Source organism: Cyclobacterium jeungdonense (assembly GCF_010994275.1).
GTDB lineage: Bacteria > Bacteroidota > Bacteroidia > Cytophagales > Cyclobacteriaceae > Cyclobacterium > Cyclobacterium jeungdonense.
This window is the reverse complement of sequence record NZ_WMCD01000017.1, coordinates 1-57,671: the sequence shown is the minus strand read 5'-3', so window position 1 is coordinate 57,671 and position 57,671 is coordinate 1. Positions and strand designations below refer to the sequence as shown.

The 57,671-nt window shown below is 43.8% G+C and carries 57 protein-coding genes; 17 read left to right on the top strand and 40 right to left on the bottom strand.

What is annotated here, in order from left to right:
* The first annotated feature begins 140 nt into the window (after positions 1-140).
* From GKS34_RS22420 to GKS34_RS22405, 4 genes are all read left to right on the top strand, one after another.
* Positions 141-758, top strand: a complete 618-nt coding sequence (locus tag GKS34_RS22420; RefSeq protein WP_240459425.1) for an NADPH-dependent F420 reductase — start codon at positions 141-143, stop codon at positions 756-758.
* A gap of 166 nt (positions 759-924) precedes the next feature.
* Entirely contained in the window at positions 925-1,848 is a 924-nt protein-coding gene (locus tag GKS34_RS22415) for a LysR family transcriptional regulator (RefSeq protein WP_163387243.1), read from the top strand.
* A 140-nt stretch (positions 1,849-1,988) separates the two neighbouring features.
* Complete coding sequence (locus GKS34_RS22410; protein WP_163387241.1) at positions 1,989-2,504, top strand: hypothetical protein; 516 nt, start codon at positions 1,989-1,991, stop codon at positions 2,502-2,504.
* A gap of 32 nt (positions 2,505-2,536) precedes the next feature.
* On the top strand, positions 2,537-3,493 hold the full coding sequence (locus GKS34_RS22405) for a sodium-dependent bicarbonate transport family permease (protein ID WP_163387239.1): 957 nt from the start codon (positions 2,537-2,539) through the stop codon (positions 3,491-3,493).
* Between the two features lie 49 nt (positions 3,494-3,542).
* Here GKS34_RS22405 and GKS34_RS22400 read toward each other — a convergent pair whose 3' ends face one another.
* From GKS34_RS22400 to GKS34_RS22390, 3 genes are read right to left on the bottom strand one after another with little or no spacing between them, the layout of a single operon-like run.
* The gene (locus tag GKS34_RS22400) at positions 3,543-4,430 is read right to left on the bottom strand and encodes a DUF5777 family beta-barrel protein (protein WP_240459424.1); all 888 of its coding nucleotides are present in this window, start codon (positions 4,428-4,430) and stop codon (positions 3,543-3,545) included.
* 1 nt (position 4,431) lies between these two features.
* Positions 4,432-4,983 (bottom strand): YceI family protein, encoded by a 552-nt coding sequence (locus tag GKS34_RS22395; protein WP_163387237.1) that lies wholly within the window; start codon positions 4,981-4,983, stop codon positions 4,432-4,434.
* A complete protein-coding gene (locus GKS34_RS22390) occupies positions 4,980-5,471 on the bottom strand; it encodes a QcrA and Rieske domain-containing protein (protein ID WP_163387235.1) in 492 nt (163 codons plus the stop codon). The genes GKS34_RS22395 and GKS34_RS22390 overlap by 4 nt, the downstream gene beginning before the upstream one ends.
* Before the next feature lie 216 nt (positions 5,472-5,687).
* Between GKS34_RS22390 and GKS34_RS22385 the strand changes: the two genes are divergently transcribed.
* Complete coding sequence (locus GKS34_RS22385; protein ID WP_163387234.1) at positions 5,688-6,674, top strand: hypothetical protein; 987 nt, start codon at positions 5,688-5,690, stop codon at positions 6,672-6,674.
* Between the two features lie 108 nt (positions 6,675-6,782).
* Here GKS34_RS22385 and GKS34_RS22380 read toward each other — a convergent pair whose 3' ends face one another.
* The gene (locus tag GKS34_RS22380; RefSeq protein WP_163387232.1) at positions 6,783-7,628 is read right to left on the bottom strand and encodes an alpha/beta hydrolase; all 846 of its coding nucleotides are present in this window, start codon (positions 7,626-7,628) and stop codon (positions 6,783-6,785) included.
* 164 nt (positions 7,629-7,792) lie between these two features.
* Between GKS34_RS22380 and GKS34_RS22375 the strand changes: the two genes are divergently transcribed.
* Together GKS34_RS22375 and GKS34_RS22370 are read left to right on the top strand one after the other, a co-directional pair.
* Positions 7,793-8,911, top strand: a complete 1,119-nt coding sequence (locus tag GKS34_RS22375; RefSeq protein WP_163387230.1) for a DegT/DnrJ/EryC1/StrS family aminotransferase — start codon at positions 7,793-7,795, stop codon at positions 8,909-8,911.
* Between the two features lie 238 nt (positions 8,912-9,149).
* Positions 9,150-9,431, top strand: coding sequence for a TIGR03643 family protein (locus GKS34_RS22370; protein ID WP_163387228.1), 282 nt, complete (start codon positions 9,150-9,152; stop codon positions 9,429-9,431).
* A 30-nt stretch (positions 9,432-9,461) separates the two neighbouring features.
* Here GKS34_RS22370 and pgi read toward each other — a convergent pair whose 3' ends face one another.
* On the bottom strand, positions 9,462-11,108 hold the full coding sequence (gene pgi, locus GKS34_RS22365) for a glucose-6-phosphate isomerase (RefSeq protein ID WP_163387227.1): 1,647 nt from the start codon (positions 11,106-11,108) through the stop codon (positions 9,462-9,464).
* Between the two features lie 576 nt (positions 11,109-11,684).
* Here pgi and GKS34_RS22360 point away from each other — a divergent pair.
* Together GKS34_RS22360 and GKS34_RS22355 are read left to right on the top strand one after the other, a co-directional pair.
* The gene (locus tag GKS34_RS22360) at positions 11,685-13,757 is read left to right on the top strand and encodes an ATP-binding protein (protein WP_163387226.1); all 2,073 of its coding nucleotides are present in this window, start codon (positions 11,685-11,687) and stop codon (positions 13,755-13,757) included.
* Positions 13,758-13,972: 215 nt separating this feature from the next.
* Positions 13,973-14,632: an MCP four helix bundle domain-containing protein gene (locus GKS34_RS22355; protein WP_163387225.1), complete on the top strand. Its 660-nt coding sequence runs from the start codon at positions 13,973-13,975 to the stop codon at positions 14,630-14,632.
* Between the two features lie 8 nt (positions 14,633-14,640).
* Here GKS34_RS22355 and GKS34_RS22350 read toward each other — a convergent pair whose 3' ends face one another.
* The 6 genes from GKS34_RS22350 to GKS34_RS22325 all read right to left on the bottom strand — a co-directional run bounded on the left by GKS34_RS22350 (position 14,641) and on the right by GKS34_RS22325 (position 21,773).
* Positions 14,641-16,119 (bottom strand): sodium:solute symporter family protein, encoded by a 1,479-nt coding sequence (locus GKS34_RS22350; RefSeq protein ID WP_163387224.1) that lies wholly within the window; start codon positions 16,117-16,119, stop codon positions 14,641-14,643.
* Between the two features lie 23 nt (positions 16,120-16,142).
* Positions 16,143-17,081, bottom strand: a complete 939-nt coding sequence (locus GKS34_RS22345) for a dihydrodipicolinate synthase family protein (RefSeq protein ID WP_163387223.1) — start codon at positions 17,079-17,081, stop codon at positions 16,143-16,145.
* Positions 17,082-17,145: 64 nt separating this feature from the next.
* A complete protein-coding gene (locus tag GKS34_RS22340; protein WP_163387222.1) occupies positions 17,146-18,327 on the bottom strand; it encodes a sialidase family protein in 1,182 nt (393 codons plus the stop codon).
* Positions 18,306-19,913, bottom strand: a complete 1,608-nt coding sequence (locus GKS34_RS22335; protein ID WP_163387221.1) for a fucose isomerase — start codon at positions 19,911-19,913, stop codon at positions 18,306-18,308. The genes GKS34_RS22340 and GKS34_RS22335 overlap by 22 nt, the downstream gene beginning before the upstream one ends.
* Before the next feature lie 144 nt (positions 19,914-20,057).
* Positions 20,058-21,278 carry an FG-GAP repeat domain-containing protein gene (locus tag GKS34_RS22330; protein ID WP_240459423.1) on the bottom strand — a complete coding sequence of 407 codons (1,221 nt, stop codon included), beginning with the start codon at positions 21,276-21,278 and terminating at the stop codon, positions 20,058-20,060.
* Positions 21,279-21,422: 144 nt separating this feature from the next.
* Positions 21,423-21,773, bottom strand: a complete 351-nt coding sequence (locus tag GKS34_RS22325; RefSeq protein ID WP_163387219.1) for a sialidase family protein — start codon at positions 21,771-21,773, stop codon at positions 21,423-21,425.
* A 154-nt stretch (positions 21,774-21,927) separates the two neighbouring features.
* On the opposite strand from GKS34_RS22325, the gene GKS34_RS22320 reads away from it, so the two are divergent.
* Together GKS34_RS22320 and GKS34_RS22315 are read left to right on the top strand one after the other, a co-directional pair.
* Complete coding sequence (locus GKS34_RS22320) at positions 21,928-23,295, top strand: Gfo/Idh/MocA family protein (RefSeq protein WP_163387217.1); 1,368 nt, start codon at positions 21,928-21,930, stop codon at positions 23,293-23,295.
* A 1-nt stretch (position 23,296) separates the two neighbouring features.
* The gene (locus tag GKS34_RS22315) at positions 23,297-24,463 is read left to right on the top strand and encodes a hypothetical protein (protein WP_240459422.1); all 1,167 of its coding nucleotides are present in this window, start codon (positions 23,297-23,299) and stop codon (positions 24,461-24,463) included.
* A 54-nt stretch (positions 24,464-24,517) separates the two neighbouring features.
* Here the strand turns inward: GKS34_RS22315 and GKS34_RS22310 are convergent, their stop codons facing one another.
* From GKS34_RS22310 to GKS34_RS22240, 15 genes are all read right to left on the bottom strand, one after another.
* Positions 24,518-25,984 carry a Gfo/Idh/MocA family protein gene (locus tag GKS34_RS22310; RefSeq protein WP_163387215.1) on the bottom strand — a complete coding sequence of 489 codons (1,467 nt, stop codon included), beginning with the start codon at positions 25,982-25,984 and terminating at the stop codon, positions 24,518-24,520.
* Between the two features lie 152 nt (positions 25,985-26,136).
* Entirely contained in the window at positions 26,137-26,403 is a 267-nt protein-coding gene (locus tag GKS34_RS22305) for a VF530 family protein (RefSeq protein WP_163387214.1), read from the bottom strand.
* 142 nt (positions 26,404-26,545) lie between these two features.
* Positions 26,546-27,256: an energy transducer TonB gene (locus GKS34_RS22300; protein ID WP_163387212.1), complete on the bottom strand. Its 711-nt coding sequence runs from the start codon at positions 27,254-27,256 to the stop codon at positions 26,546-26,548.
* Between the two features lie 262 nt (positions 27,257-27,518).
* Positions 27,519-28,001, bottom strand: a complete 483-nt coding sequence (locus GKS34_RS22295; protein ID WP_163387210.1) for a hypothetical protein — start codon at positions 27,999-28,001, stop codon at positions 27,519-27,521.
* Positions 28,002-28,019: 18 nt separating this feature from the next.
* Positions 28,020-29,309, bottom strand: coding sequence for an aminopeptidase P family protein (locus GKS34_RS22290; protein ID WP_163387209.1), 1,290 nt, complete (start codon positions 29,307-29,309; stop codon positions 28,020-28,022).
* 223 nt (positions 29,310-29,532) lie between these two features.
* Positions 29,533-29,790, bottom strand: a complete 258-nt coding sequence (locus GKS34_RS22285) for a hypothetical protein (RefSeq protein WP_163387208.1) — start codon at positions 29,788-29,790, stop codon at positions 29,533-29,535.
* Between the two features lie 192 nt (positions 29,791-29,982).
* A complete protein-coding gene (locus tag GKS34_RS22280; RefSeq protein ID WP_163387207.1) occupies positions 29,983-30,246 on the bottom strand; it encodes a DUF4235 domain-containing protein in 264 nt (87 codons plus the stop codon).
* A 363-nt stretch (positions 30,247-30,609) separates the two neighbouring features.
* Positions 30,610-32,367 carry a RagB/SusD family nutrient uptake outer membrane protein gene (locus tag GKS34_RS22275; protein WP_163387206.1) on the bottom strand — a complete coding sequence of 586 codons (1,758 nt, stop codon included), beginning with the start codon at positions 32,365-32,367 and terminating at the stop codon, positions 30,610-30,612.
* 26 nt (positions 32,368-32,393) lie between these two features.
* Complete coding sequence (locus GKS34_RS22270) at positions 32,394-35,558, bottom strand: SusC/RagA family TonB-linked outer membrane protein (protein ID WP_163387205.1); 3,165 nt, start codon at positions 35,556-35,558, stop codon at positions 32,394-32,396.
* Positions 35,559-35,871: 313 nt separating this feature from the next.
* Positions 35,872-37,017: an acyltransferase family protein gene (locus GKS34_RS22265; protein WP_240459421.1), complete on the bottom strand. Its 1,146-nt coding sequence runs from the start codon at positions 37,015-37,017 to the stop codon at positions 35,872-35,874.
* Positions 37,018-37,027: 10 nt separating this feature from the next.
* Positions 37,028-38,164 carry a family 20 glycosylhydrolase gene (locus GKS34_RS22260; RefSeq protein WP_240459420.1) on the bottom strand — a complete coding sequence of 379 codons (1,137 nt, stop codon included), beginning with the start codon at positions 38,162-38,164 and terminating at the stop codon, positions 37,028-37,030.
* A 22-nt stretch (positions 38,165-38,186) separates the two neighbouring features.
* Complete coding sequence (locus GKS34_RS22255; protein WP_163387204.1) at positions 38,187-39,392, bottom strand: DUF5009 domain-containing protein; 1,206 nt, start codon at positions 39,390-39,392, stop codon at positions 38,187-38,189.
* A 9-nt stretch (positions 39,393-39,401) separates the two neighbouring features.
* On the bottom strand, positions 39,402-39,914 hold the full coding sequence (locus GKS34_RS22250) for a cupin domain-containing protein (RefSeq protein ID WP_163387203.1): 513 nt from the start codon (positions 39,912-39,914) through the stop codon (positions 39,402-39,404).
* A 62-nt stretch (positions 39,915-39,976) separates the two neighbouring features.
* On the bottom strand, positions 39,977-40,843 hold the full coding sequence (locus tag GKS34_RS22245; RefSeq protein WP_163387202.1) for an ROK family protein: 867 nt from the start codon (positions 40,841-40,843) through the stop codon (positions 39,977-39,979).
* A gap of 2 nt (positions 40,844-40,845) precedes the next feature.
* Positions 40,846-42,396 (bottom strand): tetratricopeptide repeat protein, encoded by a 1,551-nt coding sequence (locus tag GKS34_RS22240; RefSeq protein ID WP_163387201.1) that lies wholly within the window; start codon positions 42,394-42,396, stop codon positions 40,846-40,848.
* Positions 42,397-42,466: 70 nt separating this feature from the next.
* On the opposite strand from GKS34_RS22240, the gene GKS34_RS22235 reads away from it, so the two are divergent.
* Complete coding sequence (locus GKS34_RS22235) at positions 42,467-42,685, top strand: PspC domain-containing protein (RefSeq protein WP_163387200.1); 219 nt, start codon at positions 42,467-42,469, stop codon at positions 42,683-42,685.
* Here GKS34_RS22235 and GKS34_RS22230 read toward each other — a convergent pair.
* Positions 42,682-43,692, bottom strand: a complete 1,011-nt coding sequence (locus GKS34_RS22230; RefSeq protein WP_163387199.1) for a glycosyltransferase family 2 protein — start codon at positions 43,690-43,692, stop codon at positions 42,682-42,684. The genes GKS34_RS22235 and GKS34_RS22230 overlap by 4 nt on opposite strands.
* A complete protein-coding gene (locus tag GKS34_RS22225; RefSeq protein ID WP_163387198.1) occupies positions 43,692-44,024 on the bottom strand; it encodes a YbaB/EbfC family nucleoid-associated protein in 333 nt (110 codons plus the stop codon). The genes GKS34_RS22230 and GKS34_RS22225 overlap by 1 nt, the downstream gene beginning before the upstream one ends.
* 212 nt (positions 44,025-44,236) lie before the next feature.
* Between GKS34_RS22225 and GKS34_RS22220 the strand changes: the two genes are divergently transcribed.
* Positions 44,237-44,530 (top strand): hypothetical protein, encoded by a 294-nt coding sequence (locus tag GKS34_RS22220; RefSeq protein WP_163387197.1) that lies wholly within the window; start codon positions 44,237-44,239, stop codon positions 44,528-44,530.
* Here GKS34_RS22220 and hisS read toward each other — a convergent pair.
* Positions 44,527-45,918, bottom strand: a complete 1,392-nt coding sequence (gene hisS, locus GKS34_RS22215; protein ID WP_163387196.1) for a histidine--tRNA ligase — start codon at positions 45,916-45,918, stop codon at positions 44,527-44,529. The two genes, GKS34_RS22220 and hisS, sit on opposite strands and share 4 nt — an antisense overlap.
* Before the next feature lie 168 nt (positions 45,919-46,086).
* Between hisS and GKS34_RS22210 the strand changes: the two genes are divergently transcribed.
* Positions 46,087-46,233 (top strand): hypothetical protein, encoded by a 147-nt coding sequence (locus tag GKS34_RS22210; RefSeq protein ID WP_163387195.1) that lies wholly within the window; start codon positions 46,087-46,089, stop codon positions 46,231-46,233.
* Positions 46,234-46,272: 39 nt separating this feature from the next.
* Here GKS34_RS22210 and GKS34_RS22205 read toward each other — a convergent pair whose 3' ends face one another.
* A complete protein-coding gene (locus tag GKS34_RS22205) occupies positions 46,273-46,773 on the bottom strand; it encodes a metallophosphoesterase family protein (protein ID WP_163387194.1) in 501 nt (166 codons plus the stop codon).
* 202 nt (positions 46,774-46,975) lie between these two features.
* On the opposite strand from GKS34_RS22205, the gene GKS34_RS22200 reads away from it, so the two are divergent.
* A complete protein-coding gene (locus GKS34_RS22200) occupies positions 46,976-47,956 on the top strand; it encodes a pyruvate dehydrogenase complex E1 component subunit beta (protein WP_163387193.1) in 981 nt (326 codons plus the stop codon).
* A 217-nt stretch (positions 47,957-48,173) separates the two neighbouring features.
* The gene (locus GKS34_RS22195; protein WP_163387192.1) at positions 48,174-48,704 is read left to right on the top strand and encodes a hypothetical protein; all 531 of its coding nucleotides are present in this window, start codon (positions 48,174-48,176) and stop codon (positions 48,702-48,704) included.
* A gap of 237 nt (positions 48,705-48,941) precedes the next feature.
* On the opposite strand, the gene GKS34_RS22190 is transcribed toward GKS34_RS22195, so the two are convergent.
* The 5 genes from GKS34_RS22190 to GKS34_RS22170 form a co-directional block, all read right to left on the bottom strand.
* Complete coding sequence (locus tag GKS34_RS22190; RefSeq protein ID WP_163387191.1) at positions 48,942-49,172, bottom strand: hypothetical protein; 231 nt, start codon at positions 49,170-49,172, stop codon at positions 48,942-48,944.
* A 78-nt stretch (positions 49,173-49,250) separates the two neighbouring features.
* Positions 49,251-49,457, bottom strand: coding sequence for a GDCCVxC domain-containing (seleno)protein (locus GKS34_RS23535; RefSeq protein WP_163387271.1), 207 nt, complete (start codon positions 49,455-49,457; stop codon positions 49,251-49,253).
* A gap of 124 nt (positions 49,458-49,581) precedes the next feature.
* On the bottom strand, positions 49,582-50,454 hold the full coding sequence (locus GKS34_RS22180) for a metallophosphoesterase (protein ID WP_163387190.1): 873 nt from the start codon (positions 50,452-50,454) through the stop codon (positions 49,582-49,584).
* Positions 50,445-51,209, bottom strand: coding sequence for a type I methionyl aminopeptidase (map, locus tag GKS34_RS22175; protein WP_163387189.1), 765 nt, complete (start codon positions 51,207-51,209; stop codon positions 50,445-50,447). Before map ends, GKS34_RS22180 begins: the two co-directional genes overlap by 10 nt.
* Before the next feature lie 125 nt (positions 51,210-51,334).
* On the bottom strand, positions 51,335-51,766 hold the full coding sequence (locus GKS34_RS22170) for a DUF1801 domain-containing protein (RefSeq protein ID WP_163387188.1): 432 nt from the start codon (positions 51,764-51,766) through the stop codon (positions 51,335-51,337).
* A 329-nt stretch (positions 51,767-52,095) separates the two neighbouring features.
* Here GKS34_RS22170 and GKS34_RS22165 point away from each other — a divergent pair, with 329 nt between their 5' ends.
* On the top strand, positions 52,096-52,860 hold the full coding sequence (locus tag GKS34_RS22165) for an ion transporter (RefSeq protein WP_163387187.1): 765 nt from the start codon (positions 52,096-52,098) through the stop codon (positions 52,858-52,860).
* Between the two features lie 537 nt (positions 52,861-53,397).
* Here GKS34_RS22165 and GKS34_RS22160 read toward each other — a convergent pair.
* From GKS34_RS22160 to GKS34_RS23335, 5 genes are all read right to left on the bottom strand, one after another.
* A complete protein-coding gene (locus GKS34_RS22160) occupies positions 53,398-53,976 on the bottom strand; it encodes a porin family protein (RefSeq protein ID WP_163387186.1) in 579 nt (192 codons plus the stop codon).
* Between the two features lie 433 nt (positions 53,977-54,409).
* Entirely contained in the window at positions 54,410-54,715 is a 306-nt protein-coding gene (locus GKS34_RS22155; RefSeq protein WP_163387185.1) for a helix-turn-helix domain-containing protein, read from the bottom strand.
* Entirely contained in the window at positions 54,699-55,046 is a 348-nt protein-coding gene (locus tag GKS34_RS22150) for a type II toxin-antitoxin system RelE/ParE family toxin (RefSeq protein WP_163387184.1), read from the bottom strand. The genes GKS34_RS22155 and GKS34_RS22150 overlap by 17 nt, the downstream gene beginning before the upstream one ends.
* A gap of 564 nt (positions 55,047-55,610) precedes the next feature.
* Positions 55,611-56,999, bottom strand: a complete 1,389-nt coding sequence (locus tag GKS34_RS22145; RefSeq protein WP_163387183.1) for a BNR repeat-containing protein — start codon at positions 56,997-56,999, stop codon at positions 55,611-55,613.
* A 361-nt stretch (positions 57,000-57,360) separates the two neighbouring features.
* The coding region (locus GKS34_RS23335) for a PLDc N-terminal domain-containing protein (protein WP_205602134.1) at positions 57,361-57,671 on the bottom strand (311 nt) is incomplete at its 5' end.

The window sequence follows — 57,671 nt, the reverse complement described above, 5'->3', positions numbered from 1 at the left end:
ACCCCTTGTTTATTGTAATTTATTTTATAAATACAATAAATTCCTTATATTATTTTATATCTCCCAAATAATTCACTACATTTCTTCTACAGTTCAGCTAATGAAAGTGAGCGTTGGTAGGGAAATTAACCGATTTTGACATGATGAATATCGCAATTTTAGGAGAAAGTAAACTGGCAAGAAGCCTGGGTAACCGGTATATGAACAGGGGGATAGAAGTGATTTTTGGTGTTAAAAACAATTTTGAGATCAAGGACATCGAATGGAAAATTTACAATAAATTCCTTGATAAAGTACTACCCTATTCTGAGGCAATCGCTAAAGCTGACCTGGTTTTTATATGTAGCGAAAATGAATGCTTACCCTCCATTTGTGATTCCTTGCTTCAGGAAAAAAATCCCGACACCATCATCATCGATTGCACGAATAGTTCTTATACAGAAGGAAACTCTGGAAATACTTCCCTCATTCAGGAAAAGCTGGGTAATAAAAATTTGTACAAAGCCTTTAACAATCTGGGCATGGACTATCCGAATTCAGATCCGCTGGGGGTAATACAGGAAACCTACTATTGTGGGGAAAACAATGAGAATAAAGCAAAGGTGAAAAAATGGATCGAATTGGCCGGTTTTAAGGCCATTGATGCCGGAGCCTACGATAGTGCGCAATTGCTGGAGGCCTTTTATCACCTAAAAATGAAAATCGCCCACCAACAAAAGCAAAACAGCCAGTGCCATTTTAAGCTTATTTCAGTATAGACCAAAAATTAATTCTACTCTGTTTTTTCACTAGTAGGCGTTTTTACAACTTCCTGTTAATTTCTGCTCTTTACTGCCTGATAGATTCCCTGAGGTGGTCATTTTTTTGCATCGGGGCTCCGAAAAAATAAATAGATACCTATATTTGGAGTGGAATCTATAAGCAATGCATTATACATTAAATCAACTACAGGTATTCTTAAAGGTAGCACAAACCCAAAGCGTCACAAAAGCCGCAGAGCTACTTCACCTCACTCAACCAGCGGTTTCCATTCAATTGAAAAACTTCCAGGCTCAATTCGATATACCGCTGACCGAAGTAGTGGGTAGGAAAATATACATCACCGAATTTGGGAAGGAAATCGCTGAAGCTGCCGCCGAGATCATTAATCAGGTCAACGGCATCAATCAAAAATCGTTACAATACAAAGGGCAACTGGCAGGGAGACTAAAAATCACCATTGTCTCCACCGCCAAATACGTCATGCCTTACTTCCTTTCTGAATTTTTGAGAAGAAATCCAGGTGTGGAATTGCTCATGGACGTAACGAATAAACAAAGAGTGGTCGAAAGTCTGGAAGCTAATGAAGTTGATTTTTCCATGGTTTCCATACTACCGCAAAAGTTGAACCTGGAACACATCGACCTGCTCCCAAATAAACTGTACATGGTAGGCAAGACCCGATCTTCTTTTGATGAAAGCCGCTCTCTGGAAGAACAATTTGACGAATTAAACTGGATCTACCGGGAAAAGGGCTCCGGAACCCGGCAGATGATGGAGTCCTTTGTAGAACAAAATCATTGGGCCATCGCCAAAAAACTGGAACTGACCTCCAATGAAGCGGTCAAACAGGCAGTCATCGCTGGCCTGGGCTTTTCTATTATGCCACTAATCGGACTGAAAAACGAGCTCAATAATGGAGACATCAAAATATTTTCTGTCTCAGGTTTGCCCATGGCCACCATGTGGCAATTGGTATGGGTTAAAGGAAAAAAACACAGCCCGGTCGCTCAGGCGTTCATTTCGCATATTAAAAAGGAAGCAGCTACCCTGATCCAAAAGAATTTTGATTGGTACATCAAATATTGAGCTGTCCCCATTCCCGTAAGTTACTTTTTTTCAAAACTTTACGATAATTATAAATTATTTTTATGTTTTTTATAATAAATATAAATTTTTATTAATAACTATTCGTTTTTAGGTTTGCAGGAAACAAAATCAGCTGTCTCATGCAAAACAACCTTTATTTAGTTTGTCCACTCGGTTTTTCCGAATACTTTATCCAAAGAAAATACGGAACCCATCATTATTTCCTCACCGCATTGGGGTCGGTATTCCGATTCGATGAACTGCCGTTCATCGAAAAGTTAGTGGATTTTTTCGTGTGTGATCCTGTAGACCAGATTACCATCGTTCACGACCTGAATTGCCCCCTGAAAAGAAAAGTGATCAATCACTCGAAAACCTCGACCTCATTTTCGGAAAAGCAGTTGTTTGATCTCTACATTGACCACTACTACCAGATCAATCGCTTCGATTCAGAAAAAGAAAAAGTGAGGCAGTTGGCTTTGATTCATATCGACAGCCTTAGCCATCAAATAGCCCATCATTCCCTATTACAGGGGCTAATACGAGAAGAGGGCATAAAAATCAACGGACTCTTAGTCGATCCCTTAATTGATCACGCGCAATTTATCAACCCGGCTGTACCTGCAAGCGACAACGCCGTTTACTCCGCTGTCTAAATTTAGATCCACCACCACCTTACTTCGAAACTATGAACGTGCAATTGCTTCTGCAAAGCCTGACCAACCCTGCCTTATTGTTTTTTTTTCTTGGGATCCTTGCTGTCAGGCTCAAAAGTGATTTAAAAATACCGGAAAACTCATCCAAATTTATATCCCTTTACCTTTTATTCGCTATTGGCTTTAAGGGAGGTCAGGAACTGGCGCATAGCCAATTTGAGATGAAAATTTTATGGGCCATCCTTTTTGGAATGGCTACGGCCTGTATCATACCTCTATACACGTTTTTTGTTCTTAAAAAGCGAATGGGGGTAGAAAATGCGGGCGCCATAGCAGCGGCCTATGGATCCGTCAGCGCAGTTACCTTTGTTACCGCAGCTAGTTTTCTGAAAATGCAAAGCCTTGATTTCAGCGGACACATGGTAGCCATAATGGCCCTGATGGAAGCGCCGGCTATTATTCTGGGCGTTTTGCTGATCAGGTGGTTTGGAAACGGTCATGGAAAACAAGCCAGCCTGGGGAATTTACTAAAACATTCCATCACCAACGGCAGCGTTTTTCTGATTTTAGGAAGTTTGCTTATAGGTTTTCTCGCCAATGAACAGGAAGCAGAAGGCATTAAACCCTTCACCACCGATATTTTCAAAGGTTTCCTGGCGATCTTTTTGCTGGATATGGGAATTACCAGTGGCAAAAAACTCAAGGACTTTCTTCAATCGGGATGGTTTACGAGTGCCTTTGCTGTGATCATTCCAATTCTAAATGGTTCGCTGGTAGCTTTTCTCAGCGAATGGGTAAGTCCTGAACCAGGCGATCGGTTTATGTTGGCTATCCTGGCTGCATCGGCCTCCTATATAGCAGTGCCTGCCGCAATGAAAATGGCCGTTCCTAAAGCGAATCCGGGCATCTTTTTGCCCATGGCACTTGCTGTTACATTTCCGATAAATATTACCATTGGCTTTCCCATTTATTTTATGATTATCCAATAAACACCGAATGACCCTTTGCAAAATTCAAATCCTTGAGCAAAATTCCGGATTAATTTCCTCCGGTAGCAAAGATGCGGTTTACATTAAATCCCAATCGGAATTCTTCTCCGGGAACACCGTTTCCTCCTGCCAACAGGTATTGTTCGTTCAGTGCCGGGGAGGTGACAAAATACATTTGAAAGACATGTCCTCCCGCTTCCACATCGATACCAACCCCTACATTATTACGCAATCCATTATTTAAATTGGGTATCCATTGCAAGGTCAGGGAGGACATGGCGGTCACTTTATAGTTACCGGAGAACCCCAAAGCCAAATAAAGCTGCTGATCTCCCTCTATGGAATAGGCCGGTAGCGGACTGTTAAAATAGGCCAATAGAGGACTCAATTGAAAACTGAGTTTTTTGGTGATCTTTCTTGCCAGCATTACTTGCGCAGCAAAACTACTCCTTTGTGCAAAATCAGGGGCGTTTTCCTGCAGGTAGGCATAATCCGACGTGTTTACACCAGCTGCGGCCATTAGGGAAAGGGAAAAAGGCATTGTTTCACTTTCAGTTTGCTCCAGCAAGTGGTACCTTCCATACAGGTTGTAAAATTTATCCCTTCCGGAGCGGGAAACTCCCAGAGAAAACTTGTCCTTAAGCGCATACTCAAAGCTAAATTGAATGTTTGCCCCGTTGTCCAACCCATAAAGGTTTCGGAACCCTCCATTTACCGGACCAAAAGTATGCATGATGGCAAAGTGAAGCGTACTTTTATCCAACGCCTCCACCGTAAGTAGGTTTATGTGGCGGGGAGCGTGAAACACGAGATCCGTTTTCCGATCTTCCGTTGCCAATTTCCTTTCCAACTGTGCAAAGGAGACTCCGTGAATTAAAAATAAAAGCAAGGTTCCAACAGCAGTCAGGAGCCTGTCGTATTTTGTTATCGTGTTCATTTCATTCGTTTTTTAAGGCGGCTTTGATGGTGACTTGTTGAATTTCAGACAATTCGTAAAACATCAGTTGGGGTATGGCTATGTCAAAATCACCCAATTTTACCTGGAAATCGGCCTCCAGAAGTACTTCTGATGCTGAAATTTTAGTTAGCTTTCCGGATATGATCCTATCCTTTTCCTGACCGTGTATTTTAAAGGTTCCCACAGCCTTTACCATCACTGCTTGGTTTAACTTAAGTGGACCTGATTTTTCGAGCTTGCCTGAAAATTCCGCAAAAGGATATTTGTTTGTCTCCAGGTAATTTTCACGCATGTGGCGGTCCCGCAACCCAATGCCTGTCTCAAGGGTATTAAGGTCTATGTAGAAATCAAACGTTTTGCTAGCAAGATCCAGAAGGCCATTGAGCTTTCCGGATTCGCCGGTAAATTCATTCAGGGATGCGGAAGATAAAAAAACCACTTCCCCGGTTTCCGTCTTATACTCCTGAGCCAAAGCCTCCTCCACCAGTAGCAGGTAGACCACGGGGAGTAACCATAAACGCTTCCAACTCATGATAAAGAGATTTTTAGATGATCTTCCTCCCGGCTTATGGGATAGGTGGTCAGGGGTCGGGTAGCTGGACCGTTTACCACTTGTCCCGTAGCATCAAATCGGGATCCATGGCAGGTGCAGGTAAAAATCCGATCCCCAAATGTCCAGTTCCTGTCACATTGGGAATGCGTACACACGGAGGTCAACGCGCTGAACTGCCCCTCCATGTTCACTACCAGCAGCCGTGCTTCCCGAATTAACATCCATCCTCCTGATGCGGCCAGGGTTTCGTTTCGTGCCAAATCAATGGTTACCTCCTGCTGGCCAATTTGAATTCCATTGCCATCTTGATCCCCATTATTGTCAGGGAGCATGTCTTCCTCTTCCGTACATCCCGTGAAAAATCCGATTCCTAAAACGGCCATGCCCGATAGCAGGCCTGTTTTCTGCAGAAAATCCCTTCGGTTTATTTCCAATTTCCCTTGTTTCACTATTGGTCTCTTTTCCATAATCAATTTTTTTTTTGCTTCGCTTTCTATGTTTTAGGGGCATTTACGAGCTGGACTGTGTGAACGGATTCATTGATTGGCAAAAAAAAAGAAACGTTTGTTACTTGCCTTTCTATTTCGTGGTATACTGAAGGTATTTCTTCACGCCGTGCATCAGGTTTCATTGCAAATGTCCCCGGTACCGCTTACTTTGATGCATCCAAAGACTATTAACCCATGAAATGTATTCCTGCTATTTTACTAATGTTCCTTTGTGCTCTTGATTTTTGCGCCCTGGCACAACCCAGTCCATCGCCTGTCCTACCTGATTTTGAGCAGGCTTTTGAAGGATTAAGTAGTAACCCTTCCTGTACTTTTATCCTAAAAAACCACCTTGAATATGAGGCAGAAGGGGGGCATCTCCAGGGCATACAGCGCCATGGCAAATCAACGCTTTTTATGAGTGGTAGTGCTGAATTGGTGAGTTACATGGTTTTGGCAGACCTCAGCAGCGAACAAACGATGGCCATTGATACCCTGATGGGTTCGCCTTTCCGGCATGCCGGAGGATTTCAGATTTTTGATCATTATCTGGCCGTAGGAATCGAGGACAATCAAAAACGAAACGTATCGGTTGTACAAATTTACGATCTGAATACCCGAAAACCCTGGTCTAACCCTGTTTATAGCGTGAAACGAACGGGTGAGTACGAACGAGTAACCGCAGGGGCCGTTGGGCTAACCGCCTACCGGCAAAAAATCTGGCTGCTGGTGGCCAATTGGGACAGTAAAAATCTGGATATCTACTCCTGTCCGGAAGCTGATTTTTACCGGAGAACTGGTGATTTTACGCTGGAAATCAGTATTGACACGGGTACTGAACTCCGCAGCTCCTGGTCAGATCCGGATTGGCATTCCTATCAAAACATCAACTTGTTTACCGACCAGAAAGACAAGCTGTATCTGGTAGGAACGACCAAAATCAACGGTGAAAAACAGGTTGCTGACCTGTATCAACTGATTTTAGAAAATTCACCTGCCCGAATTCGCAAATTATCCAGCAAGTTTTTTTACCCCGGAAAACCGGTTGATTTTAAGGCTGCCGCCGGTTTGGTGGTGAGGGCTGATGGCTACCTGGAACTACTGGCGGCTCCTTATCAGGTAGATGCAGAAACCAGGGTAGATGTATTTTCGCAGTCCCATTCTCCTGCAAACTGCCAATAAGCAGGCATGATTACCTTACCAATCGTTTTTAATTTCCGTTCTCCTTCTTCAAACCGTCGCTGTACCAACCGTTTTTAGGACTGATCTATACTTTGAGCTTGATGAAGTTTAGTCGATCTCTTTCACAAAATCCCTCACCCAGCGAAATGCCCTTCCGGGAGTATATAAAAACTGCACCATCATGGGGATATGCCTTTTGTTCCTTTGAACTTTATAATCCGGTTTTGGCACAAAGTCCTTGTAAGCATCCATAAACCGAGCGGTACCCTCCAAAATACTGGGATAGGTTTTTCCACCTATCATTATGAGCATGGGAGGCATGTCCCCGTGCAGGTAATAAATTGGCGATGTCTCTTTCCAGACATTGGGATCATTTGTAAACGTCTTCAGATGGGAGGTTCCGGGCTCGTAATTCTGATTTACCAGGAAATGGTACATATCCAATCCCGCAGCATCTATCAATGCAGCACCTGTCACAGGACTTTCCATTTCCAAGCTGTCAAAATAAGTGTCCCTAATAGCCACCAAAGCTGCCAAATGACCTCCGGCCGAATGGCCCGAAACCACGATCCTTTCCGGATCCCCTCCATAACCCTCGATATTGCTGGCCACCCAATCCAGGGATTTGGCTGTCGCGAGTGCCATGGCCTGAATCTGATATTGGGGGCTTAATGGGTAGTCAATGATGACAGTCACAATATCCCTTCTGGCCATCCGTCTGCCAAAAAATCCATAACGCTCTTTGCTGCCTGATCGCCAGCTACCGCCATGGATAAACACCAGAACAGGAAGAGGGCTATTGGCATTTTTGGGGGCAAATACATTGAGCTGCTTTTCGGGCAATTCTCCCAAAAAACCTTCCTCCATGTAGGTTATGTTTTCAGAAACGGTAATCCCTTTAAAGGAACAAGAAGCTGCCAGTACGAGCATTATAACCGAAAGATACTTTATCATGATTTCTGATTATTAGTTAACTTTAACAAAAATGGTCCGGCCACTTACTGGTAAGATAAGGAGTGAATTTCATTTTTAAGCGAAACAGGTGTGCGCTCCCTGATCCTTTGCCTTTCTATGGTTAGCGTACCAAATGTAACAGATCGATTGAAAAAACCTTGCGAATGACACCCACAAACCGTATTAAATTTCAGGATCTACAGGCACTTAATGATCGTTTTGAACCTTTGTTAAGCCAACGCATCCTGGAAGTCATCCAAAGCGGTCAGTACGTGGTGGGGGAACAAATCCGGGAATTTGAAAAAGAATTTTGTGCTTTTACCGGGATCGGTCATACCATCGGTGTGAGCAATGGAACCAATGCACTGGAATTGATTCTCAGGGCTTACCTGGAAATGGGGCGCATTCAAAAAAATGATGAAATACTGGTTCCCGCAAACACCTTTATTGCCACCTTTTTGGCCATTGTCAGTCAAGGCCTCGTGCCAGTTCCAATAGATCCGGAAATACCTTCGTTCCTGCCGACAGCCGACGCCCTGGAGAAAAAAATCACACCAAAAACCAAAGGGTTGGTAATGGTCCATCTCTACGGTAGAACCGCTTATTCCAGAGATATTGCCGCGCTTTTAGATTCCAAAGGAATGTTATTGATTGAGGATAATGCCCAGGCTGTCGGAAGCCAGTTCGAAGGCAGAAAAACGGGCAGTTTGGGCGGTGCGGCTGCCCACAGTTTTTTCCCTACGAAAAATCTCGGCGCCCTGGGAGATGCAGGAGCCGTTACCACGGATGATCAGGAACTGGCTACAATCATCCGAGCCCTGGCGCATTATGGAAGGACGGGAAGCCATTGCTATACCTATGCCGGAACCAATTACAGAATGGCTGAAATTCAGGCGGCTGCACTCCGGGTTAAATTACCCCACCTGGATCAGGATAATAACCGAAGGATGGCATTGGCAAATACCTATTTGAGAAACATTAGTCATCCCGACATACTTCTTCCTAAACCCGAAAACCTGGCTTTTCACCATACCTGGCATCTTTTTACAATATTGACCAAAAAAAGACAGCACTTGGTTTCTTACCTGGACCGGAAGGGTATTGAAACGGCCATTCATTATGCAACCCCACCTCACCGCCAGCCTGCTTTCAGAAATAGCATGAGGCATCGATCCTTACCTGTGACAGAAAAAATCCACCGGGAAACCCTCAGCCTACCGCTTTACCCGACCCTGTCCGATAAAAATATCCGGTATATAATCGACACCGTCAACGGATGGTAAGCCACACCTCCACCGCACGGCCGGTGTAAGCCTGGTTAAGATTCGTTTGGCCTCTTTTCTTACAGCCGGCAGGGATTGCGCCTTCCAAATCTTTTCTCTCGCCAATCTTGCTGCCTTTTCAGGATCCACGATCGGAAATGGATAGGTCTCTCCCAGGGTAAAACCCGGTACTTGTCGCTCAATCGGTGAGATTTTCCATATCCCGAAAACCATACTAGGAAAAAAAAGTTTACAGGGCATGAACCATCACGCTAACCTTTCCCCAGAGGATACAGACCGAGTGATCGAAATGGCCTGGGAAGACCGGACCCCTTTCGATGCCATTTACCGGCAATTTGAGCTCCCGGAAAAAGACGTAATCAAACTCATGCGCCGGGAATTAAAGGAAAGCTCCTTCCAAATGTGGAGAAAACGGGTGCAAAACAGATCTACCAAGCACCAAAAGCGTAATCAGTCAAAAGGAAGCGTCCGATTTAAATCAACCCGCCAGAAAAGCATCAGCAATAATCAGATCACCTAAATCCCGGTCGCTGGAGGTGTTTGTTTTCTATTATTCTTTCCTGAAATTTTTGAATGCATTTATCAGTCCGTTGGTAGAGGCGTCGTGTCCGCTGACCGTTTCCGGGGAAGCCAATTCGGGAAGAATGGATTTGGCCAAAACCTTTCCCAGTTCTACTCCCCATTGGTCAAAGCTGTAGATATTCCAGATGGCTCCCTGCACAAAAATTTTGTGCTCATACATGGCGATCAAAGCTCCCAGGGTAGCCGGATTTATTTTCCTGACTAAGATCGAATTGGTAGGGCGATTTCCCTCAAATACGCGATGGGGAGCTATTTTATCGATTATTTCTGGTGCTTTTCCCTCCTTCTCCATTTCTTGTTGCACCTCTTCCAGGCTTTTGCCATTCATCAGCGCCTCTGTTTGAGCAAAAAAGTTTGACATCAATTTTAGGTGATGATCTCCCAATGGGTTGTGGGTATGTGCAGGTGCAATAAAGTCACAGGGAACCAACTGGGTACCCTGATGGATCAACTGATAAAAGGCATGTTGCCCGTTGGTGCCCGGTTCTCCCCAGATGACCGGTCCGGTGGAATAATCGACTTGCTTGCCCTCCCTGTTTATGCATTTACCGTTACTTTCCATGTTTCCCTGCTGAAAATATGCTGGAAACCGGTGCATGTACTGATCATAAGGTAGGATGGCTTCAGATGCTGCCCCTAGAAAATTAGTATTCCAGATTCCTATAAGAGCCAGTAGTACGGGTATGTTCTGTTCAAAAGGTTCCTGCCGAAAGTGGGTATCCATGGCATGCGCACCTTCCAGGAGTTTTCTGAAATTATCAAACCCTACTGAACAGGCGATGGTAAGCCCAATTGCTGACCAGAGGGAATACCTCCCTCCTACCCAATCCCAAAATTCGAACATGTTATTCAAATCAATTCCAAACTCGCGAACCGCATTTCCATTGGTAGAAAGGGCGACAAAATGTTTGGCCACTTCTTCTTTGTCGTGGGCATTTTCCAAAAACCAATCCCTGGCCGTATGGGCATTGGTCATGGTCTCTTGCGTGGTAAAGGTTTTTGAAGCTATAAAAAATAAGGTTGTTTCAGGGTTCACCTCTTTCAACGCTTCGGTAATATGGGACCCATCCACGTTGGATACAAAATAGGTTTTGATATGAGGGTGCTGATATGGCTTCAGTGCTTCCGTAACCATCACCGGTCCCAGGTCACTTCCGCCTATACCAATATTAACCAAGGATTCTATGGGTTTTCCGGTATATCCTTTCCATACCCCTTTGGACACTTTTTCGGAAAACACCCTCATTCTTTCCAACACCTTGTTGATTTCCGGCATAACATTTTTCCCGTCCACATAAACGGGGGCATCGGACCTATTTCTGAGCGCCGTATGGAGTACTGCTCTGTTTTCGGTGCCATTGATTAATTTTCCGGTAAACATGGCCTCGATTGCGGTTTTCAGTTCGGTCTGTTCGGCCAGGTCCAGTAAAGATTGCCTGATTGGATCGTCTATTCGGTTTTTGGAATAATCCAATAGGATGTCCTTAAACCTTACTTGATACTTTTCAAATCGCTTTGCATCATCCTGAAATAACTTTTTTATGTGAATGTTCGCTTTAGAAGCCTCCTTTAGTGCTTTCCATGCCTTCGTACTACTTGGATCAATATTTTTCATTGGCCTGTTTTGTTCATCGTTAGAGGAGTAAAACTAAAAATAAATGCCCGCAAGAAAAATTAGATTCTAAAAATGCCAGGTGGAAAAAAAAAGCTAAAAACTAAGTGGTTGGCTTCAGTCCTCCAATAGGCTAGCATGGGGGAGCCCAGCCTAAACAAATCAGAAATCAAAATTTCGCATTTTCCGCCCGTCTATTCATTATCATCACCAAGATAAAGTCCTGATTCCTCCTTTTCATTACAACATTTAGTTACCAATCATATATTTCTTTCCTCAATTATTTTAAATCGAAGAATAATTGAATCAAAATGAATAAATTGAGCCGTATTCAGGGCCAGCAAGATAGAATATTGGATATGTTCTTTGAATTTAATATATCGGAACATTTCTGAACCAGCGTTAGATTTAGTATATTATTACCTAGCAACTAAAAAGTAATCGACCAATATGGAAGTAGCTGACCAAATGAAAATGTGATCCTGTTTTTGCATTATTTTTGCGACCTATAGAAACATTGATCTCAAAAATCAAATACAATTAATCTTGAAGGTGATTTTGAATTTTAAATTATTTTTTTTGACCGCAATTAGTGTAGCCGTTATGTGGTCGCATTTTTCTTTCGGCCAAAGGGAGGCCATTGATGCTATCAAGGCCAAAATCGATTCCATAGAAAATAGAGAAAATTTTACGCCAGACAAACCTTATATTGATTTAATCAATCAACTGGGTGAGTTGTATTATAATATAGATCCTGACAGTACTTTCGTCTTGGGAATGAAAAGCCTGGAAGCGAGCGAAAGGGCAAAATACACCGAGGGTGTAGTTGATGCTTACCGTAACATAGGTGCTTATCACAATCTTCGTGGTGAGTACGATCAAGCCATGGGTTATTTTGAGGAAGGGCTTCAATTATCGGGGGAAGTCCAGTATTGGCAGGGCATGGCCAATATCTATAACAGCATGGGCCTAAACTACTACGATAGGGGGCTTTTGGAGGAGTCCGTAACGGTCTATCTTCAGGCGCTGGAGATAAAAGAACAACATTTGTCGGAAAGCGAACAAAGTAAGACGCTTAGTAACCTAGGATTGGTTTTTTTGGATTTAGGAGATTTTGAAAAGGCCCTGAGATACCACAACAGGGCTTTGGAAATTCGTAAAGCGACCCAGAATGTACCAGGGATTGCTTATTCCATGGCTAATATTGGGGAAGTTTACAAAGATAATGGGGATTTGGAAAAATCGCTTCAAAACTACCAGGCCTCCCTGAAAATAGGAGAAGAAATTGATAACAGGCAATTGGTTTCGGTCTGTCACTTCAACATCGGGGATATCTACCTGAAGCAGGGTATTTTTGAGGAGGCGCTTTTCCATTTTGAAACTGCCCTAAACCTGGATAGGGAGAGAAATGACAAAGTGGGCATCTCCTACGACCTATTAGGAGTCGGTGAAGCTCAAATGAAGCTGGGAAATACAACCGCTGCAAAAAAAGCCATTGAACAGGGCCTTGATGTAGCCCTGGAAAGCAACTTAAAAGATGAGGTCCAGAAAGCCCATTTGTTGCTAAGTGAATTGTATGAAAAAGAAAGCAATCTTTCGAAAGCCCTATATCATTATAAAATACACAAAACTTATCAGGATAGTATCTTAAATCAAGGCACAAAAATAGAAATCCAAAAACTAACCACCGAATATGCGCTGGCTAAAAGGGAAGCAGAATTTCTTCAAGCCCAGCGGGAATCAGAGCTACGAAATGAGGCCAAAATGGAGCAGCGTTTGCGAACTGGAGTGACCATCATTTTGGTAATTCTCTTGATCGCCTTTTTCATAGCACTACGCTCAGCCAAATCTCAGATTAAAGCCAGGGAGGTAGTCACGAGGCAAAAAAATGAGTTGGAAAAGCTGAATAAAAAAATCCTACTACAAAAAAATGAAATCGAGAAAGTAGCTAACCAAATGTTCGAGGTAAACCAGACGAAGGATAAATTATTTAGCATCGTTGGTCACGATCTAAAAAGCCCTATCAACAGCCTGAAAGGCCTCATGCAATATGTAGTGGACGAAAAACTGACCCAGGAAGAGTTTCTGTTAGTGTCTGCACAATTGAGAAACGAAGTGGAACAGGTTCATTTTACCCTTATAAACCTACTCCACTGGGCTAAAGGTCAGATGAAAGGCATTGTAACCGATACGGAGAAGGTATCCATTAATAAAATTTTGAAGGAAATTACCAGTCTCTACAAGCCTGTATCGGAGGCGAAAGACATCACTATCAGGGATAATCTCGAACCGCACACAGATTGCCTGGTAGACCGTGAGCAGTGCAATCTGATAATGAGGAACCTATTAAATAACGCACTAAAGTTCACCAATCGGGGAGGAAATATTTCCATCAGTAGTAAAAAGGTGGATGATTCCTATTGGGAAATCTCCATTCAGGACGATGGGATAGGCATAGATAGCCAGACATTAACCAAATTATTTACCCCAGCTTTGAAAGAGAAACATCGGTACGGAACTGCCGGAGAAAAAGGTACCGGATTGGGACTTCAATTAACCAAGGACTTTGTCAAGATCAATGGGGGAGATATCCATGTAAAAAGCGAATTGGGAAAAGGCAGTACCTTCACTTTTACCTTGCCAATTGCCTAAATCCCAGGGATCTCATCCATTAATTCTCTTTGGGTAAATTGCTAATTTGAATTATTTTTCCTTAATTGATTTGAAGAGTCCTATTTAGTTCTCTTACTATCAAAAAGGTTGCTTTTATTCCCATTACTTGACGGACTCGATTTCTCAGGTAAGTAGGGGGGGGCAGGCCTTTATATTCTCCATAAATCCAAATCGATCATCTAATTCCGAACGAAATGAGCGACAGTTCCTCTAAAGCATTTAAAATCAAGATAGCAATCGCTTTGTCTCTGGTTTTGTTTTTGATTTTTGCGAAAAGTCTGGTAGATAAAAGTAACGTGGATGAGTTGGAGGCTTCCTTTGTTACCGTGTATGAGGACAGGCTGGTGGTTCAGGATTATATTTTCAATATCACCGAACTTTTGTTCAGGATGCGCCTGCTTGTTGCCAATACAGAATCACTGGATCAGTACCTCTCCGTTAAAAATCAGGTGATGGATTACCATGATCAGATACTAAATATTATATCGGATTTTGAAAAAACACATCTTACGCCCAAAGAGTCCGAATACTTACAGGAATTTAAGAGTCTGGTCGCTGACAAATTGGAGATTGAAAGTTACTTTACCGATTTAGAAAAATCCGAACAGAATTACCAAACAAGTGTAGAGAAATTTAATACCGATTTTGAACGGGTGTTTTATGACCTACGAGAACTATCAAAAATTCAACTGAGAGAGGGTGAAAAACTTACCAACCTCAGCTACAGAATTAAAGCCAGATCTGATATATGGCTACAATTTGAATACGCTGTCCTCTTCGTTCTTCTGATTATTATCAGCATGCTGATTTATTCCTCCAGAGATATCGTAAAGAAAGAGACGTATTCGAATTAACAGAAAGTCTATTTCCTGTTGGCCCAGGCGGAAAGAAGAAACCCCACCAAAAAAATAACCAGTGTACCAAAAACAATGGTCAGATTCGCATGAAGGGGACTTCTAAAAGCCATGCCTTCTTCAAAAATAACTGGTGACAAACTCATCCAGCCAATGAGCAGCACTCCCAATACTACTCCAATGGCCGCGTACTTCCTTCGAATATTTCTACCAATATATCCCAACAAAAACAAACCTAAAATACCTCCACTAAATATCGCTGATAGTGCCCACCAGGCATCCAAGGCGCTTTCTACTCCATTAAAGGCGATGGCAATCAGGATGCTGAGACCACCCATCACCAAAGATGCTATAACCAACACCTTCATTTCTGACTTTTCAGACAGATCCGGTACCAAGTATTTTTTAATATGATCCGTCAGAATGATGGTTGCCGAGCTGTTGACACTGGTAGAAATGGTACTCATCCCGGCGGCGAAAATGGAAGCAATCAGCAAGCCGGTCATCCCCACGGGTAAACCATTAACTATAAAATAGGGAAATACCTTGTCTGCGTTCTCGCTACCGCTGAAATCTTGGGGAAGCAATTCAGGCATGGCTTGATAATACGCAAACAAAGCCGTACCAATAAAGAAAAACAACAAGGAAACCGGAACATACAGCAAACTTCCCAGTAAGGTAGATTTCACTGCTTCCTTGTCGGTTTTAGCACTTAGGTAACGTTGTACATAGTTCTGGTCAACTCCGAAATTCTGTAGATTGATAAACAACCCATAGATCAGAATGACCCAGAAAGTTGCCTCAGAAAGACTAAAACCAAAACTTCCCAGACTGAATTTATTATTTTCCGAGGCAATGGTAAAAACCTGCCCGGGACCTTCCGGCATGGAAAAAAAGATAATGCCCAAACAAGCCAAAGCCCCTGAAATTAAGATGATACCCTGAATGGCATCTGTCCAGATTACAGCTTCAAATCCACCCATAATCGCATAAATCAATACGCTGATTCCGGTTATTACAATGATGACCGGAATACTCCATCCAAAAAGTACATTCATAGGCAATGCCAGCAAATACATAATGGCTCCCATTCTGGCCAATTGGGTTAACAAGTAACAGATGGAAGCATACGTTCTGGCCCAGCTACCAAACCTGGTTTCCAGGTAATAGTAAGCAGAGGGACTTTTTATACCCCGATATAGTGGAACAAAAAATTTCACAGCGAGGATCGCTGCAATAGGAATGGAAAGACTAAATACAAACCCATTCCAGTTGGATAGGTAAGCGTTTCCAGGCAAAGCCAGAAAACTGATACTACTGACAAACGTAGCAAATATGGACATGCCAATCGCCCAGGAGGGAAGATTGCCCCCTCCCGTGATAAAATCAGTTGAAGTCCGTTTTTTGAAATAAAAAGAGGCTCCAAACAAAACAATGGCCAGCATGTAAACTAAAAAAACAATTAAATCAATAATGGGAAGATTCATCCTTTGCCTCTATTTTTTATCCGTTATTTGGTTTTACTATACCGATAAGCCCCTAATTGGGGAAGTTTTTCTTTGATTTCCTGAATCTGCTGCTCTTCAAAAGCCGTCAATGGAAAAGCCAGAAACCCGTTCCCAAATCCCAGCACATTCATACTTGCTTTAAGACCCTTCAGAAAACTCGACCCGTAGCTTCCCCTACTGTAAATTTCTGCTGAAATTTCCATTACCAACTCTTGGAGACGAGCCACTTCGGATAAATTACCCGTTTCTGCTGCGTTATATAAATCCACGTACAACTTAGGAAATAAATTTGCTCCTCCGCTCACGCCACCATGTCCTCCCATTAAAACACACGAGGCCAACATCTCTTCCGGTCCTACCAACAAGGAAAATCCCGGCCTGTTTCGGAAGGCATAAAGCATGGAATTGAAATAAACAGCCTGGCCTGAACTATCCTTTAACCCTAAAATATTGGGATGTTCGGAAAGTTCAAGGACCGTTTCCCGGCTGAGCATGGTTTTGGTATGGGAGGGCATGTTGTATAGGTACAGAGGAAGGGGCAGCTCATCGGCCAGTTTCCGAAAATATGTCAATACTTCCTTTTCTCCTAGTCCGTAGTAATAAGGCGGTGCTGCAACGACGGCATCTGCACCAGCATCCCTGCCAACACCTGCCAACCGCAGGCTTTCATGAAACGAGGTATCAGTTACTCCCACCAATACCGGAACCTTTCCATCTACTTCCTTACAGGTAAAAGAAATCAATTCCCGTCTCAACTTATAGGAAATATTGGTGCATTCCCCAGTGGTCCCCAGGATAAATATCCCATGCACTCCTCCTTCCAGAAGATGGTTGATTAGCTTGGAAGTACCCTCCGTGTCCAACTGGGTGTCATCCAATAGTAAAGTCGCCATCGGGGGAACAATTCCCCTCAGAGGCTGTTTTTTTAAATCTCTTTGCATGTTTTGTGTTTACTTCTGAATTTATCCGGTTAAGCGAGAAACTAAATCGCCCTGGAAACTGGAATTAAATTTTTGTAGGGTCAATGACCACATATTTTACGGATATCCGATCATAGGTATAGGTTATGTGTACCTTACCGTCTTTGCTCTGAATAATAGCCGGATAGCTATAGCCTGCATTATTGGGTTCATTTTCCAGCGTCATAAATGGGTCCCAGGTTTTTCCGTCCTCTGAGATGGCCAGGTTGAGGATGTTTCTGCCTTTGGGCTCTTCTCCTTCTTTGGTGCTATGGTTGTATACCAAAAGGTGTCTGCCATCGGCCAGGGTAACAGCATCGGTACCTGCATTTGGATTGGGTAAGGAAGTTGCTGCCATTTCCGACCAGCTTTGCCCCTTGTCATCCGACCAACTCTCAGCTATTACGCCTTGCCTGGTCCTGCAAAGCACCTGCAGCTTACCGTCTTCGTGAGTCAATACGCTTGGTTGTATGGCATCAAACGTCTCCCCATCATTAATCGGCCCCACTACCTGCCAGGTCTCTCCCTGATCTTTGCTGATTTCAAAATGTACCTGCCAAAAAACATCCCCATCCCGCTCTCTTTCGATACTGGAAGGGCTGATAATAGTCCCATCTTCTAATTGTACCGGTTTGTTTTTTACCGGGCCTAACAGGGGCCCGATGGCAGGATCCTCACCCAATTTAACCGGAGAAGACCAGGTTTTTCCATTGTCCTCAGATGTAATCAGCATGCCCCACCAGTCTCTGGGGTTGGGGCCTACTTTGTAAAACAGCATCAAAGGCCCTTCCTGGGGCTGGAAAAGAACCGGATTCCAACAGGGATACCGCAGTGTGTCATTTTGAACCCCATTGACCACCTCTTCTGGCCAGGTCCACTCCCCATTTTCCAGGTGACTCACCCTAATGCCCACATCGGGATTTCGTTCATGGGTCCCGGAAAAAAAGGCAGCTACAATACCCTCCTCCGTTTCTACCAGAGTGGACGCATGCACCTGAGGAGTAGGTCGGTTATCCAACGGGTAAATCAACTCCGCATGCAACAATGCTCCTTCGCCTACTGTTGCTTTCGGTGGCAAATAATAGTTGCCGGTGATGTCATTTGGTTCTTTGGCATCCTTGTCATTAGTATGGGAAGTGGTTTCTCCACCTCCGCAGCCAACGAATGTCAGGGCTGTAAAAGCAAGTCCTGCAGCCGATGCGAAATTCAATTTTGTTCTATACCACATAATGCTGTTTTTATTCCTAGTTCTTCCATAGCGGCAGCCTTTGCCATACAGGCTTCTTTTGCTTTTTCTTTACTGGGTGCGTACACCACCTGTATGTGATTGGCTTTGTGTCTGCCCATCATTTGATCTCTGCTCACACCATCCAGCACACCATGCATGATGGGCCATTGGGGCGTGGTCATCTCCCACCTTCTCTGGGTTTCTTCTGCGGGCAACTCCACCACTTTTCCGGTACCCAAATCACAGTGTAGGCGATCATTCATGATATACACCCTGCTCCAGACAATATAGCCCGGTTTACTGATCCCCTTGAGGCTTCCACCTCCCAGGTGAAAGTACATGGGAGGTTGGCGTTCACTACTCGCTCCCCGATACCCACCGATAAAATGGGAAGCCGGAGCAGCACCCGAGATCAAAAACACCCATACAAAAGCATCTTTGCCATCGATTGTGTAATCTTCTCCGTATCTCAGGTCATGCAAGGTGTTATCTCCTTCCAATCCCAATTTTTCCCAAAGGCGGTAAGTAACCAGGCTATCTAAACCGGCACATTCGTCTACCTCATTAAAATGAGGCAGTGCCTTTCCCGAAATGATTTCCCGTCCATCCTTTGTAAATACCGGTGGCCTCTCAGTCGTATTCAGAAGCCCTTCCGCCAGATCACTGGCAGGAGCTAAATCCTTTAGCCCTTGCTGGTATTGAATGCCAATCGTATCGCAACCAAACTCATCAGCCAGCCGCAAGGCAGCAATATACATCTTACACTGTTCCAGCGTCTGCTCCCGGGTCAATTCTGATTTGGGATCGGTTCCCCAGGAAAAAGTCATTCCCCGGCCCAATAGCCAGGCCAAAACTTCTTTTGCCTCCACTTCCGTCACGGTTTTCATCGCTGCATATAGGGTGGATTGGCTCAATCTCTCTTTAAAAATACCTGTAGGATGTAACAAATGATCCGGTATGATGGCATTGAACATGCCCATGCAGCCCTCATCAAACACGCCCATTATGGCTTTTCTTTGTTTAAATTCCCGTGCAAAAAGACGGCCTGTTTCCAGCGCTTGTGCCGGGGCAGCAGACGATGAGTCAAAATCTTTTACATGACGGATATCGTGCACCACGTGTCCGGAATGAATCCATTCCTTCAAACCCTTAAGAAAAAAATCATCAGTAAAATCCCTACTCCATAGTGTAGAATAAGAAACGCCTGCTTTCGTTAGTGAACCATTAAGATTTAGCATACCTACCAGACCAGGCCATTGCCCCTCCCAGTTGGCCACCGTCAAAATTGGCCCATTGTGCGTTGTCAGCCCAGCCAATACATGGTGGGAATATTGCCAAACGCTTTCTGCCACTACCAGCGGCTTTCCCGGATCCAGTTCCCGAAAGACCTGCATGCCCATTTTCTGGGAATCGATGAAACCATGCCCTTTGCTTTCATCATAGGGGTGAGCACGGATTACGGTAACCCCCAGGTCGCTAAAAACCTTATTTAGGCGGGATTCCATGGCTTCCTGGGCCTGCCAACAGGTTTGGTTGGCAGATAACCTTAAATCTCCACTTGCGATCAGGTAAACTTCTTGTATCATTATCCCTTGCTATTTTAGGTTTTGTTAGTTACTATTTTTATTGGCCAGCTTGGCGGTATTTTTAAGCTTCGCCTGTAGAGTACTACTTTGATTTCATTCAATCAGGCCCATTCTTGATCAAAAAAAATGCAGCCGGGCATCGCTTTATTTAAATGGGTTTTCATACCAGACGACACCCAGTCCCCTTTTGGACCCATCTTCGGCTGTTTCTTCGGATGTCACTACATCCAAATCTCCGTCTCCATCCAGATCCAACAGGGAGACAAAATCATATTTGACGCCTTCCGGTCCACTGATATCCAACACACCTGGAAAAGAACCCTGGTAATCCATTAAAGCGACTACTCCCGATTTTCCCAATGCTCCCTCAAAAGAGGCTATCAAATCCATTTTTCCATCCTGGTCCACATCTGCTACAAGCGCTGATTTGCCTCGCGTTCCCAGCCCCTCAGCGTACGGCATCGACTTCTCTTCCCAGCGATCACCCTGCCGCTGAAACAGGACCCAACCCTTGAGTAAATCCGGTACGACCAGGTCAGGCAGCTCCCCCGCACCTTTTCCAATTACTCCTAAAAACATGGGTTCTCCGTCTTCCATGCCTATTAAATGGGATTTCCATCGCTTCTCAATTCCTGGTTTACCCGGATTTTCCAACCAACGCAACCCGCGAAGTTCTCCTTTGCGATCGGTAATCAACAGGTCCTCTATTCCATCACCATTCATATCCACCCATTCAATGGACATGATCCATCCCGCAGCCGAAATTTCGTGGTAAACCCATTTCGAAACCTCTCGCGGATCCTCCGGTGCCTGCAGCCAGCCAATGGTTCCATTAGGATCTTTGGAACCTACTACCAGGTCCGGACCGTTTTTCCCATCCATATCCACAGCTCTTCCAAACATCCACCGGGTTTTTCCAATGGTCGCCGGAATATCCTCTGCTTTCCAGGCCTTGGGATTGAGGTAGTCAGCAGGATTATCCGGTGCCCAATGGATGGTAACCCTTTGGTGCGATCCTTCGGAAAGTGTCACTAAATCCATTTGCTTGTCACCATCCAGGTCGACGGCAAAAGCATCCTCCACATCGGGTGAGGACACTTCCAGGAAAGGCCAGGGTTTATTGGGGTTGTCCGGCTGAATATACAGCCTTGATACGGCTCCTTCTTCCCAGCCCACTACCAAATCCATTTTTCCATCTCCATTCACATCGGCGATTTTAGTTCCATCTGCCCCTAGAGAACTGTCATCGATGGTATGCCGTTTCCAAGGCTCTTCATTCAGGAAATTAGCTTCCTGCTGGGCTATAGATGGAAAAAAAACAAGGACTTGCACGAAAAGAAGGCCAATAAAAAGTATCATTTTCATATGTTTATAATTGTCTTTAAGCGGCCATATGGAATCTCGCATGCTTTATAATCATCCCTCTGTGTGTCGATCTCGTCATGCTCGATTTCATAGTTGTCTTTCTATTTCCAATTTTTGTTTCAAAAAAAACAGTGGCATTAAACCTCATTCTCCTCTGGGTTTGCTGCTGATGGTTTTTCTTGCCCTGGCGATTTCAACCATTTTTTCATCGTAAGCACTGCGCCAAATGGCTTCTTCCGTAAATGTGGTAAGTAAAACCTCCCTATCACCGGTCCGATCCCTATTATAAACGATATGTAGGATATCATCCTCTGTTTCTTGCCCGTCGGGGTAGGAAACCCCTTCCCTCTGGTCGAGTAAAAGTCCTCTGGACCAGGTGAGGCCATCGTATTGCGAAACAAATGCCATCAGGTGAGAACGTCCCGTCCGGATCCTGAGCGGTCCGTGTTTTACGAGTAGTAAAATAGCATGAAAAAGGGCTATAGCTGGTTTCATTGTGGGTTTATTCGGTGGTTTTGCGTAAAATACATTAAGATTTTACGCTTTAAAAGAAAATCTACTTAAATGTATCCAATCCAACCAAAAACCCTTTCCCTGAGGGAATATTTTTATATATTGAAGGCTAAATATGGATAAACCTAAAATTTCAATGAAGCCTTTAAAATTAAATAGAAGAAAATTTATCAAAGGAGGTACGGCACTGATGGCATTAAGTAGCGTGGGGGTGCAGGCCATGCCCTGGTCGGATCGAAAAATTCCGTACAAAGTTGGACTAATCGGTACCGGCTGGTATGGTAAAAGTGATTTGTTCCGCTTGATTCAGGTGGCAGAAGTGGAAGTAATCGCTCTCGCCGATCCTGACCAAAACTTATTGGATGAAGCAGGTAAACTGGTCAGTCAGCGACAAAAGTCCGGCAATACCCCTAAAAAATACACGCATTACCGGCAAATGCTGGAGGAAAATGACCTGGACATTGTATTGGTTGGAAGCCCTGACCACTGGCATGCATTGCAGGCCATCGATTCCATACAGGCTGGAGCACATGTCTACCTCCAAAAACCCATCAGTGTGGATGTCATTGAAGGTGAGGCCATTCTTGCTGCTGCCCGAAAACACAATAAAGTAGTTCAGATCGGAACCCAGCGAAGAAGCACCCCTCACCTGGTGGATGCCAAAAAGAATATTGTAGACAAAGGGTTGTTAGGAAAGGTTTCCCATGCAGAAATGTGTTGTTATTACCACATGCGGGCTAATGGCGATCCGGAGGTGCAACCTGTTCCGGATTTTTTCGATTACGACCTTTGGGTAGGCCCGGGACCGATGCGTCCTTTTGACGGGCTTCCTCACCGTCGATGGTGGCGCACCATGATGGAATACAGTAATGGGATCACGGGTGACATGTGCGTGCACATGTTTGATGCGGTGAGGTGGACCCTAGGTCTGGGTTGGCCCAAAAGCGTCTTTGCCACCGGTGGCATCTACGTGCAAAAAGGCGGAAAATCCACCATTGCAGATACGCAAACCGCCACATTCCATTACGATGAGCTGGATTGCGTCTGGACCCACCGTTCCTGGGGAACGCCTCAGGATCCGGAATATCCTTGGGCATATAAAATCTATGGCGACAAAGGAACGCTTAAAGCATCCGTTACCAAGTACGAGTTTGTTCCGCAGGGCGGAGGGGAAATCATCAAAGGGGACGTGGTCTACGAAAGAGAAAAATATCCCGAAGACCTGACCGAAAAAGACATTGAGCTTCACGCAGCCCCTGCCACCAGAGATCATATGCGGGATTTTCTGCGAGCCATTGAACAAGGTGGAAGACCTGTTGCTGACATAGAAGAAGGGCATATTTCTACAGCCAGTTGTATCATGGCCAACATGTCTATGAAACTAGGCAGACCTTTGGTATACGATCCCGAAAAAAGAATAATCGTCAATGATGAAGAAGCTACCCGATTGTTGAGAAGACCATACCGGGCTCCCTATCAGCATCCCGATCCAAATTTTGTATAGAGTGAATCGGCCTGTCACCTGTGGACAGGCCTTTCTGTTCCAACCCATTCAATACCCTATGATACTCCGTACTTCCCTCCCCTCGTTTAGTTTCGCCTTTTGCCTAGCCATCTGTTGTTTGCTATCAGGATTTTTCTCCCCTTCCCTGGCGCAAACTAAGGTTGAGATAAAGGGAAAAAAATTCTATATCAACGGTAAGCCCTCCTACCCCAACAGAACCTGGGAGGGGAATCCCATTGAGGGTTTGCTAATGAATGCCCGACTGGTGCAGGGGGTTTTTGACGATCTCAATCCGGAAACCGTGGACCTTTGGAAATACCCAGATACCGGGAAATGGGATCCCGATAGGAATACCCGTGAATTCGTGGCAAACATGTCCGATTGGAAAGCGCATGGCATGCTCTCCTTCACCATCAATCTACAAGGTGGAAGCCCGGAGGGCTATAGTCGAAACCAACCCTGGCAAAATTCTGCTTTCACAGCATCCGGAGACCTGAGACCTGCCTACATGAATCGGTTAAAAAAAATCCTGGACGAAGCCGATCGCCTGGAAATGGTGCCCATCTTAGGCCTTTTTTATTTTGGACAGGATCATCGACTGCAAGATGAAAATGCCGTGATCCAGGCCGTGGACAACGTACTCAACTGGCTCCATGCCCAATCCTACAAACACCTCATCATTGAGGTAAATAACGAGTGTAATGTGCGATATACCCACGAAATCCTTCAACCGGAACGGGTTCACGAACTCATACTAAGAGTTAAAGCCAATGAAAAAAACGGGTTCAGGTACTTGGTAAGTACCAGCTATGGCGGAGGTTTCATTCCACTTCCAAACGTGGTAAAAGCGGCAGATTTTATTCTCCTCCACGGGAACGGAGTGTCGGATCCAGACCGAATCGTCAAAATGGTGGAAGAGGTTAGAAAAATCGACGGATACCGCGAAATGCCAATCCTGTTCAATGAAGACGACCATTTTGACTTTGACAAAGACTGGAACAACTGCATCGCCGCCGTATCGTCCTACGCCTCCTGGGGCTTCTTTGATTTTCGAATGAAAGACGAGGGCTTCGAACAAGGCTACCAAAGTGTTCCTGTGGATTGGGGGATCCGGTCGGAACGTAAAAAAGCATTTTTTAACCTCCTGCGTGAAATTACCGGGTATTAAAAAAACCACCAGCAAATGGCTGGTGGTTTTTGGGTATTTTCCAGGTAGGTAACCTTATACTTTGAATCCTTCACGATAAGTTCTACCTACAAATTGATTGGCTTCTTCCAAATTAGTGATGCGCATATTTTCACCGTCCCATAACAGCTTCTTGCGACCGAAAAATTCTGCCTGTCCCCTGCTATTCTCACGTCTCAACATGTAACTCCTGATAGCCAGATTGCCCATTAATACCGTCTCGGTCATGGGTCCTGCATAATCAAAGGAAGAAGTCAGACCCTTGTGCTCCGAACTGTTGAAGCCCGCTTTGCAAGCGTCAACCCACCTTCTTTGATGCCCGTATTCAGGCTCCTCGTTTTTCTCAACTTCCGGCCCAAATTCAGTGGTACCGTCATTAAGGTACAGCTTGGGCATAAGTGGGGAACTATCGTTTATATTGGTGGAAATGATCCCTTTTTCTCCAATAATTAATACTCCGTTCGCACTGTTGTTTCCTCCGATATCGTCATCTGCCGGAATGATGTCCGGGTGAGAGGGGCGAATACCACCATCACTCCAGGTCATCTCAATAGGCGATCTGCTTTTGACAGTCTCGTTAAAATGAAGCGTGATAAAGGAAGCAGGTGGGCAACCCTTGGGATAGTAATCGGCAGTCCACATATCGGTATAGATGGAAGCAACACTGCATTCTGCATCGGTGGGGTATTTCAGTCCAAGGGTACGAAAGGGAATATCAATGAGATGACACCCTACATCCCCCAAAGCGCCCGTTCCATAATCCCACCAGCCTCTCCAATTAAAGGGGTGCAGGTTGGGAGTGAACGGAATGTATTCCGCAGGGCCTAACCAAAGGTCCCAGTGAAGATCGTCCGGTTTTTTGGATGGAGCAGGCTCCGGAAAAGGAATTCCCTGAGGCCAAACGGGACGATTGGTCCAAACCTGCACTTTTGATACTTTTCCGATTTTGTCCTCGTCAATCCATTTTTGAACCATATCGAGCAAGGGATTGGATCCTCCCTGATTACCCATTTGGCTGACGATTTTTTTATCTCTTGCCATTTGGGTTAGCATCCTGGCCTCACGGATATTGTGGGTCATGGGTTTTTGCACATAAACGTGTTTCCCCCGCTCCATGGCATAGGCTGCCGCCGGTCCGTGAACATGATCCGGTGTCGAAATGGTAACGGCATCGATGTCTTTTTCTTTATCCAGCATTTCCCGGTAATCACTGTACCTTTTGGCTTTTGGGAAATTTTCGACAGACCGGGAAGCAGATCCCGAAAAATCAACATCACAAAGGGCAACAACCCTTTCTCTGCCATTAACTGAGGCATTCTTGATATCGCTGGCACCTTTGCCTCCAGCACCAATGGCTGCCAAATTCAGCTGGTCACTAGGGGCTGTATACCCTACTCCTCCCAATACGTGCCTGGGAACAAAAATTATCGAGGAAGCTATAGCCGCATTTTTAATAAACGATCGCCTACCGGGATCCGAGGTTTCTTTTTTTGGTACTTTCATGATTATTTCAAATTGTTAATTGGATAAAAAGGTAATGTATGTAATATTCGGAATCTTTAATACTCTTTATCTTTAGGTATACTCTTTTTTCAGGTTTCCGGTGATTCAAGGGGAATAAAATTCCATAAATGGTTCCATGTCGGGATGAAAAATCACCACTGCCGTTCTGTGTTTTTTTCATCCGATTTTATAGAACGGAGATAAAGTTCCTCCACTTTAGTTCGGGCCCAGGGTGTTTTTCTAAGAAAAGTTAAACTGGACTTTAGTGATGGATTGTGGGTAAAGCAGCGAATATTAATCCGCCTGCCCAATTCCTCCCACCCGTACTTTTTCTGCAAATATTCCACAATGTCTATCAGCCGAACACCATGAAGTGGGTTGGAGGGTTGCGCCTCTGATTGGTTTTTGTCCGTTTTCATTATTTTAAAAATACGGATTTCAGGCAGGTTCTCCTAAAATTTTTTCTATAAAAAAAGTGAGGACAATTTATAAATCGCCCTCACTGTATTGACCGAATGGTCGTTAATTTATATCAATTTAAGATTATTTGTATTTATTTATTTACCTGATCAAAGCGGGAAGCGTAGGATTCTTCTGAAAGTCAAAAGTAATTGGTAACACGGAAAGTGAGGCTACCTCTACATTTTCCACCTCTGCTGGTTCCCATTTTCCGGAGGTTGCCTTAATTGCTTTAATAGCTTGTTCCTCCATGTCTTTCAAGTAACGCTCCATAGACGTATCTATATTACTGGTAGTCGTGGCAAAAGGAATGTTTCCATTTTCATCTACTACAAATTTCACGAAAATCGTTCCTTCCAGTCCCCAGTTTTCAGCAGTTTCGGGATACTTAAGGTTGCTTAAGACTGTTTCTTGCAGTGCTTCTCTTCCTCCCTCAAATTCCGCTTCTTCGTCTACGGAGTAAAATACACCAATTCGATTGGCAGTACTTTTCATTTGGTTACGATTGCTTTTCAAGTCAAAAAGAATGACTTCTAATTTTTTTCGATCTATTTCGTGATCTACACCTGTTACGGTTACATCCTCTACTTTTCCATCTTTAAATTCATACGAATAAGAAAAAGCGGGATAATCTTTTACAATTTCATTGATTTGAAACAGGTAGTCCATGTTTCTGTCCTGCATTCGTTCCAATTCACTTCCTGATAACTCACTACCATCTTGCTGCGCATACAGAGACGAAGAGATTGTAAGAAAGAATAAAGCGAATAATGGTATGGCTACTATTTTCATTTGATTAATTAAAGGTCTCATAATAATATATTTATTATTTGAAAATTTATTTAAAGAACCAAATCATCAGAATTTGATTTGGCTGAGTACCTCAGTTTGAGAATTATCGGAACTGGTCTGGAATGGGTCATGATCTAATCGCTAGAAAAATTCCAGCCATCCCGACTCAAGCTTTGGGCCAATCATTTAATCTTGTGAAAAAAGGTCCAAGAACTGTTCCAGTTAAGTGATTTACTTAAAAAAATTTAAATTTATTTATAAAAATCAATTTTTTATTCGGATTCTACAAAATATTCAGGATCTCAATATCTCTACCTCTAAAAGCAACCACATCTCCCTTCGTTTTACCTTTCATTGCCAGGATTAAAGGAGAAGCTACGGAAACCCCTTGAATTTCGCTGCTTTGAACTACCACTTTTCCGAAAGAAACAGATACCCATACCCAGCCCAAATCCAGTGAAATCAAGGCCCCTTCTCTAATGTCAGGCACCGGTTCCACCGGTATTTGCTGGATTTTAGATTCCCATTGACGGATTGTTTGCAGTTGCTTTTCCAGCAATGCCCGACTTTGCCGGATAGTCTCTCTCCCGGTTTCGTACTTATCACCTGCACTGCTTTTGGTTTCCCCCGAAGAGGCCTCCTGTAAAGCTAAAAACTGGGAATTCAGGTCGCTGAGGTTTTCGCGGATGGTACGAAGAGCTTCCTCTTTCAGGTGAGCCTTGAAATCGCGAATCGCAGTAGGTGAATTTTCTTTAGAAAATGCCATATCGAAACCGTCTTCAGTTTATGTATTCATAAGGGTTTCGATTTCTTCCGGATCTATGGGTATCGTTTCCATTAAATCGGTATTATCTCTATCCCCGATTACAATGTTGTTTTCCAGGCGAATACCAAGATCCTCTTCCAAAATGTAAATGCCTGGTTCCACTGTAAAAACCATTCCGGACTGAATCGGCTCATACATGGTACCCACATCATGCACATCAAGCCCCAGGTGGTGAGAGGTGCCGTGCATAAAGTATTTCTTATAGGCAGGGTTGTCCGAATCCTGGTTCTTAATATCTGTTTGGTCGATCAGGCCCAAATTAACCAGCTCGGATTGCATGATCAGCCCCACCTCTTTGTGGTAAGCCTGTATGGAAACCCCTGGTCTCAGCAAATTTATTGCTTCCCGCTGTACCCGGAGTACGGCATCATACACCTGTCTTTGCCTTTTCGTAAAGCGACCGTTTACAGGCAAGGCGCGGCTCATATCGGCATTGTAATTTCCGTATTCGGCCCCTACGTCAAACAGAATTACTTCTCCATCCTGGCAAATAGCGTTGTTTTCAATATAGTGCAGCACACATGCATTTTTACCAGAGGCAATGATCGGTTCATAAGCAAAGCCTCTGCTTCCTGATTTAAGGAATTCGTGAACAAATTCCGCCTCAATTTCATATTCCTTAACTCCAGGCTTGACAAACTCCAAAACCCTTCTGAATGCCTTTTCAGTAATGGTACATGCTTTTTGAATCTGTACGATTTCTTCCCTTTCTTTCACTCCACGAAAAGTATGCATCATAGGAGAAATCCGGTGATATTCGTGCAGGGGGTGCCTGGTTTTACATTTCTTTATAAACCGGGCATCTCTGGACTCCACCGTTACATCTGCACGCAGGTGGTCATTCGTATTCAAAAAAACATGCTTAGTCAAAGCCATCAGCTTATGAAAAACAGCCTCAAATTCGGTAGTCCACTTTACAGAAGCGATGCCCGAAAGCGAAGATGCCTCTTGTTTCGTGAATTTATATCCTTCCCAGATCGCAATGTGCTCACTGGTAGGTTTGATAAAAAGGATTTCCCGCAGGGAAGGATCTGGAAAATCCGGACAAATCACCAAAATGGTTTCTTCCTGATCGATCCCGCAAAGGTACAACAGGTCATTGTTTTGCCTGAATTTCATCGTCCCATCCGCATTGGTAGGCAGGATATCATTGGAATGAAATACTGCGATCGACTTGGATGGAAGTTTATTGACAATTTTTTTTCGGTTTGTTTTATATAAGGAGGCAGGTGCCGGTTCGTATCTCATAAGAAATAATGGTTTATACAAAGGTAAAAAATATCCACGCCCGCCGCATTTTATTGCCAGTGTAATTAAAGGAAATAATTCGTAATAGTAAAATAACAGAATGGCTGGATTTCCAGCGTTAAAGAGTTGGAAATTACCTTTAGTTCGGATCCACTCCAAAAAGATTGAATACATCCCGGGAGCCCTCCAGGGTTTACTGCATACTCTCCGGAGGGTAATGCTTCTATTTCCAGTAAATAAATGATTCTAGGTATTTTGATGCTGTAAAGGGGATAAAATCAATATCTGCTGCAGTGGTTTTATTAAAATTAACTGTCCCTGTCGTGATAAATCGACGGTTTTTATCCGAATCGGACTCAAGCGCTTCACCCAATTGATCATTTCTAATCAATAAAATAACACCAGAAAACCCAGGTTCCTCAACTTGTAATTGACGTGCCGTAAGAGTGAAAATATTACCCGAAAGCAAGGAGAAAGACAAGATTTTTTTTTATAAGGCATTTTGGTGATCAGGGGAGGTTGCACGAAATACTCCTTGATTTTACCTCAGGAATAACCTTTTACTTACCTTACGAACACCCAGCTATAAAGTTAATTACCTGAATTTCAGTCAATAGCACCTATTTTTTACTGACAATTCCCAGTCCTTTTGCTCTTATTTTCTTTAGGAGTCTTAGCTATCAGTAATCTTATCTACTCCAGCCGAAAAAGTCCAGTCAAGTAGCACTTTCGAAATGCTTACCAGAATTCCCGTTGCGACCGTCCAGACCAAAACCTCCTTCATTGAATTTTCCTTATTGTAGGGACTTGTTGGAGGCGTCTTTCCGGTGGTTTTTTTCCAGGATTTTTCCAATGCTTTTCTGGCAAGAAACCCGCCTGCCACTGTCAACCCTGAAATGGTAATAGATTGGATTAAGGATTTGTTTTTCTTTTTCATCTGTTTATAATTTTTTTTTTAGCGGTCATAACTTGTCCCGCACCAACGGTCGGGATAGCCTGTCCCGATCTTTAATCGGGAGAATCTCGCATGCTTTATAATCATCCCACTGTGTGAGGTTCTAGTCATGCTCGATTTCATGTGTTAAATCGTTATCAGCTTATCTGATAATAAGAGTAAAAATCATGCCACTTTAGTTTACTATTTTCCTATCTGGATTTATTTTATAAAAAGGAAGATACAAAGCCGGCTGCCCCTTTAGCAAGGCAGCCGGTCTATGTTAGTATTGGTCTTTTTGGGTACCAATCAGGATCCCTAACCTTTTTTAGTTATTAGGGTATGCCCAACGCCTTAGACTGATAGTTATTCAATGGTTTCCAGCGGAGCAACGTTGTTTTCGGCTCCCACATAACCTTCATTCTGGTTGATAACTCCCAGCGTATTGGCTGTGATTACATTGTTGTCGATCGGCCAAAGCACGTGAAAAGGAGCTACTTCCGGGGTATTACCTATAATAACCGGTTTGATGGTATACATGATATTTTTGTCAGTTACTCTATCATACCACCAGTTGGATTCTGCAAAGGTTTCCAGGCTATAACCTCCCAGGTTTTGAGCAGCCATGATGTAAGATACCCTTACCAGTTCAGAATGCCTGGGGCTTTCGAGAAACAATTCTCTAGCCCGCTCGTCAAAAATATAATCGATGGTCACCTCCGAAGCCTCTACGGGAATCGCTTGGGCCCGGTTTCGGACCGTATTTATGTCAGCAGCAGCCAGATCCAATTGGTTTTTCCAGAAATAGGCTTCTGCCCGAAGCAGATACGTTTCCGCCAGCCTGAATATATACCAGTCTCCATTGCCTCCCATAGGTACAGCAGTTGGTGATTGCTGCGGAGCATAGGTTTTATAAAAAGGAATGGGAAAATGTTTATAAACAGAATCCTGAGGATCGGTTAAAAACATCGGATTGACCGGTTTGCCAAAGTCCACCGATTCGGGATTGTTATAAACCAACTCATGTTTATCCACCCAATTCAGATCACTGCGTCTAAGGTCCGGCGTGTTATGCCACTCCATGCCTCCCTCATCCCAGATATCCTTGTAGGCATAAGGAGTTATGACCAAATCGGGGTTCCCTCTTCCAAGGGAATCGTACATCGGGCCGCTATCCAACACCCCCCGAATTCCCTCGCTATCCCGAAGGGTAGAGTGCCACCAGGAACAATTGTAATGCCGCATGGTATACAATCCGGCCGACTGGGCTCCGGCAGGGGCCTCAAAGCGATCCACCATGGCCAAGATGGTTTCGGTATTCTGACTGATGTTTTTATTCTCCGGGCGATGTAGGTCCCATATAACGTTGCGTTTCGCATCTTCTGCAGACGTTCCAAATCGGTCTTCCATCAAGGCATAGTTTCCGTTTATTACCCTACTTGAAGATTCGATTGCTTTGTCAAACTCGAGGTTAGCCAAATAAATTTTAGTCAACAAGTGATCTGCAGCACCTTTGCTAATAGCCCCAGGAATCGCAGTTTCTGGAAGCCATTGACTGGCAAATTCCATATCCTCCTGAATTTTGTCCAAGATCGCCCAACGACTGTGGGTGTAATAGTCCAATTTGACTTGATTTACCTCTTCTCCTACGAAAGGAACGTCTCCATAAGCGTTTACAAGCCAATAGTACCAATAGGCCCTATGCCAATACCCTTCCGCAAGAATTCTGTTTTTAGCAGCCTCATCATTCCATTCAATATCGTCTATTCGACCTATCAAAACGTTGGCGTTTTTGATGAATTCAAACGATTCGGAAAATAAAGGTAGAAAGGTATAGTACCTGTCAAAGAAAGGAGTGGTTTGAAACCAATCCAACTGAAATGTGGGATTACCCGCTTCGGAAGCAGCCCATTCCCCAACCATGTAATACCTTCTACTTCCAGTAAGCCCTTCCGTCAGGGCCTTTCTCATGGTAACCAATGCGGCTTCATAGCCTGCCTGGTCTACAAAGACATTTTCAGGCGCATAAAAGGATAAGGGCTTGGGCTCAAGCAGGTCTTCGGAGCAAGCGAAAAACAGGCTCAAGGCCACAAGTAGAAAACTATATTTTGAGATGAATTTCATAACTAGTGATGGTATAAATTCCAAAATTATAAAGTAAGGTTAATACCAAGTGTGTACGACTTTGGCATGGGGGTATTTCCGGATTCCGGATCCCAGCCCGGCCAGTTGGTAATTGTAAACAGGTTTCTTGCTGAAACAAATACCCTTAAACTACTGGTCTGCAACCGGTCTGTCAGGTACGAAGGGAAATTATAGGCCAATGACAAATCTTGTACCCGAAGAAACGACCTTGGTTTGAATATGCGCAGGCCTCCTCCATAAGCTCCGTGCACTTCCGATGTCCGGGCATACTCGTTATTGGGATTGGTAGGTGTCCAGTAAGGAATATTCCAGTAGTTGATTCGGTCGTAGGTGGAAGACTCGTGAATGGCATAAGGAAAATCGCCTATATGTCCCAGATCGGCTCGCAAAAAAACAGATGCTGTAAAATCCTTCAGAAAAGTAACATCGTTTCGCAAGCCTAATCGATACCTAGGCCGGGTATAACCAATAAATTGTTTGTCCACCAAAGCATCGTATACACCATCCCCATTGACATCCTCTCCTTTGTAATCTCCGGGCCTCATGGTGTACGTAGATGCCTGATCTGCCTCGTCCAGTTGCCATACGCCAAGTACATTGTAATCCCACACCACGTCAATTGGCTGTCCTGGAAACCATTCGTTGGTATAATCGGGCACTTCCCTAACCACTGTCTGGCCGTTCACTACTACTTCTTCCGTATCTCCAAATAACTTTTCGATGCGATTGCGGTTCAGGGAAAAAACAAAATTGGTTTTCCACATGATATTGGAATTGTTCACATTTACCGTGTTAAGCGTTAGGTCCATTCCTTTATTGCTGAGTTCCCCCAGGTTAGCCATGATGCTGCTAAATCCGGTGATCTCAGGAAGCTGACGACTCATTAAAAGATCCGTGGTGGTCATGTCGTAAAATTCAGCGGACAGATCTACCCTATTTTCAAACAAAGCCAGGTCCAGACCAAGGTTATAGGCCTGCGTTTTTTCCCAGCGCAAACCCGGATTGGCAAGGGTATTATTGAACAAACCCATTTGCACATTGGACCCGTCGTAATACAAGGTAGTACCGATCTGGGCTAAGGCGGAATAAATTCCAATATCCCGATTACCATTGATTCCCCACGATCCTCTTAATTTCAACAGACTGATCGGCGAACTTTCAGGAAAAAAAGATTCATCTGAAACGATCCATCCCAAAGCCAAAGCAGGGAAAACAGCAATGTTATTTTCTGCTCCAAAAGCAGAATACCCATCTCTTCTTACCGAGGTAGTCAGCAGGTATTTTCCTTGAAAGGTGTAATTCAGCCTGGCCATCATGGCATTCCCACCTGCCTCGGTATCGTTGGTATTAACCAAGGGTCGGGAACCAAATTGGAGTCCGTTGTATCCCAAAACTTGATTAGGCCGGAAAATCTGGTTTTCACCATAAGAGGTATAGGTCTTTGTCTGCTCGGCGTTGTAGAGAAGCGTAACATTCAACGTATGGGCTCCGATAGTCTTATCCCAAGTCAGTATATTGTCCACCATCCAGGCATTCAGTGAATAATCAGACCGGGTACCGTAGCCGTCTACCCGGTCCCTACCGCCAACAATGGTCTCGGTTCCCCAAAAGTTATAATTCTTTTCAAAGTCAAACCTGGGCTGATAAGAAACCCGATAGTGAAAGCCTAGCGGCAAGTCCACATCTGCATAAAGTGAAGCAAATATTCCGGTCACCTTATTCAACCTTTCCTGATGCACGTTATTAATCAAGGGATTGAGAATGATGGGATATCCGTGCGGATACCACCTCAAAGAGCCGTCTTCTTCATATTTTGAGCTGTAAGGACTAATCGCACTTATGCTCAGGCTAGCAGGAACCGAACTATTATCTCGGTTTGATACCTGTGCATTGGTTCCCACGCTTAGCCAATCGGTAACTTTAAAGTCAAGATTAAATCGTGATCGAATGGCTTGAAAATCATCACCTACACGCATGTTTTCGTTATCAAGGTATCCCAATGACCAATAATATTGGAATTTGTCGTCTCCGCCACTGATGCTGATGTCATAATCCTGACGGAAACCCTGACGGGTCACTTCATTAAACCAGTCCATGGTATTTCCCGCCAGATACTGATCTATCTCCACGTCGAAAAAATTGAGTCTTCCCAAATACTCACGGGTATTATCTGGGTGAGAATTTTCATTAGCACTTCTCCATTGCTCAACCGTCACTCCTTGCCGCAGGTTATTCGGATCGTCCCAGTAAAAATCAGGTCTGTTTGCGATCCCAAGGGTACGAAAAAAGTCTCTTCGAAAATCTTCGTATCCCGCTGCATCTCTGGGCCTGAAATCATCATTTGTAATGGTATTGATCCCGGTTTTGGCGGAAAAACTAATAGTCGGATTACCTGTCCCGCCTTTTTTAGTAGTAATCATGACCACCCCGGAAGCTGCCTTCGATCCAAATACGGCAGCTGAACTGGCATCTTTCAGAATATCAATGGATTCAATGTCATTGGGATTGATATCTGCCATTTCCCCATGAAAAATCACACCGTCGATTACAATAAGTGGAGAAGTGCCCCCTGTAAGTGAGGTTGGGCCCCGAACTTCTAGCGAACTACCTCCGGAAGCTGAGGTACCCTGGTTTCCGTAAAATCCGGCTACCGTACCTGCCAGCATATCCGATACCTGCGATAAGGGCTGGTTTTGGAAAGTGGAAGCATCTACCCTGGTAACGGCGCCTGTCAAGTCACTTTTCTTCTGAGTACCGTAACCTACCACCACCACCTCATTCAGATCCGTGGCACTGGCAGCCAATCTGACTTCCAGGCTGCTTCGAGTCCCGACCCTTACCTCTTGATTTAGAAAACCGATGAAGGAAAAAACCAATACCGATTCGGAATCGGGAACTTGAATGGAAAAAGAACCATCAACATCTGTAATAGTCCCTACATTGGTGCCCTTTAGTAAGATATTTACACCAGGCAGCGTTTCACTGGTTGCGGCATCATAGACCACCCCTTGCACCGAAATCGATCCTTCTTGCTGTGTCCTGCCCTCTATCGGAAGTAGCAATCCAATCAATATAGCAAGTCGTGCCAAAAGCAAAACCTGAAGGTCATGCTTTATTCTTGAAAAGCGAAAGTCAATCACTTTCCTCATTTTGGTAAAAACGTTCTTCATAATACTTCGTTTAGTTCTACATTTTCCATAATTAATTTAAAATCAATACTCTTTACCATCCATAAAAACTTATCCTTTTATGTAGCTTAACATCTTGAACAGAAAATATTTTTGGGTTTACTATGAAAACAAAAGATATATTATCCTTCTACTCTTGTTAAAAGGTACTTTATTTTTTGTAAAAAATGAAAATTATAAAAAAAATTGATTCATTTTTTTACACAAATGGCGGTATTTAAAAATAAATAAAACTAAATTTTCTTGATAAAAATCAATTGATTCAAAAATCGGTTTGGCTTTTAAAAATCACTGTCTAAACCTTAATATACCACCTCCGCTTATCCATTATATAGCCTACCAGCCAAATAAGGAGCATAAAGATGATGGCAAAAGATAAGCTTGCGATTTTGGGAGGTAAAAAAGAAGTGAAAAACTGTTCGTAAATCCAGGTTTTAAGGGAAACATCACCTGCGGGAATCATCAGTATGATCCGCACCAGGACCCCGGATAAGACGTAAAGGATCAGCGGGTTTTTGCCGAAAACCTCGAAAAAATAGGCCCATCCCTTCACTTTTTTCTGTTCCAAAACAAAAACAAGCAATGCCAACAGGGCGGTGACATAGCCTACTGAAACCAAAACGAAAGAACTGCTCCATATTTTTTTATTGATTGGAAAAAAAGCATCCCAAACATACCCCAAAACCAATAGGGTAAGGGCAATAAGGAATAATCCGCGTACTTTTTTACCTTTTTCTCCGTTCTGCCGAATAAAGTTACCTACTCCATATCCTGCCAGGACATTTACCAGGGCAGGTAACGTACTCAACAAACCCTCCGGGTCAAAGGGGATCCCTTCCCCTCTATAGAGGTTAGCCGCACCTATAAGCCACAGGTCCAGCCTTCTGGCAGCATTGCCTTCCAGGGAGTAGGGGTCCGGCCCCTGATCTCCAAACAGGTACATGACTCCCCAATATAAAATCAAAATAACCGCTCCAATTACCATTGAAACCCGAATATTGAAAAAATAGACCAGCGTAGCCGCCAGTCCGTAGCAAAGCGCAATCCGCTGCAACACACCCATAATCCGGATCTTACTGAAATCGAAAGGAACCATGCCCGAGTCGCCTATTCGGAAAAATGGAAAGGCGGTTAGCAATAGCCCTATCAAAAAAATAATCAAGGTCCTTTTGATTACTTTCTGAAAAAAAAGTTGAGGTCCCCGGTCCCTGAGTTTTGTCAGGCTAAAGGCCATGGCATTTCCCACTACGAAAAGAAAGGAAGGGAAAACCAGGTCGGTAATCGTAAGCCCATGCCAGGGAGCATGTAAAAAAGGAGCAAAATTGGTACTCCAACTACCCGGAGTATTCACGATGATCATCAGAGCCACGGTTAGTCCGCGTAATACATCCAGGGACTGATACCTGGAGCCACTATTCAAAGGAGTGTTTATTGTCGCCACGTTTAGTAACTTAAGAGCCGGATAGGTTTTCCATTTTTTTAAACATGTGATCAAAGGTTACCCAGGGCTGCTTCTGATCTTCTGCTGCCTTATCCGCCGCTTGCATGTAACTTTTATATCCTTCCATAAATGAATCCGCACCAGACCACACTGTCAGGACAACTCCCTGAAAGCGGTCCTTTAACTTTTCGTTTTGGTAGGTTCTGTACCGAACCATATCCTCCACCTGCATCACCCCCACTTCGGGATTTCTCCAGGAGCAGGTGATCACATCAAAGCCTTTCATAGCAAATAATACCGGAGTCTGATCCGGCCTTTCGTAATGCCAGTCGCAGATCACCACATCTGTAGGAATCATGTCAATGGCGCGATGCGTATTGTTCATACTGGCTTCCCACATCCCGATTCCGGTGGTCTTGCCGTCAATTAAGCGGTCTCCCCAAATCCAGAGCTTTTTATCGGTTAAATTCAGGTGGTTCCGGATTTTTGTCACCTCACCGGCAAACAACTCCGCTTTATCCCTGCCACTGCATCTGGGGCAACGGTCGTCTCCAATGTAAAACACTTCATCCATGCCTGCATGAAATGCGTCTGTTTCGAATACCTCCAGAATTTCATCGACCAAATCAAAAACCACTCCGTGCACTTCGGGGTGCAAGGGGCAGTAACTTTTGCAATACAAGCCATCTTCGTTGGGCCACTCGTATTCCTCGGGCAGGGTTATATGCGGCGTTTCATCAAATTCCGGATATACTTTTAATAAATTGCCCAGCGAAGAAGCCCAGGACTGATGTCCCAATAGGTTGATTTGAGGAATTAGTTTTATTCCGTGATCCGCAGCCGTTGCGACAATTTTTTTTACATCCGACCGAGACAGCACTTCCTCGTTTCTCAATTCCGGATGGGACTCATACGCATAATTATAGTCTACCCTCAAAATCAGTACGTTTACACCGCGAGGGGCCAGTACCTGATCCATGAAATCTACAAAGGTGTCCACATCTCCTTTTTGAGGGGCGGCGATGGCCAGACCTCTTACCGGCAAGACGTCTGTATTTTCCTGTTGGGAATTGACTGGGCCCGGTAGAAAGACCAGCAGCCACATCCAGAAACCAGAGATACCTAATTTACCTATCGAATAGCCCATTTTTATTGAATTTTGAGTTAAACTATATCTTTAAACGTAATTTTTTCTTTTCAAGAAACCCCGTGATTTGTATGATGATCCAGGCATAGAGTAGTGACTTAAGAATACCAGGTAAGCCTGTCCTGAGTGCCATTGGTAGAACAATTCCTGTAAGGGACAGCAGTCCGTAATGAATGTAGGGCAACAGGTAGCAGGTTAGGGTACTGGTACCCGCCGGTCGAATGCCATCAAACCAATGCTTCTTGTTATTTATTTCAACTAAAATAATCAGCAATCCAAATGTAAGCATGCTGATAGCTATACAAATAAATACCCAGGAAGGTGATGACCCTATCTTATGAATTCCCCATAAAGGCCTGCTAACAAAGCCGATGGCCAGGAAAGCCACTGCCATACCTAGCAGGACCAGCCAAAATTGGGTGCCGAGTCCTTTTTGGAACCAAGAACGGTAAAAGCCGGTGACCAAAATACCAGCCAACGCAAAAGAAGGGGTGGCTCCGTCATCAATAAGCCAAAAATAGGGCTTAATTCCTTGCAAAAATTCCAACATCCCCAGCTTTGCCAACGCGCTGAACGCCATGAAGGCCAAAAAAGCCAAGCCTACCCAAACCTGTTTTCCTTTTGCTGCGATAAAAACAAGGGAGGCGATCAGATAGGCCCATCCAATTAATCCCAGTATTCCCCACCAGTAAAAGCCCATCCAAACCGGAGCGGCCAGGTCTCCGCCTTGGTATACGACCGCCAAAAAAAACAACAGTCCCCATCCCAGTGTTTTTCCAATCCATTTTTTCTGCTTCTTTTCCGGATCTTTTGGGTAGTCCAGCCAAATTAGAAAAAAAGCAAGGGTCAACAGAATTTGCCATACTGCTTTTGGTAAGAGAGCCGCTTCAGGCTGGTACGCCTCCAGATTCACATGAAATACTCCCATGATTAATAGCGCAAGTGAACGGCTGAGGACATGCATCAGGATCTGGGTATTTTTTTCACCCCTTTTCCAGCGATTGCCGATGGCCAATGGAATGGATAACCCTACGATAAATAGAAAAGCAGGAAATACCACATCCGACAATCCCATTCCATCGACCTTAGCCGGTACGTGTTTCAGCCATTCGGGAACTCCCTCCAAGGTCCATAAGTCATTGACAAAAATCATCAACATCATGGTCAGGGCTCGAAAAACATCAATGGCATGATTCCGATTTTGGCCGGGCCGAAGAGCGGTTTTCATTTCAGGCGACTATTTTCTTTCAAAATCATCCTGAACCCGCACGATATCGCTTTCATCCGAGGGGTTTTCCGGGTCGGTGTGCATCCATATTTCCGCCACCACTGCCCAATTTCCCAAACCCAGCAGGCGATGCCTTTCTCCCTGCCGCAGGCGAACTACCTCTCCAATTCCGAGTGTTTTCAGGGAGCCTTCACTATCTGTGTCACTAGTAATAACGCCTCCCTCTCCTGCGATTAATTTCCAGATTTCAGCCCGGCGATGATGGTATTGCCAGGAGAGACGCTTTCCAGGCCCGGCCAGTAAAATTTTAGGACTCAGTTTTTGTTTCATTTGGGCATCCGTAAGCTGAATTTCGGAAAAAAATTGTTGCCTGAATTGCTTTATCTGGCCCTCATCAATTACAAAAAAACCTCCCCATGGGCGGTTTTCATCCTTAGTTACAATTTTATAGCCGGAACTATCCAGCCATTCACTCACCTTCTTAAAAATGGCAGTTTTAGTCAACTCTTTTTCTACAATCATTTTAAATCCTGGTTAATTAAAAAACAAAATATATCGATTATGAATTAATTATGCACAAAAACCTACATCTTTTTGCCGTTTGCGTGATGAATACTTGCGGCACCTATCATGGCAGCCTTTTCTCCCAACCTGCTGATTCGAATTTCCACCTGGATATCTCTTTCTCCCAGAAGCTTCTTTACCAGAGGAAGAAAATGATCCGCCGCCTTCATAATATTGCCTCCCAATACTACAATCTCCATTTTCCGGATTTTCGCCTGCATTTCAATCAAATCGGCCAAATGCCGACCAAATACAGCAAGCATATCCAGCGTAGCGGCCCGGGTTTCTGAAGAATCTAACAAAGGCTTCAAACCAGTTTCGGTTTTACCGAATCTTTCTTTTGCCCAATTTTTAAAAAAAGATGTACTTAGATAATTCTCGGCAATGCCCTCCTTGAAAGGAATTGACCACACCGCCCCGTCCTCAGCCAGATCACCGGATTTGAATGCCCCTCCGAGGCCGGTTCCAAAAGTCAGCCCCATGAGGTTTTGCCCGCTGTCCCAGCCTCCTGCCACCGCCTCCCCTTGAAGAAAGGCCGCTGCATCGTTTAAAAATAATATATTCCCAGCGGGGATACCCAGCCTATATGAAAGTTCCTTTTTTACATTCACCTGGTACAGCGCGAGGTATTTTCCTTGCTCTACCATTAGAGAAATTCCTTGTTGGTAATCAAATGGAGCCGGCATGGCAATACCCAAAAGACTATTCGGGGAAAGCCCTACCGCTGCTATGCAATCCGTCCACACTTCTAAAATTTCTTCTTTGCTTCCAAAAGAATTTACCGGCATCCTTACCTCGCTACCCGTGAAGATGTCTTTTCCATCTTCCGTAATAATCCCTACGGAAATGTGCGAACCCCCAATATCTACTCCTATCAGATTACCCATACTTATCCTGGTTTAGCTGTGCGAAGGACTTCCTTAAATCCTTCCCTATCGTGATACATGAAAAATTCCCGGTCGGTAGCCGCCCGGTTTCTCAGAAAGTCATTTCTTGATACGGCCTTACCCAGATTTTCGTATAATTTCCCTTCCTCTCCATTTCTGGCCGCAACTAGCGCCAGACCATAAAACGGATACCCGTTTGACATATTTTGAATGGCACTTTCCTCAAACTTTAACGTAGCATTGTAATAGTCTTTGGCCAGGACATTGGCCAACCCTTGATTGAAAAGGTTGATGGGGTTTGACTCGGCATTATTCAGATGAATGGCTGCCAGCCGGTAATCGCCATTGAAAATGGACACTGCGCCCAGGGCCGCCTCATAGACCTTCCTCAGTTCATCGGAGCGCGTAAGGGCGAGCGCTCTGTAAAAGTTATTGTAGGCACTGAATTTATCTCCCCAAAGCCAGAATACCAGCCCAAGGTTATAAACGGCCACCGGATTTTCATAAAAGGCATTGGATCGGTTAAAGGCAAAAAGTGCGTTTTCCAGCAATTGGTTTTTTTCCTGCACTGCCAGGGTACGGTTTGCCTGATTGAGAAAAACCATTCCCAAATTACTGTAAACCCAGGGGCTGGGATATACCTTCTCCATAGCTAGTAATAGTTGCTCCTGCTCTTTCCACCCCGGCTCCCGGGCGACGGCTTCGGCCAATTCCCTTTCGCTTAGGGTGTCAGCGGGTATCGTGCCTTGTCGGATATTTCTGGCCAGAATGGAAAGTTGCACCTCCGAAATACCGAGTTCCTTTTCGGGTTGCTGCCGGATATCTCTTTCAAACCGGGCAAAAACGGAGCGGTTAATTTCCGGATAATGGGGTATCCCGTTCATTTTCCATTTTTTATAACTCCAATCGCCTGGACCTTTTAGCACGTCCAGAAAGGGAGATTTGCTTGAAAACGGCAGGTTACTGTACTCTGAAAGCCGATCTTCCAGTTCCTGCCAGCCATTGGTTCCCATTCCCGTCATTTTCAAAGAGTCGGGAGAAAGCCAAATCCCTAAAACCGGAATCTTATCCTGACCCCTGTATTGCCCAATCTGCGCGAGGGAAGCGGTGGTAATAATTCCCCTGGACAACAATTCCTCGGAACTGCCCACCAGTAGGTTTTTCCTACCTTTGCCAAATTCCGTGACGGCATACAAGGCGCCTTTTTCCATGCCCTCTCTGAAAGGCATGCTAAAAGAATCCTCTAACTCCACCGGCTCATAGGGATCCAGGGTATCGCCACGGACCTCCAGCTTCTTTTCGAAGCGAATTACCTCATCGCCATATACAAATTTAGGACTCAGGGTATACGTCTCATTCCGGGAGAGGAAGGCATTTGGGAGCGCGACATTAATGGAAAAACGAACCGAATCACCCAATCGGGACAAAACTTTTGGCTCTATAAAAATTTTTTGGTTTTCGGCTTTTTTTATAACTTGCCCGCTGTTACAGGAGTGTAAAAAAATAGCAGCAAATACACCTATAACAGCATATATTTTTTTTTCAATAATCATAGGGTAATCCGGTTAATATCAGTAAGTTGTTCTTTCAAAGGTTTCCCTCAAATTTAAACAGGCTAATAGGATGGAAAAGGTAAAATTATTCTTCCAGGAAAGCGCCTTCGGCGTTTGTTCAAAATTAGGGGAAAAACTCCATTTCCCAATTGACAGCATCCGGTTGTTTTTTATCTATAGTTCCTTTATCACGCTAGGCTCGCCTATCATCATTTATGTTAGTCTGGCCATGCTCATGAAATTAAGGACCTATTTCAGAAGAATGAATAATCCCATACTTTTCGACTAATTCAGGGCTGAAAATTGTCGTTTTCCCAGCAGGTAATAGTGGAAAATGATTGAAAAAAGCGGTGGTTTTTTTTCCGAACTGACCCTTGTTGCCCGAATCAGACCTTCGGGAGCCTTCTCCTTTTTTTGTTTCCAAAAATCACGATAGGCAATTATCACAGCTTTCCCATGTGCAGGACCACTGCCAAACCAAAGGTGTATTGCTGCGGCCGCATCTAAAAACAACCGCAGTATAAAAACACGCCAAAACCCGTAAAAGGTCAGGTTTGCATACAGCATGAAAAGGCTATTACGGAAATTCAGGTACGTTTTAAACGGATTGGTTTGTGCCAAAGTGCCGCCTCCCAAATGGTAAACGGTGGCCTCCTTGCAATGGTGAATTTTAAAACCGGAATTTCTCCATCTCCAGCAAAGTTCTATTTCTTCCATGTGTGAAAAATAGGCTGGATTGAAACCTCCGAAATCATGAAACAACGCTGCCCGAACGCAGAAACAGGCCCCAGAAGCCCAATCTATTTCCAGGGATTGGTCGTATTGCCCGCTATCCTTTTCCAGGCTATGCAAGATCCTTCCCCGGCAATAGGGATAACCAAGGCTGTCCAGGTAGCCTCCCGCACCTCCGGCATAGTCAAAGTACCCTTTTTGTCTCAGCGAAAGAACTTTTGGCTGGCAGGCAGCAACTCCGGCCTTTCCTTCCATGTAGCGGACCAGCGCCCGGTCCCAGTTTTGTTCGACCTCCACGTCCGAATTTAGCAAAAGGTAATATTCGTATTGGCCGCTGATAGACGCCAATCCCAGGTTGTACCCTTTGCTGTACCCGTGATTTTTTCCCAGCAGTACCAGTTTTATTTCCGGAAAATGTGCGGACAAATAATCAATGGATCCGTCCGTACTGCCATTATCCACTACAATTATCTCGTAGGAAGAGTGATGAACTACCTGGGGAAGGTAACTTTTAAACATGCCTTTCCCATTAAAATTCAAAATGACAATCGCGGCTTTTTTCATCAAACCATGTTACCAAAATCCATTCCTGGAATGTTGGGCATCATTCCAGCAGTAGCCGAACTCATTTTCTCTTTTATTTTCTGATCAATATTTTCCAATGCTTTATTGGTGGCACCCACGATCAGGTCTTTCATCATATCATGGTCCTTCTCATTTACCAGCGATTTGTCTATCTCCATATCCAAAACTTTCCGATGCCCGTTTACCACTACTTTTACCATTCCTGCTCCTGCTTCTCCTTCTGCCTTTAAATGAACAAGTTCTGCCTGAGTCTCTTTTATTTTTGCCTGGGCTTCCTTTACTTTATTCATCATGTTCATGAAATCCATCATACGTTCTTCTTTTAATGATTTTACAAATATAATGGATAATCTAACGATGCCCCCTCGCCAAAGTTGATACTTCTTTCAAAATGGATCATTTGTTTCCTGTTAAACCAGGTAACAACTTCAAAAAAAGTTTTCCAAAAAATAAAACCTCATGGGAATAGTTTTCGTTTTTTTAAGCAACTAACTCCCTTTTTTTGAGCCAATTACATACCAACATGACAACACTCGAAAAAGAAATTGTAACCATCCAAAAAGAAAAGGTTCCCTCCCTACTTTTTTCCCAAAGAGAGGTAGTGACTGATCCTGAATCAAAAAAAATAAGGTTGCTTGAATTGCAGAAATCTCAAATTCTAGGCAATATATCCCATGCAAAAGTCTGGATTTATTTTGAAACGGCTGACGGCGGGACCTACCGGATAAACACGACCATTTGGGCAGTAGGAGAAAAATTCATCTCCCTAAAAGGGGGTATCACCATCCCCATTTCGTCCATTTTCAACATTGATTAAGCCAGGTCCTGATCCGCTCCTTTTATTCTGGAGATCGCCTTTTCCAGGCTGAGGGTCTCTTGGTTTCCAGTATTCATATCCTTTAGACTGAGCGTTCCAGAAGCCAGTTCTTCGGATCCCAAGACACCAACAAAAGGTATGTTCTTTTTGTCGGCATGATTGAATTGCTTCTTAATCTTGGCCAGGTCAGGGTAGATTTCAGAGGAAATGCCTGCTTTTCTAAAGGCAGCAAGCAATTTTACACCTTGTTTTCTTTCTTCCTCCCCAAAATGAGCCAGCAGGAGCTGTGTACTATCCGGTTGCTGTTGCGGAAAAAGGTCTAGCGCATCCAGTACGTCATACAGCCGGTCCACCCCAAAAGAAAACCCAACACCGGAAATATCCGGCAACCCAAAAACACCCGTGAGGTTATCATAACGCCCACCTCCACTTACGGAACCAATACCTACACCTCCTACCTTTACTTCAAAAATAGCCCCGGTATAGTAAGAAAGTCCCCTCGCCAATACCGGATCCAACTTCAGATAATGCTCGTCTTCACCCATTAAGGATAGAAACGAAAGGACTTCTTCCAGTTCTTCCAGTCCGTTTGCGCCTACAGCGCTTTGCCGGAGGTATTCCTTTAAAAAGACCAGCCATTCGCTGTTGCTTCGATCGGGCAAATCCAAAATGGGAGCCAAAGCTGCCAGGGCCTTTGCCGGAAAACCCTTTTGCGAAAGCTCTTCTTCCACTTTTTTCCTGCCTATTTTATCCAGCTTGTCGATGGCAACGCATAATTCACTTTCCTTACCAGCTTCTCCTGCCACTTCGGCTATTCCGCTAAGTATCTTGCGGTTATTTATGTGTATGGTGTACTCATTCAATCCAAAAACGGCAAAAACCCGCTTGATCATGCTGATGATTTCTGCTTCGCAAATTAGGCTGTCCGTTCCCACAACGTCGGCATCGCATTGGTAAAACTCCCTGTAGCGACCCTTTTGTGGCCTATCGGCCCGCCATACCGGCTGCATTTGAAACCGCTTAAATGGGAAACTGATCTCATTCTGATGCATAACCACGTACCGGGCAAACGGAACCGTAAGGTCGTACCGTAAGCCCTTCTCTGCCAACAGCGGAAGCACTACGGATTCCCCATTATTAAAATCCGTTTCTGAGACTTTTTTCAAAAACTCCCCGCTATTCAACACCTTAAACAAAAGCTGATCTCCTTCATCCCCGTATTTGCCGGTAAGGGTACTTAGATTTTCCATGGCGGGGGTCTCTAACTGATCGAATCCAAACAGACGGAAGGTATCTTTGATGGTATCCAATATATAATTCCTCCGGGCCATTTCGGTCGGGCCAAAATCCCTCATTCCCTTTGGTATGCTTGGTTTTTGTTTGCTCATGCTTTGGAATTTTGCGCAAAGTTATAAATAATACAGGATTGAAAGGTTCGAATTTCCTTATATTTAGAGATACCAACAAACTTCTTTAAGGAGATTGGGGTATTTTTCAGGATATTTTTTTTACCTTTGCCCTTCGATTTTAGAAACAACATAAAATTATAAGATATCATGGCTGTTACTACTTTAAAAAGAAAGTTAAGGAGAAAAAGACAGGCGCAAAATGCCAGGACTTTGAAAATCAAGCAATTGAATGCTAAGCCCGTCATCAAAAACGTGGACGTAGAGGAGATCAAAAAAGAATTCTCTAAAAAATAAAAAGCAAAGATTAACCCGACGTATGTTGGGTTTTTTTTTTTACAATTTCCCCCTTTTTCCCAGTTCTACCACGTTCAGATTTTTTATTTTTCCATCCAGCTCGAAGGTTAATAGGGTTTTTACCTGATGAAAGCCCTGATTGCCCAAGGCACCCGGATTCATATACAGACAATCCAAGACCTTATCAAATTCTACTTTGCAGATATGGGAATGCCCACATACAAACAGATCTGGTTGTAAGCTTTTTATTTTAGCCTTCACCCCTTTCGCATAGCGGGGAGGCTTCCCTCCAATATGGAGCATCATTACTTTTACCCCACCGGTTTCGAAAAGCAACTCTTCTTCGTACCTGATTCTCAATTCGGAATCGTCTATATTTCCGTACACAATCCTTTGCATGGGTCCGGCAGGAAGTTTTGCCAGTACTTCTGAGCTTCCAATATCACCGGCATGCCAGATTTCATCCACTTGCCCGAGTATTTCCAGCGCATTTTCTGGCAAATCGCCGTGCGTATCGCTAATCAGTGCTACTTTAACCATGCGGCAAAGGTAGAAACTAAACAAGAAAGCTTCCAAACCATTCCTTCGTTGTGGCGGCTTAGAAATAACCTTCGGAAAAACCCATTGGTTACACTGCCTGTAAAGGCAGATTCCGGGAATTAAACATCCTTAAACATAATCCATGCTTGGTAATTGTAAGATTCCTTTCTATTTTTACGACGATAGAAAATTTTGTGAATAAATGAAAGAAATACAATTCAGAGACGCAATAAAGGAAGCCATGTCCGAAGAAATGAGACGCGACGAAACCGTGTTTCTTATGGGCGAAGAGGTAGCGGAATATAATGGCGCTTACAAAGCCAGCCAGGGAATGCTGGATGAGTTTGGGCCGAAGCGCGTGATTGATACCCCTATTTCGGAGCTTGGTTTTTCAGGATTAGGTGTTGGCGCAGCCATGAACGGGCTGAGACCCATTATAGAATTCATGACTTTTAACTTCTCTCTCGTGGCAATGGACCAATTGGTAAACTCCTCGGCCAAAATGAGAGCCATGTCTGGTGGTCAGTATACGGTACCGATCGTTTTCAGGGGTCCTACCGGAAATGCAGGACAGCTGGGAGCAACCCACTCTTCCAACTTTGAAAACTGGTTTGCCAACACACCCGGCCTAAAAGTAGTGGTTCCTTCCAATCCCCACGATGCCAAAGGCCTACTGAAAGCCTCAATCAGAGATGACAATCCGGTTATCTTTATGGAATCCGAAGTGATGTATGGCGATAAAGGAGAAGTTCCCGAAGGTGAGTATCTACTTCCACTTGGAATCGCAGAAGTCAAAAGAAAAGGAGATGATGTAACCCTGGTGTCATTCGGAAAAATGATGAAAATCGCTTTTGAAGCTGCGGACCAGCTAGCCAAAGACGGAATCATGGCGGAGGTTATTGACCTGCGCACGGTAAAGCCCATCGATTACAAAACGGTCCTTGAGTCTGTCAAAAAAACCAATCGTTGCGTCATCGTAGAGGAAGCCAATCCGGTAGCCTCCATATCCACCGATCTGGCTTTTACCATTCAGCGGCATGCCTTTGACTATCTGGATGCCCCGGTGCTGCGAGTTAACTCTATGGATATCCCACTTAGTTATTCTCCTACCTATATCGAAGCCACCTTGCCCAATGTGAAGCGTACCATAGAGGCCGTAAAATCGGTCACCTACCAAAAATAATTCCCAGTTCATTTCTGAACCAATAAAAGCAGCCCTTCCGGCTGCTTTTTGCATTATAGTGTGTTTATATGTTGTTTTTTGTGGTTTTTTCGAATAATCTGGTGCTCGTAGTCAGTTTCTGTATGCTTTGTCATGGTTTTTGTACTACTTCTATTGGGGTATTCAAAGAACACCCCGACATTGATAAATCAACGAATTACCATAAAACCAAAAAATAATGTTTACAAAAAATATAATTACGATACTTACTTTAATCTTGATAACGGCAGCTTGTTCATCAGAAAAAGAAGACCGGTATATCTATGAAACTGACCGGGTATTGGATTCCGAAACGGGAGATGAGTATTATTTCAAAAATCTGGATACCATGACAGTGGTGCACATAGACGGGGTTTCAGAACCGGTAACGGTAAGCAGTACTCCTTTTGCAGGAAGCGAGGCATTTGAAAAAATGATGACCCAATACCAGAAAAATCTGGAGGCGCGAGAGGATTCCCTGCTAATGGTGAAAAAGGAGCAGATCAAACAAAACCGCATGGAAAGGTATGCTGAATACAGTGACGATGAGTTGATGGAACGCTTTAACAACTTAAAAGAAGTGGGAGGATCCTTTACCCAGCAAATGGACGTTATGGCCGAACTGGTACGACGTGAGGTAGTGCTGGAAATTGATGTACCCGAAATTATGGAAATTGACCCCGCAGATATCGACATGGATGTTGACTATCAGCCGGAAGAAGAGAATTGATAAAAAAATGGGCGTCCGAAAGGGCGCTTTTTTTTTATCCTTTTCTTAGCGAACTTCGCGCATTCTTAGCGGGCTTCGCAGTCACCAACCTTTCCTTATCCACGGCATAAAAATTGGAAAATCACTTTTTTGAAGGGGTCACGTTCCCATCCTGCTTTTAGCGCAGAGCTATTGTTGATACTTGGAATGGTGGAAATAACGCCCTGAAATTACCTGATCGTTAAAGCATTAATAATTTTAGGGTCTTTCGGGAATACGAAGCACCAAATCGGCATTCAAACCAGAAGCCAACCTCTGAGCTTGTGTGATGGCTTGATCCCGATTTAAATAGACAAATGACAGCAGCGGTTGAGAAGCAGTTGGATAGAGCAGGGCTTTGAATTCGATGACATTCCCTGATAGCGTTGGGCTAATTCCATTCGGTATGTTCGTACTCCTTTTGTTGGTTGAAATCACTTCTACTGTCAAAATATCCGGGAGTGCAGCCCAATAGATGGGGGCCAGAAACCAGATTACGTCGTTTAAAATTAAACGTATTCATTATCATTAACAGCAATTTGTACCTGCTTGTATGGGTGGACACTTTATTGTTCCATAACTACAATAGACGCAACAGTCGCCTGGCTTTGGCTTTACTATTTCCTCACAGTTTTCGCATTCATAAAAAAAGTCACAGGCATCTGTAGGCATGGTTTCTTCTTTCTGATGTCCGCAGTTCGGGCAAGTGACGATTGATTGGAGAATGATCTTCATTTCTTTCCTGAAAGTTGTCAAAAAAAGGATTTTAAATTCAAAATCCAACGAAGGTCAGCCATTTTTTTACCAAGGCGCAGGACACTAATTTTGGTCACGCTATGCCTATCGGAATACGGCCGATCTATTGATTAGACGAAGTTACCCTTATCGAATCGCCATCTACCGATTCCAAGGGGACAAAGTGATTGGATATGCTGTCCGATGAAACCTGCCAAACCCGAAACCCAAATGGTCTGTCGTCAAAATTCTTACTTGTGGTTTCTCCACTTACCAGTTGGATGTGTTCATAGGTATTCATCGTTAACTTATGGGTATGCCCGGATAAGTAGGCCACCACATTGTTTTCCATAAATAATTCCAATATTCTCTTTCGGGTAGGTATTGGCAGATTATAATAGTGATCCTCCTCATCCGGACGTTCCGTATACAGGGGATAATGCCCCAAAACAAACACAGGATGCTCTTTATCGCCTAGAGTCTGAAGAGTTTCTTCAAACCAGGCATGGTGTTTTTCCGATTCATTTTCCACATCGACTTTCCAAAGTTGCGTATTCGTCACCATAAATGAATGATCTTTATGATCGAATTCGTAGTAATCATCGCCAATCATTTCCCGGTAATACCGAAGGGTAGAATCCGTTGGAACGTTGCCCACGTCATGATTTCCTGACACAAGGTGACTGGGTATGTTCAAACCTTCCCGAATATTTTTAAAATCGGCATAAGAACTATCGCTGGCATTATGCACCAGATCTCCGCAAATCACTACAAAGTCTGCCTCCAATTCATTTATCTGCCTGACAGCCTGTTTGAACGTTTGGATATCGTGTTCATACCCTCCCATTCCAAGCTGCGTATCGCATAGTTGAACAAAAGAGAAAGGTTCCTGCTGCTTTTCGGCGCAGGAAAAGCTCCCCACAAGCAAGAAAAGTAGGAGCAGGTAGGTAAGAAATCGTAAAATCATTTTGCTTTTGTCAACCGTTTCTAATTCCATATACCGTTCATTTCTGTCAAAATAATTGGCTGTTGATCGGTAACCATGATGGTATGCTCATGTTGTGCCATATATCCCCCCTTATTACCTACCAACGTCCATCCGTCACGATGTACATTTGCATTGCTGGATGAGGTAGCAATAAAAGTTTCGATAGCAACGACTTCGTTTTTTTTGAACCTTCTCCGGTCAAATTTATTTTTGTAATTAAGCAACTCCACTGGCTCTTCATGAAGACTTCTTCCAATCCCGTGTCCTCCAAGGTTCTTAATTACCCTGAACCCCCTCTTCTTGGCTTCTTTTTCCATTAGGTCTCCAATATTCGCGATACGAACGCCACCTTTGATTGCGGCAATGGCTTTCTTTAATATAATTTTAGAAGCATTCACCAAAGCCTGATGTTGATGGAAGTCCTCACCAAGAACAAAGGAACCCCCATTATCAGCCCAAAAACCATTAAGTTCTGCGGATACATCAATATTCACCAAATCACCCGCTGATAAAATCCGCTTCGCAGAAGGGATTCCGTGGCAGAATTCATTATTAACACTGATACAGGTACAACCAGGAAAACCATAAGTAAGTAATGGTGCTGAGTTGGCTCCAAAGTCTGACAATATTTTTGCTCCAAACGCATCCAATTCCTTCGTGGAAATACCTGGCTGGGCAAACTTCGTCATTTCCTTTAATGTATAAGCAACAGCCTCGCTGGCTTTTTGCATCCCTATCCATTCAAATTCTTTGGTTATTGACATTCCTGGATATTTTATTTGACTTCAAATTTAAAATTATTTGTTATAACATTCCGCATTGAGTGTCTTGTTCTTCTTAGTTTTCGGGTTTCGTCACGATTGATGAACGGGGAGGACAATACCGTTTTTCATTGCATTGTCCCGTGCTTAGATTGAAGGAATTCTATCGTGGATTTGATCAACTTTTTTAGAATTTCCTGATTGATGTCCGAGAGCTTCTTGACATAAATGCAAGCCTTGCCCATTTTGAATTTTCCCAATTCTTTTAGCAATTCCTCCTGACCCTGGCAACCGGAATAAACGTATAGGGAGATGGCAGCTTTTCGTGGTGAGAACCCTACCAGCATCCAATCACCTTCCTGCCGGCTTCTTTCGGACTTATAATGGTATTTCCCAAATCCAATGATTGAACTTCCCCACATTTTGGGTTCAAAGCCTGTAACATCTTGCATTAGTCTTAGAAGTTCAAAACTGTCCTTTTTCTTTTGTTCGGTAGCTGCAAAAGCATGAATAAATTCATGAACATCATCCTCATTTTGTTTTGTCTTTAATTCAGCCATTTTTATTGAATTTTATCTGTCCAAAGCGTCTGAAGGTTCCCGGATATAGCTCTTTTTGCGACTATCGATACCTGGTCGTCAGTGTTTTTTCACTTATTTACCACTACTCCCCCAACAATTCTTCTATCCGGATTATGAATTTAAATTAGTTAAAAAATGGAAATTTACCAATGATTGGTAGTCATTCGGTAAGGGGTAACTAAAAACGCTATGGTACGAACTGCTGAAGATTGTTGAAATTCAACCAAAAAGAATCCCGTATTGGCATGGGCTTAGCTATTTAAAAATTTCCATAGTTAGCTCTTCCATTTATCAGACAACCCATTACCATGAAAGCCGAAATTAAAAATGAACGGAATAGGTTACTCAAATCGGTAGAACGATTTCTTGATGGGCCAATGATTTTTCTAGGATTCGTTTGGCTTGTCCTACTTGTGGTTGAGCTGGTCTGGGGAAGAAATACGTTTCTTGAGTATGTAAGTTTTAGTATTTGGGGAATATTTATTATTGATTTCCTGGTAAAGATTTCACTAGCCCCGGAAAAACGCTCCTTTCTAAAAAAAAATTGGCTTACTACGATCTCCTTGTTTATACCCGCATTACGGGTATTTCGGGTATTTCGCTTTGTGCGACTGTTACGGGGTCTTCGGGGGATACGGATTGTGCGAATTGTATCTTCGCTCAACAGAAGCTTGCGAAGCTTAGGCAAAACCATGCAGCGCCGGGCCTTTGGTTATGTGATGATTACTACACTGTTTGTAACCTTTGCAGGAGCTGCCGGCATGTATGCGCTGGAAAATCCGAATCCAGGCTTCTCCAGTTATTGGCTTGCGCTTTGGTGGACCGCAACACAGGTGATCACAGCAGGTAACGAATTCAGCCCGATGACTACCGAAGGCCGTGGCTTGGGTTTTTTGATTTCCGTTTTCGGATTTAGCATTTTTGGCTATTTTACTGCGACTATTGCCTCTTATTTCATCGGTCGTGATGCCGAGGAAAAAGACGCTCCGGTTGCCGGTTCGAGGGATATTGAAGAATTGAGAGCCGAAATCATTGCGCTTCGTAATGCCATCGAATACCAAAATAAAAGCTAAGGTTTGTTAATGGATATCGGGTTGTAAGCGATACATAGAACTACGGCAATATGCGTAAAAAAGAATGTACCCATTTACGATCCTGTGCCTCGTGTCGCCGATTTTTCTGAAATTTTTGCTCTGAATATCGGAATCGACATTCCCCAATCTGTCCACCGATTATTTCGTTTACCCGATCGTCAATAAAAAAATGTTTCCATTGATTGAAAGCAATTCGGCTTAGCCTGCTTTCATTCAAACAGAATACCTGTTATAGGTCCCGTAAAGAGGTGCCAGCTGCAAGCACTACAAATCCGACAAGCAACAAGGTATAATTATATTCAGTCAGAAATTCAATCGTTGTATAGTGACCTATTATTCCTAACAGACCAGCGACAATTCCGATGATCCAGGTTATTTTTTTAGGGGCAGACGGTTTTTGCATGATTTTATTCTTTGATAGTAAAAGCGAAGAATTTTCTTTGTTCTAAAGGAGTTGAAAAAAATTTTTAAATAAAAAAGAGGCGTTTTAAGGGCCTCTTTTCTATTATGCCAGGATTAATGTTTAAAAAGATAAAACACTCCGGCCTGAAAACCTCTGTTGTAGTAATTGGCATTTCCGGTCTTATTGATATTACTAAGACCCATATTGTAGCGGACGTCAACTCCAAAGTTTGTTGCTGGATTTACGTAGCTTGCGCCTACACCTAATCCCAGGTCCATACTTTCAAAATTATCCGTTACATCAGTCTTGTTATCATTTACTCCCGATTTAGCACTGGCTAAGAAACCAAGTTGTGGGCCGGCTTGCAATCTGAAACCATTATCAAACATGTACTGAAATAACAGGGGCACATTCACGTAGTTAAGGTCTAACTCAACATCTTGTCCGGCCACACCGTTCTGTGCGCCTTGGACGGAATAAACAAGTTCGGGTTGTAACGCAAATTGGTTCGCCATATGAATATGACCGATAAGACCTATATGAAAACTGGTTTTCGAATCAAAGCCTGCGGTGTTATCGCCTTTGATCGTGTACGAATTGACACCACCTTTAATACCAAAGTTAACATGTTGAGCGAAAGAAGTACCCGAGATAAGCAGAATCGCAAAAAGGGTTGAGATAATAATTTTCATAAAAATTTGTTAAGGATAAACCTGTTACATTTATAAGCAGGCAGATATAAAACGCAAATATCGGTCCTTTAAAATCCGTATACATGACACTTGTTTGGTTATATCTAGTATAAATCACACATGCTTTTGGAAATTTCAAGTAGTCTTTGACTGATAAAGGCGTGAAAAGATGCTGCCGTCTATTACCGTAAAATGGCCAAAACAAGTATTATGGCATTCTGCCCAGTGCCTGCAAGGCAACCCAAAAGGCAAAAATCAATAGTCATTAGGCCAATAGATCCCCCATGCTCACAAAGGGCTACCTTTTGGAAGCGCCTTCCTGTCCGCCCGTGTCAAAAGTAGCCACGAAGAACCAACGTTACGGCAACCAATGACTGCCCCATGTTTTATTAGGTACTATATGCGGTTTTTCTTCTTTCGATCAAGTCTCTCGTTAAATTTTTATATTTACTTCAAGCTTTCCGCCAAAACCAAGCTCTATGATTTTTTGGAGTGTTGAAATTCGAGCTTCCTTAATATTGTTCTCGATTTTTGAAATGTAGGATTTTGTAGTTCCAACTTTTTCTGCAAGCTGTTCCTGTGTCATTCCCATTTCAACACGAGTATCGTGAATTAAAGCGCCGATTTTGAATGCTTCATAACCTGCTTCCAGTTCGTCACGCTCCTTCGTCCCTCGTTTGCCATAGTTCTTTTCTTTAAACTCTTCAAGAGACATTAAATTTTTATTTTTCGCTTTCATATTCTGCTTTTATTTTAAGTGCCTTTTCTAATTCTTTCTTGGGGGTCTTTTGTGTTTTCTTTTGAAATCCGTTCGCCAAAACAACCAATTGTCCTTGGTCAAAAAAACAGAAAATTCTAAAAATGTTGCTTCCTAGTTGAACTCGAATTTCATAAAGACCATCGGTATTCTCTATGTGTTTGAGATATGTTTCCGGAATTCTTTCCAGGTCCTCTATCAAATCAAAAGTCCAAACAATTTTTGCCTTAACTTTTTTGCTTTGTTTTGAAAAGAAGTCTTGAAAGTAGTCCTTGTAAAACCTTATCTTCCTAGGTTTCTGATTTTTATTCACTCTACAAAGGTATAAAAGTTTCCCTAAAGTGAAACCTATAGTCTTAAAATTATTCCTGAAATCAGTTTTGCTAGTGTTCTAATAATCGCATCCGTATACAGCTATGTTATGGAAACAGAGTTGCGTGTATTGGGACTATGCACCCAACCCTACTTCCGGTTTTCGGTAAACAAATTAATCATTTCGGATAAGGACGCAGGCAGCATATTGACGTTTTTTTGAATGCCAGCCCTGCCAGGCACAATCTTTTCTTTGGTAGTAAGCGGTTCCAGCTATAATCGTAGTTCCTTGATACATCTTGATTTTGCCCATAAACTGCCTTAGAAGCAACTGATAAGGGTACTCAATGAGTCCCTGATGGGATCTCCGAACCCCACCCACGGACTTCTGACAAGCTTGCTTGTACTTCAAAGACACAAGCCTCCGCCGAAAACTGACACGCATGAATCTCCAAGGCGGATCGTTGCCGTTCCGGACCGCAGTGCCGGGGTTTCGAGGCCGGATGCTTGAGCTCAGAAGTCCTACGGGGTACCTCTGGCAAGTACCACCAAAGGCCTTCCTGCGTTACTCGCTTTGCGTTAGTTTGTATAAATACAGCCGACTGGGTGCTGGCCAGGGTTTTTCGCGGGGGCGGTCACGATTACGGTTTAAGGTTTCCCATTTCAATACATACCGAACGTCCTTTTCCGGTGCCTGCCCGATATCCCCACCTGTACGCACTTCCAGCCCGGGAAAGTCTCCCGCAACCTCTAGTTGTTCGTCAAAGGGTGCGGGTTTCAGTACCTTCCCCACATTTTCAAAATTATCGTTTAACAGAATCGTACCGTGACCGTGCTTGATATGCCAGTATCCCAATTCATAATATCCATCCTCCCGCTTCTGAAAGTCCTTGATACGCACTTCGCTGTTGATGCTGCCATTCCCGGAAAATTCCCAGCGGTAGTCCCAGTCGGTAACCTGTTGGTAAACCCAGCCATTTGCTTTCAATTGAGCGGTGTAAAACTGCAAGTTGCCTTCGGGACCGTATTTGTGATAGGCGAAAACGGGCAGGTTGTTTTCATCCAGCACCATCCGGGCCGCCAGGTTTATAATGCCTCCTTTCACGGGAATGGGGTCCACAATCAGGGACTTGTTGTCAAGGGTCGCAGGCATGGGGATCTGTTCTCCGAAGGCATTGTACCAATTTTGCAGGTCGTGACTTTTCATATAGGAAAGGTCATGGTTGGTGGAGCAATCGGGGGTGTCTCGCCAAACCCAGTAGACATGGTACCATCCGTCTTTCATCAGGGTGGGCTGGCTTTGGTAAGCATTCATATCGCCCTGTCCGTCGGTCAGTGGGGTATCCAATAATCGCGTCCATTCTTTGGTACCGCAGTTGTAAATATTGTAGATCTCGTTGCCATTACCACTGCCCCCATCGCGGTAATGAAAAAGCAGTTCATTCTCCTTGGTGTTCATAAAATGCGGGTAGGTGGCCCTTTTTTCGTTTTCGCCCACCATTTCCATGTGCTGTTGCAGGGTGGAAATATCGTTCGGCTTTGTGCTGCGGAAATAGGTGATGGGATGTACGTGCATGTTTCCCGACAGGTGGATAAAACCCTCCTTGTCGATGCCGAGGGTCACCGAATTATGACTATCCCAGCCCAGCACGGTACTGGTGCCTCCATGGGTTTCGCGCGACGTTGGCGGCATGACATGCAGGTCAAATTCCGGATCGCTGAGGTTTCGCTGGCCCACGACCATGTGGCGGTTGGCATTATAGTAGGCGATATACTGTCTGTCCTTATGGGTAAGCAGGGAAAAGCCTACCGGATGCCCTGCCCAAACGGAATCGATGGGGATGGTCTCGACGATCGTTTCGGTCTTGTGGGTATCGTCGATAACAAGGGGATTCTGGCTAAAACAAGGCAGGGAAATCAGTACAAGAAAGAGAAAGAGAGGAAATGGGTTCATATCGCTGGCATTTTGATCCTGAATATGCCGCCTTATTTTCACTTTTCAAAACGGTATTCTGTAAAATTCGATTGGTAGGCTTATCGGAACTGCCACTTTGTTTGTACCCATTGAAAATCGGGTATTCGGAATCCGGAGACCAGTCGTATCCAACCAGTTCGTTTGATTCAATCAGAACAAGAAACCGGGTGGTTCACCCATTAATGGGCATGACAGCTAGATGGGTGATGCTGCCTGCATAGGTTCCGTTGGGATTGAATGTGGGTTGGGAATGTTCAAAAGCGATTCAATTGCCATCTGGCGAGGCCCTGGGTTCACCGGAAAAGACCCTGAATTAAGAGATAAACACCTTTTCCCCGTTTCAATATACCCTCTGACCAAGTCTTAAGAGCTTGTTTCTCTGGATTAGATAAAAAATTGTCGTAATAGCTGGCATAATAAACATTGTCAAAATCCAAAATGCCTTATTGTAGATTTTGTTTTTCACCATGTCGCTTAAGATTATTATCCATGTAGAGAAGAAAAGCATCAGTCCAACAGTCAAAAAGAGTTGCGGAAATTCCCATTGTTGAATTGTAATAGCTCCGATATTATCTGACAGTTGGGTAAATTTAGACCGCGTTTTCTTAAGGGGTATTACTCCCAAAATGATTGTAAGATAAGGGGCTTTTA

Coding starts and splice junctions, on each gene's coding strand:
- GKS34_RS22420 (WP_240459425.1), top strand. CDS start 141: ATGATGAATATCGCAATTTTAGGAGAAAGTAAACTGGCAAGAAGCCTG.
- GKS34_RS22415 (WP_163387243.1), top strand. CDS start 925: ATGCATTATACATTAAATCAACTACAGGTATTCTTAAAGGTAGCACAA.
- GKS34_RS22410 (WP_163387241.1), top strand. CDS start 1,989: ATGCAAAACAACCTTTATTTAGTTTGTCCACTCGGTTTTTCCGAATAC.
- GKS34_RS22405 (WP_163387239.1), top strand. CDS start 2,537: ATGAACGTGCAATTGCTTCTGCAAAGCCTGACCAACCCTGCCTTATTG.
- GKS34_RS22400 (WP_240459424.1), bottom strand. CDS start 4,430: ATGAACACGATAACAAAATACGACAGGCTCCTGACTGCTGTTGGAACC.
- GKS34_RS22395 (WP_163387237.1), bottom strand. CDS start 4,983: ATGAGTTGGAAGCGTTTATGGTTACTCCCCGTGGTCTACCTGCTACTG.
- GKS34_RS22390 (WP_163387235.1), bottom strand. CDS start 5,471: ATGGAAAAGAGACCAATAGTGAAACAAGGGAAATTGGAAATAAACCGA.
- GKS34_RS22385 (WP_163387234.1), top strand. CDS start 5,688: ATGAAATGTATTCCTGCTATTTTACTAATGTTCCTTTGTGCTCTTGAT.
- GKS34_RS22380 (WP_163387232.1), bottom strand. CDS start 7,628: ATGATAAAGTATCTTTCGGTTATAATGCTCGTACTGGCAGCTTCTTGT.
- GKS34_RS22375 (WP_163387230.1), top strand. CDS start 7,793: ATGACACCCACAAACCGTATTAAATTTCAGGATCTACAGGCACTTAAT.
- GKS34_RS22370 (WP_163387228.1), top strand. CDS start 9,150: ATGAACCATCACGCTAACCTTTCCCCAGAGGATACAGACCGAGTGATC.
- pgi (WP_163387227.1), bottom strand. CDS start 11,108: ATGAAAAATATTGATCCAAGTAGTACGAAGGCATGGAAAGCACTAAAG.
- GKS34_RS22355 (WP_163387225.1), top strand. CDS start 13,973: ATGAGCGACAGTTCCTCTAAAGCATTTAAAATCAAGATAGCAATCGCT.
- GKS34_RS22350 (WP_163387224.1), bottom strand. CDS start 16,119: ATGAATCTTCCCATTATTGATTTAATTGTTTTTTTAGTTTACATGCTG.
- GKS34_RS22345 (WP_163387223.1), bottom strand. CDS start 17,081: ATGCAAAGAGATTTAAAAAAACAGCCTCTGAGGGGAATTGTTCCCCCG.
- GKS34_RS22340 (WP_163387222.1), bottom strand. CDS start 18,327: ATGTGGTATAGAACAAAATTGAATTTCGCATCGGCTGCAGGACTTGCT.
- GKS34_RS22335 (WP_163387221.1), bottom strand. CDS start 19,913: ATGATACAAGAAGTTTACCTGATCGCAAGTGGAGATTTAAGGTTATCT.
- GKS34_RS22330 (WP_240459423.1), bottom strand. CDS start 21,278: ATGAAAATGATACTTTTTATTGGCCTTCTTTTCGTGCAAGTCCTTGTT.
- GKS34_RS22325 (WP_163387219.1), bottom strand. CDS start 21,773: ATGAAACCAGCTATAGCCCTTTTTCATGCTATTTTACTACTCGTAAAA.
- GKS34_RS22320 (WP_163387217.1), top strand. CDS start 21,928: ATGAAGCCTTTAAAATTAAATAGAAGAAAATTTATCAAAGGAGGTACG.
- GKS34_RS22310 (WP_163387215.1), bottom strand. CDS start 25,984: ATGAAAGTACCAAAAAAAGAAACCTCGGATCCCGGTAGGCGATCGTTT.
- GKS34_RS22305 (WP_163387214.1), bottom strand. CDS start 26,403: ATGAAAACGGACAAAAACCAATCAGAGGCGCAACCCTCCAACCCACTT.
- GKS34_RS22300 (WP_163387212.1), bottom strand. CDS start 27,256: ATGAGACCTTTAATTAATCAAATGAAAATAGTAGCCATACCATTATTC.
- GKS34_RS22295 (WP_163387210.1), bottom strand. CDS start 28,001: ATGGCATTTTCTAAAGAAAATTCACCTACTGCGATTCGCGATTTCAAG.
- GKS34_RS22290 (WP_163387209.1), bottom strand. CDS start 29,309: ATGAGATACGAACCGGCACCTGCCTCCTTATATAAAACAAACCGAAAA.
- GKS34_RS22280 (WP_163387207.1), bottom strand. CDS start 30,246: ATGAAAAAGAAAAACAAATCCTTAATCCAATCTATTACCATTTCAGGG.
- GKS34_RS22275 (WP_163387206.1), bottom strand. CDS start 32,367: ATGAAATTCATCTCAAAATATAGTTTTCTACTTGTGGCCTTGAGCCTG.
- GKS34_RS22270 (WP_163387205.1), bottom strand. CDS start 35,558: ATGAAGAACGTTTTTACCAAAATGAGGAAAGTGATTGACTTTCGCTTT.
- GKS34_RS22260 (WP_240459420.1), bottom strand. CDS start 38,164: ATGGGCTATTCGATAGGTAAATTAGGTATCTCTGGTTTCTGGATGTGG.
- GKS34_RS22255 (WP_163387204.1), bottom strand. CDS start 39,392: ATGAAAACCGCTCTTCGGCCCGGCCAAAATCGGAATCATGCCATTGAT.
- GKS34_RS22250 (WP_163387203.1), bottom strand. CDS start 39,914: ATGATTGTAGAAAAAGAGTTGACTAAAACTGCCATTTTTAAGAAGGTG.
- GKS34_RS22245 (WP_163387202.1), bottom strand. CDS start 40,843: ATGGGTAATCTGATAGGAGTAGATATTGGGGGTTCGCACATTTCCGTA.
- GKS34_RS22240 (WP_163387201.1), bottom strand. CDS start 42,396: ATGATTATTGAAAAAAAAATATATGCTGTTATAGGTGTATTTGCTGCT.
- GKS34_RS22235 (WP_163387200.1), top strand. CDS start 42,467: ATGGAAAAGGTAAAATTATTCTTCCAGGAAAGCGCCTTCGGCGTTTGT.
- GKS34_RS22230 (WP_163387199.1), bottom strand. CDS start 43,692: ATGAAAAAAGCCGCGATTGTCATTTTGAATTTTAATGGGAAAGGCATG.
- GKS34_RS22225 (WP_163387198.1), bottom strand. CDS start 44,024: ATGATGGATTTCATGAACATGATGAATAAAGTAAAGGAAGCCCAGGCA.
- GKS34_RS22220 (WP_163387197.1), top strand. CDS start 44,237: ATGACAACACTCGAAAAAGAAATTGTAACCATCCAAAAAGAAAAGGTT.
- hisS (WP_163387196.1), bottom strand. CDS start 45,918: ATGAGCAAACAAAAACCAAGCATACCAAAGGGAATGAGGGATTTTGGC.
- GKS34_RS22210 (WP_163387195.1), top strand. CDS start 46,087: ATGGCTGTTACTACTTTAAAAAGAAAGTTAAGGAGAAAAAGACAGGCG.
- GKS34_RS22205 (WP_163387194.1), bottom strand. CDS start 46,773: ATGGTTAAAGTAGCACTGATTAGCGATACGCACGGCGATTTGCCAGAA.
- GKS34_RS22200 (WP_163387193.1), top strand. CDS start 46,976: ATGAAAGAAATACAATTCAGAGACGCAATAAAGGAAGCCATGTCCGAA.
- GKS34_RS22195 (WP_163387192.1), top strand. CDS start 48,174: ATGTTTACAAAAAATATAATTACGATACTTACTTTAATCTTGATAACG.
- GKS34_RS23535 (WP_163387271.1), bottom strand. CDS start 49,457: ATGAAGATCATTCTCCAATCAATCGTCACTTGCCCGAACTGCGGACAT.
- GKS34_RS22180 (WP_163387190.1), bottom strand. CDS start 50,454: ATGGAATTAGAAACGGTTGACAAAAGCAAAATGATTTTACGATTTCTT.
- map (WP_163387189.1), bottom strand. CDS start 51,209: ATGTCAATAACCAAAGAATTTGAATGGATAGGGATGCAAAAAGCCAGC.
- GKS34_RS22170 (WP_163387188.1), bottom strand. CDS start 51,766: ATGGCTGAATTAAAGACAAAACAAAATGAGGATGATGTTCATGAATTT.
- GKS34_RS22165 (WP_163387187.1), top strand. CDS start 52,096: ATGAAAGCCGAAATTAAAAATGAACGGAATAGGTTACTCAAATCGGTA.
- GKS34_RS22160 (WP_163387186.1), bottom strand. CDS start 53,976: ATGAAAATTATTATCTCAACCCTTTTTGCGATTCTGCTTATCTCGGGT.
- GKS34_RS22155 (WP_163387185.1), bottom strand. CDS start 54,715: ATGAAAGCGAAAAATAAAAATTTAATGTCTCTTGAAGAGTTTAAAGAA.
- GKS34_RS22145 (WP_163387183.1), bottom strand. CDS start 56,999: ATGAACCCATTTCCTCTCTTTCTCTTTCTTGTACTGATTTCCCTGCCT.